The 57,671-nt window shown below is 63.4% G+C and carries 44 protein-coding genes and 1 pseudogene (2 of these 45 cut by a window edge); 20 read left to right on the forward strand and 25 right to left on the reverse strand.

The genetic code is table 11. The features are described from left to right. A protein-coding gene (locus tag V6943_RS02840; RefSeq protein ID WP_181099471.1) for a nucleobase:cation symporter-2 family protein crosses the window boundary here: on the forward strand, positions 1-590 show its 3' portion. It extends 952 nt beyond the left edge of the window; the window shows 590 of its 1,542 coding nt (coding positions 953-1,542); its start codon lies off the left edge, out of view; the stop codon is at positions 588-590. A 94-nt stretch (positions 591-684) separates the two neighbouring features. On the opposite strand, the gene V6943_RS02845 is transcribed toward V6943_RS02840, so the two are convergent. Then, a complete protein-coding gene (locus V6943_RS02845) occupies positions 685-1,044 on the reverse strand; it encodes a DUF1090 domain-containing protein (RefSeq protein ID WP_340552547.1) in 360 nt (119 codons plus the stop codon). 162 nt (positions 1,045-1,206) lie between these two features. Between V6943_RS02845 and V6943_RS02850 the strand changes: the two genes are divergently transcribed. Further along, positions 1,207-2,595 (forward strand): nucleobase:cation symporter-2 family protein, encoded by a 1,389-nt coding sequence (locus tag V6943_RS02850; protein WP_340552548.1) that lies wholly within the window; start codon positions 1,207-1,209, stop codon positions 2,593-2,595. On the opposite strand, the gene V6943_RS02855 is transcribed toward V6943_RS02850, so the two are convergent. Continuing rightward, positions 2,596-3,696 (reverse strand): NAD(P)/FAD-dependent oxidoreductase, encoded by a 1,101-nt coding sequence (locus V6943_RS02855; protein WP_340552549.1) that lies wholly within the window; start codon positions 3,694-3,696, stop codon positions 2,596-2,598. A gap of 103 nt (positions 3,697-3,799) precedes the next feature. On the opposite strand from V6943_RS02855, the gene V6943_RS02860 reads away from it, so the two are divergent. Beyond that, on the forward strand, positions 3,800-4,255 hold the full coding sequence (locus V6943_RS02860) for a metallophosphoesterase family protein (RefSeq protein ID WP_340552550.1): 456 nt from the start codon (positions 3,800-3,802) through the stop codon (positions 4,253-4,255). Here V6943_RS02860 and V6943_RS02865 read toward each other — a convergent pair. Together V6943_RS02865 and V6943_RS02870 are read right to left on the reverse strand one after the other, a co-directional pair. Beyond that, the gene (locus tag V6943_RS02865) at positions 4,252-4,899 is read right to left on the reverse strand and encodes a YitT family protein (protein ID WP_340552551.1); all 648 of its coding nucleotides are present in this window, start codon (positions 4,897-4,899) and stop codon (positions 4,252-4,254) included. The genes V6943_RS02860 and V6943_RS02865 overlap by 4 nt on opposite strands. 85 nt (positions 4,900-4,984) lie before the next feature. After that, on the reverse strand, positions 4,985-5,500 hold the full coding sequence (locus V6943_RS02870; protein WP_340552552.1) for a dihydrofolate reductase: 516 nt from the start codon (positions 5,498-5,500) through the stop codon (positions 4,985-4,987). Positions 5,501-5,650: 150 nt separating this feature from the next. Between V6943_RS02870 and V6943_RS02875 the strand changes: the two genes are divergently transcribed. Continuing rightward, positions 5,651-6,772, forward strand: coding sequence for a glycerophosphodiester phosphodiesterase (locus V6943_RS02875; protein WP_340552553.1), 1,122 nt, complete (start codon positions 5,651-5,653; stop codon positions 6,770-6,772). Positions 6,773-6,809: 37 nt separating this feature from the next. On the opposite strand, the gene V6943_RS02880 is transcribed toward V6943_RS02875, so the two are convergent. After that, positions 6,810-7,028: a DUF4282 domain-containing protein gene (locus V6943_RS02880; protein WP_340552554.1), complete on the reverse strand. Its 219-nt coding sequence runs from the start codon at positions 7,026-7,028 to the stop codon at positions 6,810-6,812. A 212-nt stretch (positions 7,029-7,240) separates the two neighbouring features. Between V6943_RS02880 and V6943_RS02885 the strand changes: the two genes are divergently transcribed. Then, positions 7,241-8,647 carry a DUF2868 domain-containing protein gene (locus tag V6943_RS02885; RefSeq protein WP_340552555.1) on the forward strand — a complete coding sequence of 469 codons (1,407 nt, stop codon included), beginning with the start codon at positions 7,241-7,243 and terminating at the stop codon, positions 8,645-8,647. 84 nt (positions 8,648-8,731) lie between these two features. Then, a complete protein-coding gene (locus V6943_RS02890; RefSeq protein ID WP_340552556.1) occupies positions 8,732-10,105 on the forward strand; it encodes a GTPase/DUF3482 domain-containing protein in 1,374 nt (457 codons plus the stop codon). 116 nt (positions 10,106-10,221) lie between these two features. Here the strand turns inward: V6943_RS02890 and phoU are convergent, their stop codons facing one another. The 5 genes from phoU to V6943_RS02915 form a co-directional block, all read right to left on the reverse strand. Further along, complete coding sequence (gene phoU / locus V6943_RS02895; RefSeq protein ID WP_131649462.1) at positions 10,222-10,947, reverse strand: phosphate signaling complex protein PhoU; 726 nt, start codon at positions 10,945-10,947, stop codon at positions 10,222-10,224. A gap of 188 nt (positions 10,948-11,135) precedes the next feature. Next, a complete protein-coding gene (gene pstB / locus V6943_RS02900; RefSeq protein ID WP_131649461.1) occupies positions 11,136-11,963 on the reverse strand; it encodes a phosphate ABC transporter ATP-binding protein PstB in 828 nt (275 codons plus the stop codon). 105 nt (positions 11,964-12,068) lie between these two features. Beyond that, complete coding sequence (gene pstA / locus V6943_RS02905; protein ID WP_340553016.1) at positions 12,069-13,685, reverse strand: phosphate ABC transporter permease PstA; 1,617 nt, start codon at positions 13,683-13,685, stop codon at positions 12,069-12,071. 126 nt (positions 13,686-13,811) lie between these two features. Beyond that, positions 13,812-16,088: an ABC transporter permease subunit gene (locus V6943_RS02910; protein ID WP_340552557.1), complete on the reverse strand. Its 2,277-nt coding sequence runs from the start codon at positions 16,086-16,088 to the stop codon at positions 13,812-13,814. A 217-nt stretch (positions 16,089-16,305) separates the two neighbouring features. Then, the gene (locus tag V6943_RS02915; RefSeq protein WP_181099458.1) at positions 16,306-17,277 is read right to left on the reverse strand and encodes a PstS family phosphate ABC transporter substrate-binding protein; all 972 of its coding nucleotides are present in this window, start codon (positions 17,275-17,277) and stop codon (positions 16,306-16,308) included. A 219-nt stretch (positions 17,278-17,496) separates the two neighbouring features. Here V6943_RS02915 and V6943_RS02920 point away from each other — a divergent pair, with 219 nt between their 5' ends. Further along, a complete protein-coding gene (locus V6943_RS02920; RefSeq protein ID WP_131649457.1) occupies positions 17,497-17,898 on the forward strand; it encodes an acyl-CoA thioesterase in 402 nt (133 codons plus the stop codon). Here the strand turns inward: V6943_RS02920 and V6943_RS02925 are convergent. Next, the gene (locus V6943_RS02925) at positions 17,884-19,107 is read right to left on the reverse strand and encodes a GGDEF domain-containing protein (protein WP_131649456.1); all 1,224 of its coding nucleotides are present in this window, start codon (positions 19,105-19,107) and stop codon (positions 17,884-17,886) included. The genes V6943_RS02920 and V6943_RS02925 overlap by 15 nt on opposite strands. A 144-nt stretch (positions 19,108-19,251) precedes the next feature. Here V6943_RS02925 and V6943_RS02930 point away from each other — a divergent pair, with 144 nt between their 5' ends. After that, entirely contained in the window at positions 19,252-20,181 is a 930-nt protein-coding gene (locus V6943_RS02930) for an AEC family transporter (RefSeq protein WP_340553017.1), read from the forward strand. Here V6943_RS02930 and V6943_RS02935 read toward each other — a convergent pair whose 3' ends face one another. The 4 genes from V6943_RS02935 to recC all read right to left on the reverse strand — a co-directional run bounded on the left by V6943_RS02935 (position 20,182) and on the right by recC (position 29,835). Then, positions 20,182-20,625 carry a hypothetical protein gene (locus tag V6943_RS02935; protein ID WP_340552558.1) on the reverse strand — a complete coding sequence of 148 codons (444 nt, stop codon included), beginning with the start codon at positions 20,623-20,625 and terminating at the stop codon, positions 20,182-20,184. It lies immediately after the preceding gene. Positions 20,626-20,743: 118 nt separating this feature from the next. Further along, complete coding sequence (gene recD / locus V6943_RS02940; RefSeq protein WP_340552559.1) at positions 20,744-22,597, reverse strand: exodeoxyribonuclease V subunit alpha; 1,854 nt, start codon at positions 22,595-22,597, stop codon at positions 20,744-20,746. Between the two features lie 196 nt (positions 22,598-22,793). After that, positions 22,794-26,339 carry an exodeoxyribonuclease V subunit beta gene (recB, locus tag V6943_RS02945; RefSeq protein WP_340552560.1) on the reverse strand — a complete coding sequence of 1,182 codons (3,546 nt, stop codon included), beginning with the start codon at positions 26,337-26,339 and terminating at the stop codon, positions 22,794-22,796. 181 nt (positions 26,340-26,520) lie between these two features. Then, positions 26,521-29,835: an exodeoxyribonuclease V subunit gamma gene (gene recC, locus V6943_RS02950; protein WP_340552561.1), complete on the reverse strand. Its 3,315-nt coding sequence runs from the start codon at positions 29,833-29,835 to the stop codon at positions 26,521-26,523. Positions 29,836-30,061: 226 nt separating this feature from the next. Here recC and V6943_RS02955 point away from each other — a divergent pair, with 226 nt between their 5' ends. After that, positions 30,062-31,747, forward strand: coding sequence for a Na/Pi cotransporter family protein (locus V6943_RS02955; protein ID WP_340552562.1), 1,686 nt, complete (start codon positions 30,062-30,064; stop codon positions 31,745-31,747). A 452-nt stretch (positions 31,748-32,199) separates the two neighbouring features. Here V6943_RS02955 and V6943_RS02960 read toward each other — a convergent pair whose 3' ends face one another. The 4 genes from V6943_RS02960 to V6943_RS02975 all read right to left on the reverse strand — a co-directional run bounded on the left by V6943_RS02960 (position 32,200) and on the right by V6943_RS02975 (position 38,947). After that, a complete protein-coding gene (locus V6943_RS02960; protein ID WP_131649451.1) occupies positions 32,200-34,746 on the reverse strand; it encodes a TRAP transporter permease in 2,547 nt (848 codons plus the stop codon). Between the two features lie 151 nt (positions 34,747-34,897). Then, complete coding sequence (locus tag V6943_RS02965) at positions 34,898-35,863, reverse strand: TAXI family TRAP transporter solute-binding subunit (protein ID WP_131649450.1); 966 nt, start codon at positions 35,861-35,863, stop codon at positions 34,898-34,900. A gap of 203 nt (positions 35,864-36,066) precedes the next feature. Next, on the reverse strand, positions 36,067-37,473 hold the full coding sequence (locus V6943_RS02970; protein ID WP_340552563.1) for a sigma-54-dependent transcriptional regulator: 1,407 nt from the start codon (positions 37,471-37,473) through the stop codon (positions 36,067-36,069). Then, on the reverse strand, positions 37,460-38,947 hold the full coding sequence (locus V6943_RS02975) for an ATP-binding protein (protein WP_340552564.1): 1,488 nt from the start codon (positions 38,945-38,947) through the stop codon (positions 37,460-37,462). Before V6943_RS02975 ends, V6943_RS02970 begins: the two co-directional genes overlap by 14 nt. A gap of 150 nt (positions 38,948-39,097) precedes the next feature. On the opposite strand from V6943_RS02975, the gene V6943_RS02980 reads away from it, so the two are divergent. Beyond that, positions 39,098-39,484 carry a DUF4168 domain-containing protein gene (locus tag V6943_RS02980; RefSeq protein WP_181099450.1) on the forward strand — a complete coding sequence of 129 codons (387 nt, stop codon included), beginning with the start codon at positions 39,098-39,100 and terminating at the stop codon, positions 39,482-39,484. A gap of 352 nt (positions 39,485-39,836) precedes the next feature. On the opposite strand, the gene V6943_RS02985 is transcribed toward V6943_RS02980, so the two are convergent. From V6943_RS02985 to V6943_RS02995, 3 genes are all read right to left on the reverse strand, one after another. Beyond that, positions 39,837-40,295: a YehS family protein gene (locus V6943_RS02985; protein ID WP_197444875.1), complete on the reverse strand. Its 459-nt coding sequence runs from the start codon at positions 40,293-40,295 to the stop codon at positions 39,837-39,839. A 196-nt stretch (positions 40,296-40,491) separates the two neighbouring features. Continuing rightward, on the reverse strand, positions 40,492-40,842 hold the full coding sequence (locus tag V6943_RS02990) for a c-type cytochrome (RefSeq protein ID WP_181099448.1): 351 nt from the start codon (positions 40,840-40,842) through the stop codon (positions 40,492-40,494). 75 nt (positions 40,843-40,917) lie between these two features. Further along, positions 40,918-42,192, reverse strand: a complete 1,275-nt coding sequence (locus V6943_RS02995; protein WP_340552565.1) for a PQQ-dependent sugar dehydrogenase — start codon at positions 42,190-42,192, stop codon at positions 40,918-40,920. A gap of 333 nt (positions 42,193-42,525) precedes the next feature. On the opposite strand from V6943_RS02995, the gene V6943_RS03000 reads away from it, so the two are divergent. The 3 genes from V6943_RS03000 to V6943_RS03010 all read left to right on the forward strand — a co-directional run bounded on the left by V6943_RS03000 (position 42,526) and on the right by V6943_RS03010 (position 46,260). Further along, on the forward strand, positions 42,526-44,151 hold the full coding sequence (locus tag V6943_RS03000) for an NAD(P)/FAD-dependent oxidoreductase (RefSeq protein ID WP_340552566.1): 1,626 nt from the start codon (positions 42,526-42,528) through the stop codon (positions 44,149-44,151). A 108-nt stretch (positions 44,152-44,259) separates the two neighbouring features. Beyond that, a complete protein-coding gene (locus V6943_RS03005) occupies positions 44,260-44,706 on the forward strand; it encodes a DUF2147 domain-containing protein (protein ID WP_340552567.1) in 447 nt (148 codons plus the stop codon). A 351-nt stretch (positions 44,707-45,057) separates the two neighbouring features. Then, complete coding sequence (locus V6943_RS03010; protein ID WP_340552568.1) at positions 45,058-46,260, forward strand: MFS transporter; 1,203 nt, start codon at positions 45,058-45,060, stop codon at positions 46,258-46,260. 133 nt (positions 46,261-46,393) lie between these two features. Here the strand turns inward: V6943_RS03010 and typA are convergent, their stop codons facing one another. Both typA and thiI read right to left on the reverse strand, forming a co-directional pair. Continuing rightward, the gene (typA, locus tag V6943_RS03015) at positions 46,394-48,217 is read right to left on the reverse strand and encodes a translational GTPase TypA (RefSeq protein WP_131649437.1); all 1,824 of its coding nucleotides are present in this window, start codon (positions 48,215-48,217) and stop codon (positions 46,394-46,396) included. A 169-nt stretch (positions 48,218-48,386) separates the two neighbouring features. After that, on the reverse strand, positions 48,387-49,841 hold the full coding sequence (thiI, locus tag V6943_RS03020) for a tRNA uracil 4-sulfurtransferase ThiI (protein WP_340552569.1): 1,455 nt from the start codon (positions 49,839-49,841) through the stop codon (positions 48,387-48,389). A gap of 336 nt (positions 49,842-50,177) precedes the next feature. Here thiI and glnA point away from each other — a divergent pair, with 336 nt between their 5' ends. From glnA to ntrC, 5 genes and pseudogenes are all read left to right on the forward strand, one after another. Continuing rightward, complete coding sequence (glnA, locus tag V6943_RS03025; protein WP_181099439.1) at positions 50,178-51,584, forward strand: glutamate--ammonia ligase; 1,407 nt, start codon at positions 50,178-50,180, stop codon at positions 51,582-51,584. A 221-nt stretch (positions 51,585-51,805) separates the two neighbouring features. Then, positions 51,806-52,406: pseudogene (locus V6943_RS03030) on the forward strand (DUF4124 domain-containing protein). After that, positions 52,399-52,950 carry a DUF4124 domain-containing protein gene (locus V6943_RS03035; RefSeq protein ID WP_445324121.1) on the forward strand — a complete coding sequence of 184 codons (552 nt, stop codon included), beginning with the start codon at positions 52,399-52,401 and terminating at the stop codon, positions 52,948-52,950. The pseudogene V6943_RS03030 and the gene V6943_RS03035 overlap by 8 nt, the downstream one beginning before the upstream one ends. A gap of 167 nt (positions 52,951-53,117) precedes the next feature. Continuing rightward, positions 53,118-54,209, forward strand: coding sequence for a nitrogen regulation protein NR(II) (gene glnL / locus V6943_RS03040; RefSeq protein ID WP_340552572.1), 1,092 nt, complete (start codon positions 53,118-53,120; stop codon positions 54,207-54,209). Beyond that, positions 54,196-55,632 (forward strand): nitrogen regulation protein NR(I), encoded by a 1,437-nt coding sequence (gene ntrC, locus V6943_RS03045; RefSeq protein ID WP_340552573.1) that lies wholly within the window; start codon positions 54,196-54,198, stop codon positions 55,630-55,632. The genes glnL and ntrC overlap by 14 nt, the downstream gene beginning before the upstream one ends. A 27-nt stretch (positions 55,633-55,659) precedes the next feature. Here ntrC and V6943_RS03050 read toward each other — a convergent pair whose 3' ends face one another. After that, entirely contained in the window at positions 55,660-56,115 is a 456-nt protein-coding gene (locus V6943_RS03050) for a hypothetical protein (RefSeq protein WP_340552574.1), read from the reverse strand. Here V6943_RS03050 and trmL point away from each other — a divergent pair. Together trmL and V6943_RS03060 are read left to right on the forward strand one after the other, a co-directional pair. Continuing rightward, a complete protein-coding gene (gene trmL / locus V6943_RS03055; protein WP_181100207.1) occupies positions 56,114-56,575 on the forward strand; it encodes a tRNA (uridine(34)/cytosine(34)/5-carboxymethylaminomethyluridine(34)-2'-O)-methyltransferase TrmL in 462 nt (153 codons plus the stop codon). The genes V6943_RS03050 and trmL overlap by 2 nt on opposite strands. A gap of 107 nt (positions 56,576-56,682) precedes the next feature. Then, positions 56,683-57,671: the start of an FdhF/YdeP family oxidoreductase gene (locus V6943_RS03060; protein WP_340552575.1), read on the forward strand. It continues 1,375 nt past the right edge of the window; only the first 989 of its 2,364 coding nucleotides appear in the window; the start codon lies at positions 56,683-56,685; its stop codon lies beyond the right edge, outside the window.

Here is a 57,671-nt window from a genome sequence, read left to right on the forward strand (position 1 = left end):
TAGCCGTCACCGGCATTAAGAGCCGTTACGTGGTCGCTAGCGCCGGCCTGATTCTGGTGACGCTCGGCCTGCTGCCGGTGATGGGTCGCCTGGTTGCCGCCGTACCCACCGCAGTGCTCGGCGGCGCCGGCATCGTGCTGTTCGGCACCGTAGCCGCTGCCGGTATCCGTACCCTGGCGCAGGTCGAGTACCGCAACAACATGAACCTGATCATCGTCGCCACCTCGATCGGCTTCGGCATGATCCCGATCGCCGCGCCCAGCTTCTACCATCACTTCCCGGCCTGGTTCGAGACCATCTTCCATTCGGGCATCAGCTCGGCGGCAATCATGGCGATCCTGCTGAATCTGCTGTTCAACCACCTGACCGCCGGCAACTCGGACCAGCAGTCGGTATTCGCCGCCGGCAACGAACGCACCCTGCGCTTCCAGGATATCGCCGCGCTGCACGACGGTGACCACTTCCGCGATGGCAAACTGTTTGACGTGGACGGCAACGAGGTGCCAGTGATTGCCCCTGACGACCACGGCGCACCCACGCAGCAGCCACCGCAAGCCAAGATGACGGAGGCGGTGCCGACCAGCGGATAAGGTCGCCGCACGAGAGCCCGATTAAACAATGCCCGCCTCATCGAGGCGGGCATTGTTTTATGCAGAGTTCGACACTGTCGCTGTTACGCCAACCCTAATCTTCCAGTATCTCGCGCAACTCTTCCCTGGCTTCGGCCAGCTTGCGCTCGCGTGTTTCGATCTTCTCCGGATCGCCATCACGTAACGCCTCTTGCAAATCGGCTTCGCGCTCGCTGACCTCCTCCCGCACCTCGTCGATATCTTCCTGCCGTTCAGCCCGCAGCTCCGATTCGGTGCAGTGCGCCCGGACCTTGCCCAGCGCGGTTTCCAACCCCCCAATACGCCCGGCGTTGCCCTGCTCGCGGGCATACTCCAGCTGGCGGAGAATGTCCGCTTCCTTGCTGGCACAGCTTTCTTGGGCGTGGGCCAACCCGGTGACGAGCGACAGCAGTGTCATTGCAACGGCGATTTTCATTCGGAGCACTCCTCGATTGAGCTTCGGTCATTGTAGGAGTCGTATCGATGCAACAGGTTGCGGAAAATAACCGCGATAAGCCGTCAAGGCCCCCGAACGCCGCACTGTCCGTACGGCATCCCGGTCAGTAGAATCGCGCTCTTTTCGCCTGGAAGGACGGCCATGAGCGCTCCCGACAATAAAACCGCCCCCGAAACGCCAGACGAACTGGTCTACGGGCTCAACGACCGCCCGCGTCCCTGGATCGCCTTCCTCGCCGCGCTGCAGCATCTGCTGGCGATCATCGTGCCCATCGTCACCCCCGGCCTGCTGATCTGCCAGGCCATCGGCGTGTCGCCGCGCGACACCAACATCATCGTATCCATGTCGCTGGTGATTTCCGGCATCGCCACCTTCGTGCAGTGCAAGCGCTTCGGCCCGCTGGGTGCCGGACTGCTGATCGTGCAGGGCACCAGCTTCAATTTTGTCGGACCGCTGATCGCCGGCGGCGTGCTGATGGTAGGGCAAGGTACGCCGGTGGAAGGCGTGATGGCGGCGATCTTCGGCGTGGTCATCGCCGGCTCCTTCATTGAGATGGGCGTGTCGCGCGTCCTGCCCTTTATCAAACGTCTGATCACGCCATTGGTGACCGGCATCGTGGTGCTGATGATCGGCCTGACGCTGATCAAGGTCGGTCTGATCAGCATGGGCGGCGGTTACGCGGCCATGGGCGACGGCACTTTCGCCAGCCGCGAGAACCTGCTGCTGTCCGGCGTGGTGCTGGCAGCCATCGTCGTGCTCAACCGGTTGCCAGTGGTGTGGCTGCGCAGCTGCGCAATCATCATTGCGCTGGCCATCGGCTATGCGCTGGCCGCCTACCTCGGTCGTCTAGACTTCACCGGCATGCGCGAAGCGGAGCTGTTCGAAGTCCCGATGCCGTTGCACTTCGGCCTGGGCTTCTCCTGGAGCCTGTTCATCCCAATGGTGGTGATTTACTTGGTCACCTCGCTGGAAGCCATCGGCGACATCACCGCCACCAGCAAGCTTTCGCGTCAGCCGGTCGAAGGCCCGTTGTGGATGCAGCGCATTAAGGGCGGCGTGCTGGTCAATGGCGCCAACTCGCTGCTGGCGGGCATCTTCAACACCTTCCCCAGCTCGGTGTTCGCGCAGAACAACGGCATCATCCAGCTGACCGGCATTGCCAGCCGCTATATCGGCATGTGGATCGCCGTGATGCTGGTGGTGCTCGGCCTGTTCCCGGCGGTCGCCGGCGTGCTGCAAGCGGTGCCCGAACCCGTGCTGGGCGGGGCCGCGCTGGTGATGTTCGGTGCGGTGGCGGCGGCAGGCATCAACATCCTCGCCGGCGTTCAGCTGGATCGCCGCGCGCTGCTGATCATCTCGGTGTCGCTGGCGCTCGGCCTGGGCTTTTCCCAGGTGCCGGAATTTCTGGCGAACCTGCCGGCAGCGCTGCGCAACGTACTGGAATCGGGCGTCGCCACCGGGGGCATCTGCGCACTGCTGATGAACTGGTTCCTGCCCGAGTCGCCAGAGACGACGCACGAACAGGCCTGATCACCCGAGGTGCTGGCACACCTCGTCGGCAATCGCCAAGCCTGCGGTCAGCCCTGGCGACTCGATGCCGAACAGATTCACCAACCCGGCGATGCCATGCTGTGCCGGGCCGTCGATCCGAAAATCCGCCGCCGGCTCGCCCGGGCCGCTGATTTTCGGTCGGATGCCGGTATAAGCCGGTTGCAGCGCGCCATCCGACAGCCTAGGCCAGTACCGCCGGATGGCAGCGTAAAAACCATCGGCGCGACGGGCGTCCAGATCGTAATCGAGTGACTCGACCCACTGCACGTCAGGGCCGAAGCGGGCCTGACCACCCAAATCCAACGTCAGGTGCACGCCCAGCCCGCCAGGCTCGGGTAGCGGATAAACCAGATGCCGGAAGGGCGTCGCCGTTGTCAGTCTGAAATAACTGCCCTTGGCAAAATAGCGCGTTGGCACCGCATCGGCAGGCAGGCCGCGGGTCCGAGCGGCGATCACCGGCGCTGAGTGCCCGGCGCAGTTGATCACGGCCGACGCGATCAGCGTCATCGGTTCATCCCCACCGATATCGACACGCAACCCGCTATCCAAAACCTCGACCGCCTCCACCGGTGCACGCAGCGCCAGCAATGCACCTGCGCGCTCGGCGTCGCCCTGCAGCGCCAGCATCAGCGCGTGACTGTCGACGATGCCGGTGCTCGGCGACAGAAGTCCCGCGACGGCATTGAGCTGCGGCTCCAGCGCTTTCAACTCGTCGGCATCGAGCCGTTGCAAATCCTCGACGCCGTTGGCCGCTCCGTGTTCTTGGAGCGCCTGGAGTCCGGCCAGTTGCGACTCGTCGGTCGCGACGATCAGCTTGCCGCAGCGCCGATAAGGCACGCCGTGGCTGTCGCAGAAGTCATAGAGCGCATCTCGCCCGGCCACGCACAGCCGCGCCTTCAGCGAGCCTTGCGGATAATAAATGCCGGCATGAATGACTTCGCTGTTGCGCGAACTGGTGCCCGTGCCGATGGCCGCCTCTGCTTCCAGAATCAGCACCTCACGCCCGGTTCGCGCCAGTGCCCGTGCCACCGCAAGCCCCACCACGCCCGCCCCGATGACGATGCAATCGACCCGTTCCATTGACTCGCCCCTGTTCGTTCGAGCATCAGACTGCCGCAACATCGAACCGCGGCCAAGTCTCGGTTGCCTTAACCTGGAGCACACTCGAACGATTGGAGTCCGCATGCGCATCGGCATCATTTCCGACACCCACGGCCTGCTTCGGCCCGAAGCGGTGACCGCATTGAAAGGTTGCGACCGCCTCATCCATGCCGGCGATATCGGCAAGGCGGAAGTCCTCGACGCGCTGCGAGAGCTGGCGCCGCTGGACGCGATTCGCGGTAATGTCGACAGCGGTGAATGGGCCGCCGAGATCCCCGAGCGGCTGGATCTGCAGCTTGGCGGGCTGCGCATACACGTGCTGCACGATCTCAAGGAACTGGAGCTGAACCCTGCCGACGCCGGTATCGCCGTGGTGATCGCCGGGCATTCCCATCAGCCGAAGATCGAGCAGATCGACGGTGTGCTCTACATCAACCCGGGCAGTGCCGGGCGGCGCCGCTTCACGCTGCCGATCAGCCTGGCGTTGCTGGACATCGAGGACGGCCAGCCCCGCCCGCAGCTGGTTACGCTGGGCTAGCTGACACCCATATACCGATCGGCACGATGATTGAACGCCAGCACTAGATTCAGCGCCACCGCACCGAGCACGGATAGCACGACCTTTTCCGGCGGCACGATGAAGACAGCCGCCAGCACGATCAGCGCATCGATACCCATCTGGAAGGTGCCCGCGCGCATGCCGATGCGTTCCTGCAGATACAACGCCAGGATGTTCACCCCGCCAAGGCTGGCGCGGTGGCGGAACAGCATCAACAGCCCTACGCCCATGGCGAAACCGCCGAACAGCGTCGCGTAGTAGATGTTCAATTCGGCGAAACGGATCCAGTGTGGCGTCAGCTCGGCCAGCAGTGAGACCAGCCCCACCGCAACGACGGTGCGCAGGGTAAAACTCCAGCCCATGCGCCAGATCGCCAAGAGGTAGAACGGCAGGTTGAGCGTGATGAACACCAGTCCGAAGGGCCAACCGGCGAGATACTTGAGCAAAAAGGCCAGGCCCACCGTGCCGCCGGTCAGCAGTCCCGCATGGCTATAGAAGGCGATGCCCAGCGCCACCATCGCGGTGCCCAGCAGCAACGCGAGCGCATCCTCCCAGAGCGGATGGCGCACGAATATCGCCGCGATCGTCGTCGCATGATCGGCGTCCGGTCTGTTGTTCTGCATGGAAAAGTCTCGTGGCAAACGAGCGGAAAGCATAGAGCCTGACGCCAGGTGAGGACTTGGCGTCGATCAAGGAACGATGGGTGATTCAGCGCCGCTGCCAGGTCTCGAAACGATAGCCCGGCGCCTCGCCCTCGGCGGGATGCGTCTGACAGTCGCTGCGCTGCCATTCGACTTCGTCGAAGCTCGGAAAGAACGCATCGCCGTCGGGAGCGGCTTCGATACGGGTCAGATACAGGCGCTGCGCCTGGCCCAGCGCCTGGGCATAGAGTTGCGCGCCGCCGATCAGCATCAGTTCGTCGACACCCTGCTCGCACGCCCATTGCTCGGCGCGAACCAGCGCAGCGTCCAGACTGTTGAAGGTTTCGGCGCCTTCGAGTTGCAGATCCGGCTGACGGCTGATCACCAGGTTCAGCCGCCCCGGCAACGGCCGTCCAAGCGAATCCCAGGTCTTGCGACCCATGATGATCGGCTTGCCGAGGGTCATCGCCTTGAAGTGCTTGAGATCGGCCGGCAGGTGCCAGGGCATGCGGTTGTCGAGGCCAATGACACGGTTTTCCGCGAGCGCGGCGATCATGGCGAGGGGAAGGGAGGTCTGAGTCATGGCGGCCAGAATAGCAGAGGGCCCACGGGCAGTCAGCGGCGTCGAATTAACGTCAATAACATCGAACCGTCATGTTCGTTCCACCGAAGCGTCAAGCGGGCGTCACTGTTACGCTTCAGGCTGATCGCTCCCCTCCCACGGAGACGCCCCATGGTCCGCTCTACTCTCACCCTGCGCCACTGGTTCACCGCCTGCGGCCTGTTGCTGCCGATAGTCGCCTTCGCCGCCTCCCCAAACTCGGCCAGCGAGGCGAAGCTGCAAGGCAACCACAACGAACCCCATCCGCTGGTGATCGCCCACCGCGGCGCCAGCGGCTACGTTCCCGAGCACACGCTCGCCTCGTACGCCCTGGCCGTCCTGCAGGGCGCCGACTACGTCGAGCCGGACCTGGTGATGACACGCGACGGAGAGCTGGTCGCCCGTCACGACAACGAACTCGGGCTGACCACCGATGTGTCCCAGCACCCTGAATTTGCCGATCGCAAGCGCACGCAGATGGTCGATGGGGTCAGCCTGACCGGCTGGTTCAGCGAAGACTTCACCCTGGCCGAGCTGAAGACCCTGCGCGCCATCGAGCGCATTCCGGACATCCGCCCCGGCAACGCCCGTCTCGATGGCAGCCTGGAAATCCCCACGCTGCAGGAAATCATCGACCTGGTGAAAACCCTGCAGCTGAGCGAGCGCCGACGCATCGGCCTCTACATCGAAACCAAGCATCCGACGCATTTCCAAAAACTTGGCCTGACCATGGAGCAACCGCTGGTGCGCACCCTTCACCGCAACGGCTACGCCGGACGCAATGCGCCGGTGTATATCCAGTCGTTTGAAGTGGAAAACCTGAAAGCCCTGAGCCGTCTGACGCAGCTGCGTCTGGTTCAGCTGTTCGGCGGCGGCCAGCCGTACGACCAGCAAGTGCGCGGCAGCGACCTGACCTACGCACAGATGGCCACCGCCGAAGGGCTCAAGGCGATTTCACGTTACGCGGCGGGCGTCGGACCGGAGAAGAGCTACGTTATCCCGCGCGACGCCAACGGCAACCTGGGCCAAGCCACCGACTTCGTCCCGAACGCCCACGCCGCCGGACTCAAGGTGCATCCCTACACCTTCCGCGCCGAGAACGCTTTCCTACCGACCAATCTGCGCGCCGGTGACTCGCCCGCCGATCGCGGCGACATCGAAACGGAAATCCGTGCATTCCTTGATGCGGGCATCGACGGGCTGTTCATCGATCACCCGGATGTCGCGGTGAAAGTACGCTCCCAGGGCGAATAACTAGCACTCTGGCGGCAAGGACGCCGCCCTCAGCCGATCACTGACGATTGGCGATTTTCTGCAGGTTCTCGTTGATCTTGAATAGCACGATCAGCAGCTCGCACCAGACCCGCGTACCAATCAGGCCAAACAGCAGCACACCCAGGCCGGACCAGAAGCCCCTGCCGTAATCGCTGAGCATCGTGGCGATCGCCCCGACGACCACGCTAATCAAGCCCAACCAGTAGATGAAGATAATGATCTTCGGCGTCAGCATGGAGTCGAAGAAAGATGTCTTTCATGGGAACGTCCTTTTGAAGCGCACAGGAGCGGCAGACAAAGCGCCGCTTGGCGAATTTCTGGCAGATGATGCGGCGAACCGCGGGACGATCGGCGGCGGATGCTAACAGAGTCGGCCGGCGCTCCAGCTGGATAGCCATTTCACCCTTCGGATCGGCACCGGTTATTCTCAGGACCGAGCCGTCCACTATGAGAAGCCGTGTGTCCGCACCTCACCTGCCGCTACCCGCCCCCCTCGACCGCCTCTGGCTGACCGAAGCCGTGCGTCTGCGCGAAGAACACGCAGGGCCGTTGGACGATGCCGAAGCCAACCGCCAAGCTCGTGCGCAGGGCGGCGATCTTGCCGAGCTGATCGAGCGGCGCGCGCTGTGGCTGGCCCACCGCGACGGGCTGATCGAGGCGCAGCGGCATTGGCGGCAGGGCGCGCGTCTAGCCGGCTTCGCGCTGGTCTTGCTCGCGCTGCTCACCGGCGCCGGGCTGGCGTGGGCGGCGCTCGGCGACGGACACCAACCGGTCAATGTGTTCTGGGCGCTCGGCAGTTTGCTTGGGCTGAATCTGCTGACGCTGCTCGGCTGGCTGCTGGGCTTCGCTCTGGCCGGCGACAGCGGCGGCGCGCTGGGACGATTGTGGCTCTGGCTCAGCGAAAAGCTCGCCCGCGACGCACGCGCCGTGCAACTGGCACCGGCGCTATTGGCGGTGCTCGAACGACGTCGCCTCGGGCGTTGGCTGCTGGGTTTGGGTGTGCATGGCCTGTGGCTGTTAGCGATGTCCAGCGCGCTCGTTACCCTGCTGGCGCTACTGGCCACGCGGCGTTATGGCTTCGTCTGGGAAACCACCATACTCGGCGAAGGCACCTTCGTCGGGCTGACCCAGGCGCTCGGCGCGCTGCCGTCGTTGCTGGGTTTCAGCGTCCCCGATATCGACCAGATTCGCGCTAGTGGTGCGCTGAGCAACGACCTCGAGAACGCCCGTCAGCACTGGGCCGGCTGGCTGGTGGGCGTGGTGCTCATCTATGGGCTGCTGCCGCGGCTGCTGCTGGCACTGTTCTGCCTGTGGCGCTGGCGACGCGGTCGTGCCCAGCTGCGTCTGGATCTGCAACTGCCCGCCTACCGTCTGCTGCGCGAGCGGCTGCAACCGCCCAGCGAACGCCTCGGCGTCAGCGATGCGGCACCGAACCAATTGCATGCGCCAAGCCTCGGCAAGCAACTAAACGGCAGCGAAGGCGCTGTTCTCGTAGCCATCGAGCTGGACCAGAGCCGCCCGTGGCCGCCTAAGCTGCCTGAATCGGTCGCCGATGCCGGCGTACTGGACGACCGCGAGCAACGCCGTCGACTGCTCGATCAGCTGACCCGCTTCCCGCCGCAGCGCCTGGGGATCGCCTGCGATCCACTCCGCTCGCCGGATCGCGGCACCCTGGCGCTGATCGGCGAACTGAGCCGCTGCGCCAGCGAGACGCGGGTCTGGCTGTTGCAGGCTCCAGTCGGCGAGGCGCTGGATAGTCACCGCCTGGAGGACTGGCGACAGGCGCTGGATAGCCTTGGGATAGTTCATTCCAGCAGCGCGCCATTGATTTGGTTGGAGAGCGGTCATGACTGATGACCACGTCGAAATCGTAGGACGGGTGAAACCCGCCAATGCTGAGCCACCCTTTGCCTTCCTGCAGAGCGGCGGAGGCCTCCTATGAGCGCCCCTCTGAAACTCGCGCTGGTCGGCCACACCAACGTCGGCAAGACCTCGCTGCTGCGCACCCTCACCCGCGATGTCGGCTTTGGCGAGGTCTCGCATCGACCGAGCACCACCCGCCACGTCGAAGGCGCGCGGTTGTCGGTCGAAGGCGAGCCGCTGCTGGAACTCTACGACACGCCCGGCCTGGAAGATGCCATCGCCCTGCTCGACCACCTGGAGCGAATCGAACGCCCCGGCGAACGCCTCGATGGTCCGGCGCGCACCGCACGTTTTCTCGACGGCAGCGAGGCGCGCCAGCGTTTCGAGCAGGAAGCCAAGGTGCTGCGCCAGTTGCTTGCTAGCGACGCCGGACTCTATGTGATCGATGCCCGCGAGCCGGTGCTGGCCAAGTACAAGGACGAACTGGCGGTGCTCGCCGGTTGTGGCAAACCCCTGCTGCCGGTGCTCAACTTCGTCGCCCAGCCCGGTCACCGCGAAGAGCAGTGGCGCGAAGCGCTGGCGCGGCTGGGTCTGCATGCGCTGGTGCGTTTCGACAGCGTGGCGCCGCCGATCGATGGTGAACGCCGGCTCTATGAAAGCCTGGCGCTATTGCTGGAGCAGTCCCGCCCGAAACTGCAGCGCCTGATCGATGACCACGAAGCCCAGGCCGCTGCGCGGCTGAGCGAGGGCAATCGGCTCATTGCCGAGCTGCTGGTGGATGTCGCCGCCTGTCGTCGCAGCGTCGCTGCCCAGCCGGACCTGGAACGCGGCGCGATCCGCGAACTGCACGACGCCGTGCGCGCCCGCGAGCAGCGTTGTGTTGAAGCGTTATTGCGCCTCTACGGCTTTCGCTTACAGGACGCCGCCGCTGCCGACCTGCCGTTGCTCGACGGCCGCTGGGGCGATGACCTGTTCAATCCCGAAACGCTCAAACAGCTGGGCGTGAAAATCGGTGGGGGGATGGCCGCGGGCGCAGCCGCCGGGGCCGGCGTGGATCTGATGGTCGGCGGCATCACCCTCGGCGCCGCCGCGCTACTCGGCGCCATCGCGGGCGGCGGCGCACAGACGGCCAGGCATTACGGCAACCGCCTGCTCGGCAAGCTCAAAGGCCAGCGAGAATTGACCGTCGACGATGCGGTGCTGCGCCTGCTCGCCCTGCGTCAACGGCAGTTGTTGATCGCCCTCGCCGCCCGAGGCCACGCCGCCATGGACGCCATCCGCCTCAATGCACCGGACGACAAAGCCTGGCGCGAGGGCAAGCTACCCGAAGCGCTACAGCGCTGCCGGGCGCATCCGGCATGGTCTTCGCTCAACCCCGGCGCCCGGCTGCAGGACAGCGAACGCCAGGCAGCGCTCGATGCATTGCAGGCAGAGCTGCGCGGGAGCTGACCCGGCTCGCCTGTCCCGATGGTGGGCTGAAGCCCACCCTACGCGGAACGCCGGCCAGCCTCAAGGTTCAGTTATGTAGGGTGGGCTTCAGCCCACCAACAGGGCCCCGCCGATTTTCAGTCGCGCTTGTTGGCAACTTCCTCCGCCATACGCGTCAGGCCCAGGTGGCGTACGTCGGTGCCGCGCACCAGATAGATAACCAGTTCGGCGATGTTGCGGGCGTGGTCGCCGATGCGTTCCAGCGAGCGCAGCACCCAGATGACGTTGAGCACGCGGGAGATCGATCGCGGGTCTTCCATCATGAAGGTGACCAGCTCGCGCAGGGCGGTCTTGTATTCACGGTCGACGGTCTTGTCGTACTGCGCCACGGACAACGCCAGGTCCGCGTCGAAGCGGGCGAAGGCGTCCAGCGCCTCGCGCACCATCTTGCGCACCTGGTCGCCGATATGACGCACCTCGACGTAGCCGCGCGGCGACTCGCCTTCTTCGCATAGCTGGATGGCGCGGCGGGCGATTTTGGTCGCTTCGTCGCCGATGCGCTCGAGATCGATCACCGACTTGGAGACGCTGATGATCAGCCGCAGGTCGGAGGCCGCTGGCTGGCGACGGGCGAGGATGCGCACGCATTCCTCATCGATGTTGCGCTCCATATGGTTGATCTGATCATCGACGTCGCGCACCTGCTGGGCCAGTCCGGAATCGGCCTCGATCAGCGCGGTGACTGCGTCGTTGACCTGCTTCTCCACCAGCCCGCCCATGGCCAGGAGATGACTGCGCACCTCTTCCAGCTCGGCGTTGAACTGCTGGGAGATGTGTTGGGTGTGGCTGTCTTTGCTGATCATGTCTTTCGCTCCGAGGAGGCTGCCGCTAGGCGGCGCTGGTGCGCAGCGCACCCAGGTAAATTGGAAACCACGCGAGCCCGTCTGGGCTTTGGCAGAGTGTGTCCGGCAAGGAGGCGGAACGCAGACAGTACGTTTTTGTACGGCAAGTTCCGCCGACGCCGCCGGGCGCGCTCTGACATGGCCAGACATCAACCGTAGCGGCCGGTGATGTAATCTTCTGTCTGCTTCTTAGCCGGGTTGGTAAAGAGCGTATCGGTGTCGCCGTACTCGATCAGTTTGCCCATGTACATGAACGCGGTGTAGTCGGAGACGCGGGCGGCCTGCTGCATGTTGTGGGTGACGATGACGATGGTGTACTTAGCCTTGAGCTCGTAGATCAGCTCTTCGACTTTCAGCGACGATATCGGGTCGAGCGCCGAGCTGGGTTCGTCGAGCAGCAGCACTTCGGGCTGCACGGCGATGGTCCGAGCGATGACCAGACGCTGCTGCTGACCGCCGGAAAGGCCCAGCGCTGATTCATGCAGGCGGTCCTTCACTTCTTCCCACAGCGCTGCACCCTTGAGCGCCCATTCGACGGTTTCGTCCAGCACGCGCTTCTGCTTGATTCCCTGAATGCGCAGGCCGTAGACCACGTTCTCGTAGATGCTCTTGGGGAACGGGTTGGGTTTCTGAAACACCATGCCAACACGGCGACGCAGGTCGGCAACATCTTCACCCTTGCGGTAGATGTTGGTTCCATCAAGGTTGATGGCGCCTTCGATGCGGCAACCGTCGACCAGGTCGTTCATCCGATTGAAGCAGCGCAGCAGCGTGGACTTGCCGCAACCGGACGGGCCGATGAAGGCCGTCACGCGCTGGCGCGGGATGTTCATGCTGACGTTGAACAGCGCCTGCTTCTGACCGTAGTACAGGCTCAAATCCGGCACCTCGATGGCCACCGGCTCGTCGGCCAGGCTGAGGCTGCGCTTGTCGCGGCCAAGGGCGGAAATGTCGATGGAATGGGTATTCGATTGCATGTGCTCACTCCGTTCGCAGCCACAAGCTGCAAGCTACAAGCCGCAAGCTCAAACCGGCACTCCTCACTTTTCTTGAGGCTTGCCGCTTAAAGCGTGCAGCTGCTGTTAATGATCCAGCGCCTTGTATTTCTCGCGCAGGTGGTTGCGGATGACGACCGCACTGAGGTTGAGCGTCGCGATCACCAGCACCAGCAGCAACGCCGTCGCGTAGACCAGCGGCCGCGCTGCTTCGACGTTGGGGCTCTGGAAGCCGACGTCGTAGATGTGGAAGCCCAGGTGCATGATCTTCTGGTCCAAATGCAGGTAAGGGTAGTTGCCGTTGAGCGGCAGCGAAGGCGCCAGCTTGACCACACCCACCAGCATCAGCGGTGCCACTTCGCCGGCAGCGCGGGCCACGGCGAGGATCAGGCCGGTCATCATCGCCGGACTGGCCATGGGCAATACAACCTTCCAGAGCGTCTCCGACTTGGTCGCACCGAGGGCCAACGAGCCTTCGCGGATCATCCGCGGAATGCGCGCCAGGCCTTCCTCGGTGGCGACGATCACCACCGGCAGGGTGAGGATCGCCAGGGTCAGCGACGCCCACATCAGGCCTGGCGTACCGAAGACAGGAGCCGGCGCCGCTTCGGGATAGAAGATGCGGTCGAGCGAGCCACCCAGTACATAGACGAAGAAGCCCAGGCCGAACACGCCGTAGACGATGGACGGAACACCGGCAAGGTTGTTGACCGCGATACGGATGATGCGGGTGAGCACGCCCTGTTTGGCATATTCACGTAGATAGACCGCCGCGATCACACCGAACGGAGTAACGATCACCGCCATGATGATGGTCATCAGCACGGTGCCGAAAATCGCCGGGAAGATGCCGCCCTCGGTATTCGCCTCGCGTGGCTCGTCGCTGACGAACTCCCAGACCTTGGCGAAGTAGAAGCCCAGCTTGTCGGCCACCGACATGGCGTTCGGTCGATAGGCGCGCACAACCTTGTCGAGCGTGATCTCCTTTTCCTGACCGTCCATGGTGCGCACGACGATGCTGTCGCGGTTGAAGCTCTGGTAGAGCGACACCAGTTCGCCCTCGAGCGCCTTGTACTCGGCATCCCACTGGGCGCGCTCGGCGTCCAGCTGCGCCTGCGCGGCGGCATCGAGTTCACCGTCGAGCTCCAGCTTGCGGGTCTTCAGGCGCAAACGCTCGAGGCCATGGTTGATGCGGCCGATATCGGCCTTTTCCAGATGCGAAATCTGCGCATGCAGCTCGTCGATGCGCTCGATGCGGCGCTGCAGCTCGGCCCAGGCGGCATCGCCCTCAGCGACCAGCTGTTCACTTTCCTTGACGCTCAGCAGCTCGCCATAGAAATTGCCCCATTCGCGACGCTCGATGACGATCAATTCAGCCGGCTTGCGCGGGTTGCTCAACCATTCGCCGACGACCCAGGAGAAGTCCGCGCCATAGACCTCACGGTTGCCGACTTTGAGCAACTCGCGGGTCATGAACTCGCCGCCCTCGACGTCCACCGGCAAACCGCTGGCGGCCAGACGGGCACGCGGTACCTCTTCGGCCTGTACCAGCTCGCCGGCCAGCACGCGTGGCTCGGCACCGGGCACCTGGTAATCGGCGACCATGACGTCGGCCGGCCAGAAGTGTTCCAGCCCGCGCACGGCGATCACCGCCAGCAGGCCGAGGGTCATGATCACGGCGATGGAGACCGCACCGGCGTTCATCCAGATCCAGGGAGTGCCGCTCTTGATCCAGTTTGTCAGCGAATCCTTTTTCACGGATCGATACCTTTGTCGAAATCTTGTCGCAGCCAAGGGCTGCACGCTTGTCAGTGCCCGCAGGCGTGGCCCTTAGAGGCTGGCGTACTTGCGACGCAGGCGCTGGCGAATCAGCTCGGCCAGCGTGTTCATCACGAAGGTGAACATCAGCAGCACCATCGCGGCGAGGAACAGCACGCGGTAGTGGGTACTGCCTACCTCCGATTCGGGCATTTCCACCGCGACGTTGGCCGCCAGGGTGCGCATGCCTTCGAAGATGTTGGCTTCCATGATCGGCGTATTGCCGGTGGCCATCAGCACGATCATGGTTTCGCCGACCGCGCGGCCCATGCCGATCATCAGTGCCGAGAAGATGCCCGGACTCGCAGTCAGCAGCACCACGCGGGTCAACGTTTGCCAGGGCGTCGCACCCAGCGCCAGGGAACCCAGGGTGAGGCTTTTCGGCACGCTGAACACGGCGTCTTCAGCGATCGAGTAGATCGTCGGGATCACCGCGAAGCCCATCGCCAGGCCGATCACCAACGCGTTGCGCTGATCGAAGGGAATGCCCATTTCGTTAGTCAGCCACAAGCGCATGTCGCCGCTGAAGAACCAGTTCTCCAGATAGCCGCTGACGGCCAGCGAGCCCCAGCCCACCGCCAGGATTACCGGGATCAGCAGCACCGCCTCCCAACCCTCCGGCACGCTCAGGCGAACGTTTTCCGGCAGTCGGCTCCAGAGCCAGGCAGCCAGCAGAATCCCCAGCGGCATCAGCAGCAACAGGCTGAAGATGCCGGGCAAGTGGTTTTCCAGATAGGGCGCGAGAAACAGGCCGGCGAAAAAGCCCAGGATGACCGTCGGCAGCGCTTCCATCAGCTCGATCACCGGCTTGACCTTGCGGCGCAGGGCTGGGGCCATGAAGTAAGCGGTGTAGAAGGCCGCGCAGATCGCCAGCGGTGCCGCCAGCAGCATGGCGTAGAACGCCGCCTTGAGGGTACCGAAGGCCAGTGGCGAGAGGCTCAGCTTGGGTTCGAAGTCACCGGTCGCGGAGGTCGACTGCCAGACGTAATCCGGTTCCGGATAGCTTTCGTACCAGACCTTGCCCCACAGCGCGCTCCAGGAAATCTCCGGATGCGGATTATCGATCACGAAGCGCTGCAGCTGGTCGCCCGACTCCACCAGCAGGCGGGTGGCCCGCGGCGACAGGGCAGCAACAGCCGCACCCTCGGCGACCGGTTCGGTCAGCAGCGTGCGATGCGCGGTGCTGTGGAAGATCCCCAGGGTGCCGGCACTGTCGAGGGCGAGGAAGCCCTTGCGGCGCTCTTCGGAAAGGATTTGCGTGATCGGCTGGCTGCCTAGCTGGAAGTTGCGCACATTCTCAAGCTCGGCCTGACCATCGCTGCCGCGCACCATGAACCATTGACCGATGCCGCCCGTCGAGTCACCGACCATCAGCGAGATGCCACCCAGCAAGGCAGCGACGCTGGTGATTTCACCCTTGCCACCAAGCAGTTTGTAGCGCCCGTTGAGTTGCTTGCGGCGTAGATCGAAGACGTCGACGCTGGCCCGGCCACTCACCGCGAACAGCCACATATGGCGCGGATCGATGCGCAGCGCTTTGATCGGCTCGGATAGCTGCGGCAGATCCAGGCGAACTTCCTCCAGGGTGGTCTCACCGGTCAGCAGATTTTCCGTGGCGGAGATGCGCAGGGCCTGCAGCGCGCCGTCAGTGGCGCCAGCGACCATCAGGGTCTTGCCATTCAGGCTGACCGCGGCGTGGGCGATGGGCCGACCTTCGGGGTCGAGCTGCAGCGGTTCCTGGCCGAACGGATAATCCAGCTGCGGGGTGATGGTCTTGTCGCCGTTCGGGTAGGTGATCTTGTAGTTGTGCTCGACGACCAGTACTTGGCCATTGTCCAGGCCCAGCACGATGCGGCGGTTACCCGGCGTGTCCTGGCCAACCGAGACGATGCGGCTGTCAGCCGGCAGCGGCAGTTCGATGGTGCGCAGGGATTCGCCGGTCCGCAGGCTGAAGAAGCGCACCAGGCCATCGTTACCCAGGCGCATGGCGACCTGGTTCTGCTCTTCCATGGCCAGCAACAGCGGCTCACCAGCGTCGGCCAGCCAGGCGGGCTGTTGCGCATCACGCGCCTCCAGCTCCGCGCCCTGGAACATCGGCAGGACGACCTGGGCGAGGTAGAAGAAAATCAGGCAGATGGCGCCCAGCACGGCGAGGCCACCGATGGAGACGTACCAACGCGCCAGGTTGTCTTTCAGCGCGCGGATGCGGCGCTTGCGTTGCAGAGCCGGGGTATTGAAGTCCAGCCGTTGCACATCGGAATTCGCGCTCATGGTCTCTATATCGTTCATGCGAAGGGTCCTGGCCGCTCAGGCCGCTAAAACTGCCGCGCCTCTGGGAGCGAGTCGTTTCTACTGGCTACGGAGGGCCGGTCGGGCGCCTAATTTAATAAAGCCGTGTGACAGAAACATTACAGCGAGGTGACGCGACGACGCCCGCCAGCGCAAAAATGCGTGGCGGGCGTCTTGATCAGGCTCGCAGCGGGCGCCGCAAGCCTGGCAGCAGGCCTTAGTTTTCCAGACCCAGTTCTTTCAGTGTCTTGTCGACAACGGTCTTCGGCAGCGGGATGTAGCCGTCCTTGACCACGACTTCCTGACCCTGCTTCGACAGCACCAGCTTGAGGAACTCGGCATCGATCGGGCTCAGTGGCTTGTTCGGGGCCTTGTTCACGTAGACGTAGAAGAAGCGTGCCAGCGGGAACTTGCCAGCCAGGGCGTTCTCTTCGCTGGCTTCAAAGGCTTCGCCACCCTTGGACAGTGGAACGGCGCGGACGCTGGAGGTCTTGTAGCCGATGCCCGAGTAACCGATGGCATTCAGGGTGCTGGAAATCGACTGCACCACCGAGGCGGAGCCCGGCTGCTCGTTGACGTTGGGCTTGAAGTCACCCTTGCACAGGGCTTCTTCCTTGAAGTAACCGTAGGTGCCGGACACGGAGTTGCGACCGAACAGCTGAATCGGCTTGCTGGCCCACTCGCCAGTCAGACCCAGATCGCCCCAGGTCTTGATGTCCTGCTCGCCACCGCACAGACGGGTGCTGGAGAAAATGGCATCGACCTGCTCGATGTCGAGGCTCTTGATCGGATTATCCTTGTGTACGAACACAGCCAGGGCGTCGATGGCGACCGGCACTTCGGTCGGTTTGTAGCCGTACTTCTCTTCGAAGGCCTGGATTTCGTTGTCCTTCATCGGGCGGCTCATCGGGCCCATGTTGGCAGTGCCTTCGGTCAGAGCCGGCGGTGCGGTGGAGGAACCGGCAGCCTGAATCTGGATGTTGACGTTCGGGTAGCTGCGCTTGAAGTCTTCGGCCCACAGGGTCATCAGGTTGGCCAGCGAGTCGGAACCGACGCTGGACAGGTTGCCGGAAACGCCGGAGGTCTTCTCATAGGTCGGCAATGCCGGATCAACAGCGGCAACAGCGCTGGCAGCGCCTACACCAGCGGCAACGAAGGTCAGGGCCGCCATCAAACGATTCAGTGTCATACCTTGCTCCTAGCAGGGGTGTGCTCGAGTGTGTTGGAACGGGGGCCATTGTCTGCAGGCCGCGTGAACACTCTATGAACGGAATGTGACAATCTGGTTACGACAACGGAGACGCGACTGCACGGTCGCTGCTGAAACATTCAGCCGCTATACTCGCCCCGGCCCGCACTACCGCGGGTTTTTTCGCGCCAGAACAACAACCGCGCCGCGAGTCGACCGATGAAAGAATACGAACAGGAAGATCCGATTCCACAGGGCGATCTGGCCCTGCAACTCACTGCGCTGCCACGCGAGACCAACGGGTTCGGCGATATCTATGGTGGCTGGCTGGTCTCGCAGATGGATCTGGCCGGGACCGCCATGGCCAGCCGCGTGGCAGCCGGCCGCGTCGCTACGGTGTCCATCGATCGCATGGCCTTCATGGTGCCGGTGGCGGTGGGCGCGCAGCTGTCCTTCTATACCCAGACGCTGGATGTCGGGCGCAGCTCGATTCGCATGCTCGTGGAGGTCTGGAGCGACGATCCTGTTTCCAGCGAGTGGCGCAAGGTTACCGAGGCGGTGTTCGTCTTCGTGGCCATCGACGGTAGCGGTCGCACTCGCCCGGTATCACCACGCCGCTGAGCAGCTGCGGGCCTCGGTTGTCTGACCGGCGCTCATTGCGTAGCGGTTCTTGCCGGCCTGCTTGGCTTCGTACAAGGCCGTGTCGGCGGCGTGATACAGCTGTTCGGGCGTCTGCTCCGGCTGCAGCACCGCCACGCCAATGCTCGACGTGACGTGAGCACCATGCACCGAGGCCGGATGCGGCAACGCACGCTCTTCCAACTTTTGCAGTATCTGTCCGGCGATGGCCTGTGCCGATTGCGCATCACAATCGAGCAGTAGCAGCGCAAACTCCTCACCGCCCACCCGTGCCGCCAGATCCAGCGGCCGCCGCGAGAAGCCCGCGAGCAGCGTACCGAATTCCCGAATCAATGCATCGCCCGCCGGATGACCGAGGCTGTCGTTGTAGTCCTTGAAGTTATCCAGATCGAGCAACAACAAGGCCAGCGGCTTGCGTTCGCGCCGCGCCTGTAACAGCGTCTGCGGCAAGGTGCTATCGAAGCTGCGGCGGTTGGCCAACCCCGTCATGGCATCGTGCTGAGCGACCCAGCCGAGCAACTTGCGCATCAGAAACTGCTCGCGCTGCGAGTATTCATGGACGTAGCGGCTGATCGCTCCGAGCACCAGCAACAGCAGGTAATAGCTGACCGAAATCCAGTGCACCAGCAGCTCGCTCGGTGAAAGCACCACGACCGCGATCAGTACATCGAACAGAACGATCGCCATCGCACTGGCCAGGGCACGCCAGAAGGTTACGCCGAGAAAGAAGAACGAGCAGACGATCAACAGGCCGGCGCCATAGCGAAAGGCGAGCTCCGGCTGGGTGAGCTCGTATTGCATGTCGATCCGCGCCGCGATCACGCCGATCAGCACAAGGAACGCCGGGAACATACGGTTAGCGATGATTCGCGCCCGTCGCATGAACAGCGTCAGCACCAGGATTGCCAGACCGGGCACGATCTGCAGCAGGCGCAACACGGTCAACTCACGCAACCAGTCGGGATCGTGATCACCGAATAGCTGGTGTTCGACATAGAGGTAACCGCAGACCACCAGGATCAGCAGACAGGCACCTAGCTGCTGCGCCAATCGCGCCTGGCGACCAATATAACGGCGGAATTCGCGTTCCAGGTCCGGTGCGAACAGCAGGCGTCGGAAACCATCGAGCAGCTGCTGCCCGTACGGTGTGTCCCGATAATCCTCGGCGGACTTGGTTTCTATGGTTCGCATGGGAGACGCTCATATACAGAAGCGCGCACATGATATCAATTAGGCATCATCGTGCTCGTTTTTCCGATGAGCGCCAGCCTCGGTGCAGCGCCACTAAGTCTGGCTTGCGGACACAAACGCAACGCCGCACTATCGCCTATCTACATGCACCACTGGATGTATCGCGTGACTGCCCTTCTGCTCGCCCTCTGGCCTTTATTTGCGTTGATCGTTGCCGGCTATTTTCTACGGCTGAAAGAATTCCCCAACGAGGCCTTCTGGCCGGGCGCCGAACGAATCAACTATTTCGTGCTGTTCCCGGCGCTGCTGTTCAGCAGCCTGGCCACTGCGCCGTTGAACAATCCTGCACTGCCGCGCCTGGCCGGCGCGGTCATGCTCGGACTGGGGCTGGTATGGATCGGACTGTTGCTTGTCAAGCGGATGCGCGGCTGGCCGGCCGCTCGCTTCGGCGCGTTTGCCCAGGGCGCACTACGCTTCAATACCTATCTGGGCCTGGCGGCGGTCGGCAGCCTGTTCGGCAAGGAAGGCCTGGCGCTGGCGGCACTGATGCTGGCGCTGATGGTGCCAACGGTAAACGTGATGTCGGTGTGGGCGCTGACCGCCGAGCGTGGCGTCAACGTGCGTTCGCTGCTGTTGCCGATCATCAAGAACCCGCTGATTCTCGCCTGCCTGGCCGGTGCACTGGTGAACCTCGCAGGGCTGGGTTTGCCCGGCGGGACCGATCGACTATTGAGCCTGCTGGCCGCTGCCAGCTTACCGCTAGGGCTACTCTGCGTCGGCGCGGCACTCAAGCCGCAGGAGCTGAGCGGGGAGATCCCGGCGCTGGGCTGGAACAGCGCGGTGCGCCTGCTGGCCGTCCCGCTGCTGGCTTATGGCGTGGCATTGGCTCTCGGATTACCGGACATGGAGACGACCATCCTGGTGCTGTTCTTCGCCCTCCCCACCGCACCCACCGCTTACGTCCTGACCCGCCAACTTGGAGGCGACAGCCACCTGATGGCCGGCATCATCACCCTGCAGACGCTGCTCGCTGCGGCCAGCTTGCCGTTGGTGCTGACGTTGTTGAACGGATGATCAGCGCAGATCCTGCGTGCGAAGCAAGCGCAGCAGCGCCACTGCCAGGCCGACACCCAACGCGCAGAGCGTAAGCAGGGGCCCGAGATAGCCTAGCGCGTCCTGTAGCCAACCGAGCAGATTGTGCAGCCATGCGGTACGCCGCGAAGCTTCAACCGCCACGTAGCCGCCCTGCACCCAAACCTTGTATGCAGCATGCAGTGGAATCAGCGTCAGCGGCTGCAGCATCAGGCACAGCCAATAACCACTGCGCCGATACGAACCCAGCAAGCCCCACGGCAGATAGGCGGCACGGATCAGCTGAAAGAAGCAGAAGATGTAATAGCCAACCAGCAGCAGCATCAAAATGCTGGCCAGAGAGGGATCAAGCCAGAGCTGACGCAATACGGCCGCTGTGAGCAACAGGCTAAGCAAGCCCCAGACCAGAAAAAAGAAGGTTTTCATCGGGTGTCCCGGTGATCGACGTACAGCCATCGGAACAGAATTGCGCGACCCAAACGCACAACCGCTTCACGAAACAAGTTGCGATGCGCTGCGATCATGCTGACTTAGCTGTGCACGCTCAGAACAAGCTGAGCTGATCTCCCGTCGGCTCGGTTGCAGAGGAGCCCGGTAGAGGCTCTTCTGTGGCTCTGGTCGCTGCCTCGTGTAGCACCAGTCTTTCAGCCAAACCCGCAGCTCGCTCGGCACGGGTGTTTACCGCCTCGGCGAGACGCGCCGGCAGCGCCCAAATTTCCACCTTGCGCTTGGCGCGAGTAATGCCGGTGTAGAACAGCGAGCGGGTCAACAGTGGACTGGGTTGTTCCGGCAGCGCCAGTAGCACCTCATCGAACTCCGAGCCCTGGCTTTTGTGCACGGTCATGGCGAAGGCGCTGTCATGGCTCGGCAGCCGCGCCGGGGCGAAGCCGCGATAGCCATCATCCCCCTCGAAAAACACCCGCAGGCCGTGCTCGGTTTTCAGACAGAGACCAATGTCGCCGTTGAACAGGCCCAGCGCGTAATCGTTCTGCCGCACCATCACCGCACGCCCCGGATACCAGCGTTCGCGAGCCGGCACGCCGAGGCGCCGCTTGAAGCGCGCCTCCAACGCCTCGTTGAGACCGGTCACGCCAAAGGCGCCTTCGCGCTGAGCAGTCAGTACGCGAAAGCCATTGAAGGCATCGAATGCAGCGGTCGGGTCCGCTTGCCGTGCGGCCTGCAGGTAAAGCGCATAACCCTGCTCCAGCCGTTCGATCAGCGCAGCGGAAGTGGGCGCCGCGTTCCAGGCGAGATCCGCGCGGCCTTCCTGCAACAACGCGACGGTACCCTTGGCGTCGCCGCCGTTGATCCGCCGCGCCAGTTCGCCGATGCCACTGTCGCCGGCGAAGCGATGGCTGTGGGTCAACAGCACCACCGCATCACCCAGGCGCGAGCGCGGCGTCTCAACCGGCACGCTTTGCCCGGTGATGCGCTGCAAATCACCCGCTGCCTGGGCGTCGAAGCCGCGCCCTTCGCAGAGTTCGGCGAACACCGCGCCGGCCTCCACCGCGGCCAGTTGATCTTTGTCGCCGAGCAGGATCAGCCGTGCCTTTGGCGGCAGCGCGACAACCAGTTTGGCCATCAGCGCCAGATCGACCATCGACGCCTCGTCCACCACCAGCACGTCCAGCGCCAGCGGGTTGGCCGCGTCGTGGCGCACTTTCGGGCTGTCGCCGCGACTGCCGAGCAGGCGATGCAGCGTGCGCGCCTCGTCCGGCAGCGCGTCCTTGAGCGCATCGCTTATCGGCAAACTGGCCTTGGCATTGCGAATCGCCTCGGCCATGCGCGCCGCCGCTTTGCCAGTGGGCGCTGCGAGACCAATCGCCAAACGCTCACCGCCAGGCTGCTCCAGCAGCGCCGCCAGCAACCGCACCACGGTGGTGGTCTTGCCCGTGCCGGGGCCGCCAGAAATCACTGCCAGCCGACGGCGTACCGCCTGCGCCGCAGCCAACCGCTGCCAGTCGGGGCTTTGCTGATTGAAGGCGAACAACCGCGCCAGACTCTCGCTGAGCTGCGGTTCGTCTACCTCCGGCACATCCGCCGAGCGGGACAGCAGCTGTTCGGCCAGTTGCTGTTCGTAAGCTTGGTAACGGGACAGATAGAGGCGGTCGCCGACGAGCGTGAGCGGTGCGTAGTCATCGGGCCCACCGATCAGCGGGGATATCGTCAGCTGCTCACGCCAGCTAGCGAGTGGCGGCAGGCTGACATCGTGATCCGGCCAGGGACGTTTGCCAGCCAGGCTCCCCAATTGCAAACAAACGTCGCCGTTACCAAGCGCCTCGCAACACAGCGCGGCGCCGAGTAGCACCGGCTCCGCGGCCTCAGGATCGAGGCGCCGCAAACCGTCAATGAAGGCACGCTCCAACGGGCCGAGCGGCAGATCCGAGCGAAGCGTCATTGCGCGTCCCTCCACGCGGTAGGCGTCGCGCCGTTCACGCGGTGGGCTGAAGCCCACCCTACAGAAAAGTTGGAGCGCGCCGACTCCAGGCTTGCCACCTGTAGGGTGGGCTTTAGCCCACCAAAAAGTGCACCACATGGGCGTTGTGCTGAAGCAAACCTCTGCTCGCCCCACTTCACAGAACATGCGTCTCGCATCATCTACCTTCCTCGAACAACCGATCCAACGCATCGAGCAGCGCATCGTCCGGCCTCGCAAAGTACACGCCAGCCTCGGGCATCCCGCGTAGGAACAGGTAGAAGGCACCGCCCAGCTGCTCGTCGCGGAAGTCTGCCAGGCGCTGGCGCAGAAAGCGGCGCAGCGCCACCAGGTAGATCAGGTATTGCAGGTAATAGTGCTCACCGGCGAGCGCCTGCAGCAGCCGCTCGCCGCCGTAGTAGCTGGCGTCCGGGCCAAGCCAGTTGGATTTGTAGTCGGCGATGTACCAGCGGCCATCATGCTCGAAGGTCAAGTCGATGAAGCCCTTGAGAAAACCTTTTAGGCTGTCGAACTCCAAGCGAGCCGCCGCCTCGCGCAGAGGTCCGGCGAGGCCGTTGGCCGGGTCGGTCAGCAGCGTACGCAGGCGCGTCACATCAAGATCCTGAACCGGAAAAGTGAAGCCCAGCTCGGGCAATCGCCGCGCGGCTTGCAGGCCGGAAAGGCTCAGACCAGCGCCATCCAGGTCGGTCTCCAAGACCTGTTGCAGATGGGCGGAGGCGATCTCTTTCCACTCCAGCGGCAGCCCATAGGCCTGCAACGCCGGCTCGACCAGCTCCGGCAGCTCGCCCTTACCCCGCGCCCAATCTTCGAGGATCGCGTGCAGGCAGGTACCGGCCCGTGCGCCGCGCGGGAACGCGAAGAAGCCGCTGCCCGGCTCGCCGGCATTGGGGATCGCCAGGGCGTCGCGATCTGGCGCCTCCATATGCATACCGGCGGCCAGACCGGAAAAACTGCCGATGCGCCAGGCGCTGTGCAGGCTGCGGTTGAGCTGCGACAACTGCTGTGGAGGTGCCGCGCGACCTGGTCCTTGGGCGCTGGCTTCGTGCTGCTCCAGCGATAGCAGCGCCATGCTGCCTTCGCTTACCGCGACAAGCCGCTCGATGGCGGTACGCAGGCTGGCGCAGTTCACGTCGGCCAGATGATTGCCGAGCTCTTTCAGCCCGTCATTGCCGGGCAACGCCCGACCGTGCAGCAGCCAGGCCAAAGCACTGCTGTGCAGGCCTTCGTCCGGCAGGCTGCCATCCTTTTTCGCTTTAGGCAGGCTCACTGGCCCCCAATGCAGCCAAAGCCGGTCACGGGCGCGGGTCAGGGCAACGTAGGCCAGGCGCAGCTGTTCGGCGAAGACTTCCTGACGTGCACGTTCGAGGTTTTCTTCCAGTTCGTCGCTGCCCAAATCCAGCAGCGGCTGACCGCTGTCATCGTGGCAGCGGGCGCTGTCTCGGTTCTTGCCCAGGAGCTTGCCGTCCCAGAGGAAAGGACAGAACACCAGCGGGTATTCGAGGCCCTTGCTGGTGTGGATGGTGACGATCTGTACCCGCTCGGCATCGCTTTCCAGGCGTAGCAACGATTCTTCGCCGGCACCTTCGCTGCCGCGCTGCGCGTTGAACCAGGCGAGCAAGGGTTCGAGGCCGGGGCGCAACAAGCTCTCGGCCTGCAGCAATTCGCCCAGGTGCAACAGATTGGTCAGCCGACGCTCGCCATCAACCCGCGCCAGCAGCCGCTCGGCCACGGCCTGCTCGTCCAGCCAGGCACGGAACACGCGCATGAAACCTTGTTGCTGCCAAAGCTGGTGATAGCGTTCGGCGGCTTCACGCTCGGCGTCCCACTGTTGCTGGTCGTCCTGGCAACGCGCGAGATCGGCGGCGCTGCGGCCCAGCAAGCGCGTAGCCAGGGCGTAACGCAGCAAACCCTCGCGACCCGGCTCGGCGTAGGCGGCCAGCACCGCGGCAAGTTCGGTCGCCTCTTCGCTGCGCCAGACGCTGTCGCGCCCACGGCGGACGCTGGGCACACCGCGCGCAGCCAGCTCGTCGGCAATCATGCCGGCCTGACGGTGATTTGCCACCAGCACGGCAATGTCGCCACCCTTGAGTGGCGTGAACACGCCGTCCTTTTCAAAACCGGCACGACCTTCGCCAGCAGCAGCCAGCTGCAGGGCGATGCGCCGTGCGGTGTCGCAGGCCGCCAGTTGCGCGGCCTCGCCCTTGCCGAGCGGATCGTCGCCAAGCCAGACCAGCGACAACGGCGCCGCCTCACCCTCTTCTACCAGACACAGGCTGGCACGCGATTTCTCAGCGGCGCCCACCGGCGGGTATTGCAGGTCGCTTTGGGCGAACGGTTGCGGATGATCGAACAGCTGATTCAGCGCAGCGATCAATGCCGGCGTGGAGCGGTAGTTGGTCGGCAGGTTGTAGGGTCGGTCGGCCTGATTGCGCGCGGTGATGTAGGTCGCCAGGTCCGCGCCGCGGAACGCATAGATCGCCTGCTTGGGGTCGCCGACGAAGCACAGCGAGGCCTCACAGCCCTTGGCATAGATGCGGTCGAAGATGGCGTACTGGATCGGGTCGGTATCTTGGAATTCGTCAATCAGCGCCAGCGGGTAAGTGGTGCGAAGCGAGGCCGCCAAATCCTCGCCAACTGGTCCTTGCAGCGCCTGGTTCAAGCGATTGAGCAGATCGTCGAAGGCCAGCAGCCGCTGCGCCGCCTTGCGCTCCGGCAGTTCGCGGTTGAGCCGTTCGAGCAGCGCCACTTGCAGCGCGATCAACCGCTGCTTGCCGGCCGGTAGCGCCTCGGCCACCCGGTCAGCCAGCTCGTCCAGCGCATGGGCAAGCTCGCAGACGGGCGCATCGAAGCCCTTCCTGCAGGCCTTGCTCAAGGCCCGCACGCCGAACTTGGCGGCGCCCTCGGGTAGGTCGAACATCACCGCCGGATCGGCGAAATAGGTGTCTAGCTCGCCCTGCCAAAGCTCGAACTTGATGCTTTTGTGGGTGCTTTGGCTGAGTCCGCCGTGGGCGAAAAGCTCGGCGATCCAGGCCTTGCCGGCCTCTTGCCAGAGCGCCGCGGCCCGATGCCAGGCTGCCTCGACCGGACGCAGGTCAGCCGCGACCGGTGCCCCCTGTGGTTCGACACGCAGATAGGGCTTGCCCAGATGGCTGCGCAAACGCTGGCGCAACCACAGCGGCGTGATCCGGCTCTTGGCCAGAAACCGCGCCCAGGCTGGATCGGCATCGGCCAGCTCGCTGCGCCAGGCATCGGCGAGTAGGGCATCGATGATCTCGCGGTCGTCGGCGGTCAGCTCACTATCAAAGTCGCCGCCCGCCTCGAAGGCCGCGTCCTGCAGGGCGCGCTGGCAGAAGCCGTGGATGGTGAAGATCGCCGCCTCGTCGAAGCCATGCACAGCCAGCAACAGGCGCCGCCGCGAGGCGTCGTCCGGGTAGCGGGCATGGAGGCGATTGAGAAAGTCGTCATCGCTGGGCGTGCCTTCATAGACTGCCAGCAGATCGGCCAGCCGCGCGCGGACGCGCTCGCGCAGCTCGGCGGTGGCAGCGGTGGTGTATGTGACCACCAGAATCTGCCCCACCGACAGCTGCCGCTCCAGCAAAAGGCGGGCGTAGAGCGCCGTAAGCGTCCAGGTCTTGCCGGTGCCGGCACTGGCCTCGATCAGCGAGCGGCCGTCGAAGGGCGAATCGAGCAAGTCCAATTTCATGCGAACCCCGCGGAGGCGGCATGGGGTTTATCCGCACGCTTTCGCAACGATGCGGTACGGCCACGGAGGGACCACTCCACTGTGCACGAGCTTTTCGTAGGGCGCGCTTCGCGCACCACCAAGCCTCGACGCATGCGGTGCGCGGAGCGCACCCTACGGTGTGGGCAGAAAATCGACAGGCTCATGCGTCTTGCTCCTCGTCCTGGGCCAGGGCATCCAGCGCCGGACCGATCAACTGTTCGGCCAAGGTTTCGAAGCGTTCATCCAGCGGATCACGGTCGCGAAACGCCAGAGCATTCCACGGGTCTTCAGACTCGGCGGCGATGGGGCTGAACTCGGCGCCCAGCCAGGCTTCGCGAGCGCGCTTGCGGGCGCACTCGAGCGGCTCGCTGCCGCGGGCCGGCTTGCGATAGCCCTTGGCAAAGGCATGGCTGCTGCGCGGCAACAGCGGCAGCGGTTCACGGATCGCACATCGATAGGCGGCGAGCCAGGGTTCAAGCAGTTGCGCGGCGTTTGCCAGCGGGCGGAGTTGCCAGTCACCGGCCGGCGACAGCATCAAACTGTTGCGTTCGATGCCGGGCGTGGCGGCGAGGTTGAGCAGCAAGTGGCGCAGCCAGAACGGCGGCAGGTCCCACTCGCCGAGACGGCCGAGCTTCCAGCCGAACAGCCCGCCCGGCGTCACACCGTCGAGCCAGCCGTGAATACGCACGCCCGCCAGGGTGATATCCACAGCGAGCGGTTCGGGTACGTCGTCGGGACGCAGTTCGAACAGTCGCGGAGCGAACGCGCGCACCGGGCCGCGCAACTTACCCCACAGCGCCTGGCCCAGTTCGCCAGTGGGCAGCCAGCCGGCGGCACAGGCCATGCGCCGCTCTTCCTCATCGCTCCAGCCGTGCTCCAGCGCTTGCAGCGACAGGCGGCGCAGACCGTTCCAGGCGGGCATTTCCAGGTCGAAGGGCTCATCGCTGGCAAGCGCCTCCTGGTCATCGGCCAGGCGCAGACCCAGGCGCTGTTCGAGCAGGAAGCGCGACGGATGGCGGAAGCACTGCAACAGCTGGGACGGCTCAATGGTCAGCCAGGCCTCGTCGGGCTCGGCGAGCAGGCTGGTAAAGGGTTGCACTTGTGTCTGCGGCGGTTCGGCCAGGCGCTGGGCGGCACGGAACCAGGGCAGCGAGTAACCGGCGCAGGGGGCACCACCGAAATTGTTTGGCGAGAACGGCTGCAATGGGTGGGCGACGAGAATCTTCTCGCTGGCCTTGGGCTGTTTCGGCTGCGAGGCATCGGTGCGAGCAGGATCGCGAGCGGGCTCGCTCTTGCAGACGGCCGTCATGTCGACGGCTTCGAGCACCTCGCTGAGCAATACAGAAGGTGGCAAGACGGCGTTGTCGCGCGGGTCGCGGCCGACATAGGACAGGTACAGCGCCTCGCGCGCCGAGAGCAGTGTCTCCAGCAGCAGGTAGCGATCATCCAGCCGCCGTGCACGGTCGCCGCGCCGGGGGTGGCGGCCAATCAGGTCGAAGCCCGACGGCGGCGTTCTCCGTGGAAAGGCGCCGTCGTCCAGGCCGAGCAGGCAGACCACACGGAACGGCAGGCTGCGCATCGGCACCATGGTGCAGAAGGTCACCGCACCGGTGAGAAAACCTGAGGCGCCGCCGCCCTGCTGCAGTGCGGCGCTGAGTTGTTGATGCACCAGTTCCAGTTCGATGGGGCGTTCGAGATCCGCCGCCTGCGCCTGGTCGCGCAGCGAAGCACAGGCCTGGGAGAGCAACAGCAGGGTGTCGCCGGCCTCGCGCTCGTCGAACAGGGTATCGAGCAGCACTTGCAGATCGTCCGCCCATTCGGCCAGCGGGCGCGGTCGGGCCAGCTGATCGGCCAGTTTGCCGAGGCGCTCGACGAACTCCACCAGCCGACCCAACAGCTGGCCTCGCGCGCCCTCCAGCGCGTCCAGAGGCCAATGTTCACCGAGCAGCGGGGCAGAGTCACCGGCCAGTTGCGGTGGCGCGGCGAAGCCCAGGAGCAACCGATCCAGCCCCTGGCGCCAAGTGAAGGCGGATTCGTCCGGCAAGCCCAGCCGCGCCCGCTGGCTGCCATCGCGGCCCCAGCGCACACCCGCTTCGCGCAGCCAGTCGCGCAGCAGCAGCAGGTCTTCGCTGTCGATCCCGGCGCGACGTGCGATGGCCGGTTGTTCCAGCCAGGCGAGGATTTCCTCGGCGGCGAAGCGGCTCTGCGCGAGCATCAGCAGTTCGAGGAAAGCCTCGATCAACGGCACTTCGGCGCGCAGGCTGCGATCGGCGAGGCTGTAAGGAATCCGAGGGCTGCCCTCGCGCGGGGCGAACACCGCTTCGATAAAGGGCGCGTAACGCTCGATATCGGGGGTCAGCACGACGACCTGATCCGGGCTCAGCGCCGGGTCGGCGGCAAAGCGTGCCAGCAGCTGGTCGTGAAGAATCTCCACTTCGCGAAGCGGCGAATGAGCGATATGCACTTCCAGCGAACGGTCATCCTCGGCCAGTGTCAGGCGCTCGTCGGGCAAGCGGGTGCGCAAGCGCAGGATGTCGTTCTGTAGCGCGTGCAGCAGGCTGTCGTCGCGCAGGTCGTCGTCTTCGGAATACAGGCCGATTTCCTGACGACCTTCGCTCGTCGCGAGGCTGAACAGCGAATCGAAGAAGTCGCGGCCCTGCTTGCCGAGGCTCGCCAGCAGAGGGTGGCCGACGTCGAGATACCAATCATCGACACCGCTCTCTGGCTGTCGCGCCAACTCACGGATATCGCGGATCTCGCCCCAGGCCTCGCGGCTCGGGTTGAGCGCGCAGACGACCACGTCGACATGCCGAGCCAGACCATCGAGTACGCGCAAGTGGTGCGGCGGCAGGCTGCTGATGCCGAACACCAGCAGCCGCTCGGGCAAGCCGGGCAAGGCTTCGTCGTCATAAAGACGCTGCAGCAGATCGTCGAGCAGACGGGCGCGATGCGGATGGCCGTCCTTGGTCAGCTCGCGCCAGAGCAGCGCCTGCCAGGCTTCGTCGGGACCGAGATCGAGCGTCTCGCCGCGTTCCCAGGCGGCCAGCCAGTCGTCGCGATAGAGCAAGTATTGGTCGAAAACGTCGGCGACCTTCGCCGCTAGACTCAGCCGCCGGCGCTCGTCGCCGCCGTCGAGATATTGCGCCAGACGGGGCGCCAGTTCGAGGTTGGACGGCTCGCACAGCCAGCCGTACAGGCGCCAGGTAAGCGTCGTCGGCGAGAAGGCTGATTGCTCCGGCAGGCTGCCCAGCACCGTGCGGCTCAGGTCCCAGACGAACTTAGCCGGCAGCTGCATTTCCAGTTGCATGGCGATGCCTTGCTTGCTCGCCAGCTCCAGCGTCAGCCAGCGGCCCATACCCTGGCTCGGCACCACCACCAGTGCCGGCGCGAAAGGATCACTCAGTGGCTGGGCAAGCAAGGTGGTCGCCAGTTCGCCGAGGGTTTCCAGATCGGGAGCGTGGTAGAGACTGAGCATGGGCAGACCATTGAAAAGCGAAGTGGGTAGGTTACAGACCACCCGCCCGGCTAGCGAGTGACTGCGCCATCGTGAACCGGCCTCGCGACAACCTGCGTCGCGCCGGCCAGTCATGACAGTTTCTTGAACGGCACTACAGCGCGAAGGTCAACCGGATATCCCTCGATTCGTATCGCGTCGCTCGGCGCAGACGCTTGCCGTTGCCGCTCGCCGGAGAACCACACTGATGTTGACGTTGCTGCACCTGCTTTCCTCCATCGCATTACTGGTCTGGGGCACGCATATCGTGCGGACCGGGATCATGCGGGTCTACGGCTCGCATCTGCGGCGGCTGCTCGGCCACAGCATGGCCAACGCGCCGATGGCTTTTACCGCTGGCATCGGCGTCACCGCTTTGGTACAGAGCAGCAACGCGACCGCGCTGCTGGCGATCTCATTCGTTGCGCAGGGGCTGATGGCGCTGCCCACCGCCCTCGCGATCATGCTCGGCGCGGATGTCGGCACGGCGTTGATGGCCCGGGTGCTGACGCTCGACCTGTCATGGCTGTCGCCGGTGCTCACGCTGGTCGGGGTCTGTCTGTTTCTGTCGCGCAAGCAGACCCGCGCTGGCCAGCTCGGGCGCGTACTGATCGGTCTGGGCCTGATCATTTTGGCCCTGCAGCTGATCGTCCAGGCCGCCGCGCCGATCACCGAAGCGCGCGGCATGCGCGTGCTGTTCTCGTCGCTGGCCGGCGACACTTTGCTGGCGGTGGTCGTGGGCGCGCTGTTCGCGGTGCTCTCCTATTCCAGCCTCGCCGCGGTGCTGCTCACCGCGACCCTCGCCAGTGCCGGTTTGATCAGCCTGCCGGTGGCGCTCGGTCTGGTGATTGGCGCCAACGTCGGCAGTGGCGTACTGGCCTGGTTCAACGCCACCGCGCAACCGGCATCTGCACGCCGCGTGGCGCTGGGCAATCTGCTGTACAAACTCGCCGGGCTGGTGGTATTGCCCTTCCTGCCAATGCTGGTCGAGTGGATGGCGACGATCGGCTACAGCGCGCAAACTCAGGTCATCGCCTTTCATCTGGTCTACAACACGGCGCGCTGCGTACTGTTGCTGCCCACGGTGGGCCTGATGGCCAGGCTATGCGAGCGCCTGCTGCCGGAACGTGTCCTCGATGGCGGTATCGCTCAGCCGCGCCATCTGGATCCGACCGCCCTGGACACGCCCAGCCTGGCCCTGGCCAACGCCGTACGCGAAACCCTGCGCATCGGTGATCTGGTGGAAACCATGCTGGCGCGCCTGCTGGAAGTGCTACGCGAGGACCGACCGGAGCCGGGCGAGGAAATTCGTCGCCTGGATGACGATGTCGATGCGCTCTACAGCGGCGTGAAGCTCTATCTGGCGCGCATGCCGCGCGAAGATCTGGCCGAGCAGGAAAGCCTGCGCTGGGCGGAAATCATCGAGCTGGCGATCAACCTGGAACAGGCCGGCGACATCATCGAGCACATGCTCGGCAAGGTGCAGAACATCAAGACGTCCAAGCGACGCTCGTTCTCCGACAGCGGACTGGATGAGCTCAGCCAGCTGCACGCGCTGCTCAGTGCCAACCTGAGCCTCGGCCTGTCGGTATTCTTGTCCGGCGATTCGCACAGCGCGCGGCAACTGCTGCAGCAGAAGCGGCAATTTCGCAAGCGTGAACGCGAACTGGCCCATGCGCACGTGCACCGGCTGCACCAACAGGTGGTCGAAAGTATCGAAACCAGCGCGGCGCATCTGGAGCTGATCTCCGACATGAAGCGGCTGAACTCGTTGTTCTGCAGCGCGGCCTATGCGGCGCTGGACGGCGCAGGTAGCGGCAAGAGCCGACCGTCGGCCGAAACATCCCATGACGCGGCGCCGGCCGAGCATCATCTGCCGGGCAGGCCTGCATAGGCGAGGCCTGCCCATGAGGAGCATGCCGATCAATAAGCGCTGTCGATCAAGGCACGCCTGCATTTCGGACAGGCCTGCGGCCTGTATTCGCCGCGAGGGCGCGCCTCCCACAGGTTGGACGCGTATCTGCCGCTTTTGTGGGAGGCCCGACTCTGGGCGAGGGTTTTTTCCGCTCTTGGCTGGCTTCTGCTCGCATTCGCCGCGACGGCGCGTCCACTAGGGCGAGGTGAACACCCGGTGCTTTTATGAAAGGCCCGACCTCGGGGCGAACTTACTTAAGAACAGCATTGCGTTATGGGACAGATGGTTCTGGCTTGGTCCTGATTCCGCCCTTGCGCTTGACCCCGGCTCGCTCCACTCATTGCTTGAGGCTGGCGCTGCGACAGCAAGAAAAAACTCCGCCCATGCATGCGCATGAACGGGGTTCGAGTGACACTGAACGGTGAGTCGAGTTAGCTCGACTTACGACGCCGCTGCATCCAGACGACGAGGCCGAACAGCGCGAGGCCGGGTAGCCACATCCATTCCTTGGCCCAACGATCGGTGGGCGCGCGGACCGCCAGGATTTCCTGATCGAACTCCAGGCCCAGCTCGGCGGCGGGGCTGCCGAAGGTGACGCTGTCGACCAGCACCTTGCCGTCTTGCTCATAGGTCATGAGGCCAAGCTTTTCCAGCTTCTCCTCGCCGGTCGCTCCATTCGGAATTGCCACCAACAGGCTGAATTCCCGCGCGTCGCCCACCGCGTCCTCGCCGCGAATGCGCAGGCGAAGCTGGCTGTCCTCGTCCACGGCTTCCAGCGCCTGTACCAATTGCGCCGGCGGGATGTCGCGGTAGGGGTCATGCACTATGTCCATCCAGAAGCCTGGCCGGAACAGAGTAAAGGCCACCAGCAACAGCAGCACGCTTTCATACCAGCGGTTACGTACCAGGAAGTAGCCTTGAGTACCGGCAGCGAAGACCAGCATCGCACCCGTAGCAACCAGGAAAATCAGGATGCCATGCCAGAGCCCGACATCGATCAGCAACAAATCGGTATTGAAGATGAATAGGAACGGTAGCGCGGCGGTGCGCAGGCTGTAATAGAACGCCGTGACACCGGTCTTGATCGGGTCGCCCTTGGACACCGCAGCAGCGGCGAACGAGGCCAGCCCCACGGGCGGCGTGACGTCAGCCATGATGCCGAAGTAGAAGACGAACAGATGCACGGCGATCAGCGGCACGATCAGCCCGTTCTGCTGCCCCAGCGCCACCACCACCGGCGCCAGCAGACTGGACACCACGATGTAGTTGGCGGTCGTCGGCAGGCCCATGCCGAGGATCAGGCTGAAGACCGCGACGAGCAGGAGCATCAGGAACAGATTGCCCATCGACAGCATTTCGACCAGATCGGCCAGCACCAGACCGACGCCAGTCTGCGAGACCGCACCGACGATGATGCCCGCCGCCGCGGTGGCGATACCGATGCCGATCATGTTGCGCGCGCCTGCGATCAGACCTTCGCGCAGGTCGACGATGCCATCCACGAAGCCGCCGTGCTGGTGCCCGTCGCGGCGCATCCAGCTGAGCAGAGGACGCTGGGTCAGTAGGATGATCACCAGCATTACCGTGCCCCAGAATGCTGACAGGCCGGGTGACAGCCTCTCGATCATCAGGCACCAGACCAGTACTACAACCGGCAGCAGGAAGTGCAGCCCCGAAAGCAGCACCGCACGAGTGTTCGGTAGTTCTTCCAGCGGCTTGTCCGGATCCTCAGCCGGCAATGGCGGATTGCTCGCTGCGATTTTCAGCAGCGCCAGATAAACCAGCGTCAGCAGCACCGAAATGCCGGGCAGCGCGTAATCGCCAAGGGTCGGCTTGAGCCAGCCGAGACCGTAGTAGACGGCCAGCGAGAGCCCGGAAATCAACGCCGCACCGAAGGCAAAGCCGGTCAGGCGGCGCAGCCAGGGTTTGGGCTGGTGCGTGCCGATCGGCTGCATGTTCTGCTTGAGCGCTTCCAGGTGCACGATGTACAGCAGCGCAATATAGGAAATTGCCGCTGGCAGGAAGGCGTGCTTGATGATTTCCACATAGGGAATGCCGACATACTCGACCATCAGGAATGCCGCAGCCCCCATCACCGGCGGCATGATCTGGCCATTGACCGAGGACGCCACCTCCACCGCACCGGCTTTTTCTTTGGAAAAACCGACCTTCTTCATCATCGGGATGGTGAAGGTGCCGGTGGTCACCACGTTGGCGATCGAGGAACCGGAAATCAGACCGGTCATGCCCGAAGCGACGACTGCTGCCTTGGCCGGACCACCACGCATGTGGCCGAGCAGGCTGAACGCCAATTGAATGAAATAGTGCCCCGCGCCGGCGCGTTCGAGCAGCGCACCAAACAGCACGAAAAGAAAGACGAAACTGGTGGATACGCCCAGGGCGATACCGAACACACCTTCGGTGGTGATCCACTGATGGTTGGCCATCGCGGTGAAGCTCACCCCGCGGTGCGCCAGCAGCCCCGGCATGTAGGGCCCTGCTAGGCTGTAGATGATGAATATCAGCGCGATGATCGCCAGCGGTGGGCCGAGTGCGCGGCGAGTGGCTTCCAGCAACAGAGGAATGCCGATGCAGGCCGTGACCAGATCGGCGGTCGTCAGGTTGCCCGGGCGCTGCGCCAGCTGTTGATAAAAGATGAAAAGATAAGCGGCGCTGGCGGCAGCCACCAGGCCCAGCGCGATATCGATCAACGGCACTCTATCGCGCGGTGAACGCTTGAACGCCGGATAGGCCAGAAACGCCAGTAACAGCGCAAATGCCAGATGGATGGAGCGGGTTTCGGTGTCATTGAGCACACCGAAGCGCAGCATGAAGGGCAGCGGCGAGGCGATCCACAGCTGGAAAAGCGACCAGAGCAGGGCCAGGCCCGCGATCGCTTTCGCCATGGCACCTTCGGGCATTCGCGCGCCGACGTCCTTGGCAACGAGCTCTTCGGTGGACAGTTGGTTGTCTTGCATGGAATGAGGCCTGTTTTTTCAAGTAACGGAACCACGAAAACCCGTGGCACCGGGCTCACGGGTTTTCGGGCGAATGCCGCGGGTCAACGCCCGCCGCATCGATGCAGCAAAACCTGATAGCAGACCGCAGCTTCAGCGGTCTGCCAGGCCATTACATCCAGCCACGTTCCTTGTAGTAGCGCTCGGCGCCTTCATGCAAAGGCGCGGACAGGCCGACCTTGATCATGTCTTCAGGCTTGAGGTCCTTGAACGCGGGGTGCAGACGCTGGAACCGCTCGATGTTCTCGAACACCGACTTGACCAGCTTGTAGACAACTTCAGCATCGACCTTGGAAGTGGTGGAGAGCACCGCCTTACCACCGATCGACTGGGTTGCGCTGTCGTTGCCGGCGTACATGCCGCCCGGAATTTCAGCCTTGGTGTAGTAGGTCTTCTCAGCCAGCAGCTTGTCGATTTCCGGGCCGGTGATCGGTACCAGAACCGCATCGACGGTGGTGGTGGCTTCCTGAATCGCGCCGTTGGGGTGACCGACGAAGTAGGTCATGGCATCAATGTTGTTGTCACCCAGCGCACTGGCCAGTTCGGCCGGCTTGAGTTCCGCTGCGAGACTGAAGACCGACTGGTCCCAGCCCTTCACTTTCATGATTTCTTCCAGGGTATCGCGCTGGCCGGAACCGGGGTTACCGATGTTGACGCGCTTGCCCTTGAGGTCGTCCAAACCCTTGATGTTGGCGTCACGGCGCGCCAATACGGTGAAAACTTCGCTCTGCAGGGAGAAGATCGCGCGGATGTCGTCCATCGCGCCCTCTTTCTCGAACGGCGACAGACCTTCCATCGCCTTGTATTGATGGTCCGACTGCATGATGCCGAAGTTGAACTCACCGCTACGCAGTCCGTTGACGTTGGCCACACCGCCGCCACTGGCTGGCGCGTTGCATTTGACGCCTTCAGCGTTGCGATTGACGAAGCGGCAGATCGACTGACCAGCAACGTAGTAAACACCCGTCTGGCCACCGGTACCGATGGTCACGAATTGTTCTTGCGCCTGAGCCACACCGCTCAGACCGGTCCCCGCCAACGCGGCGGAAAATATCCATGCCAAGGATTTGCCTTTCATGGATTCACTCCTTATTGGTTGTTGGATTGCCTCGCCGCACCTCGTGAGCATTTGGCGAGAAGTTGGGAGTCTAGCAGGCCATCGGTTTCACACGTAACGCTGTGAGCGACGCAGGTGAAGCGCCGAGGGCGGCCAGCACATCGAGACCGGACATTTCGACTCAGTTGCCCGGCGTGCGTTCCAGCGTGCGCGTCGCTGACGGCTTAGCCTTCCTCCGGGTCCTGCTCTTTCTCACCCAGGCGCCGATACAGGGTCCGACGACCGATCCCGAGCAAGGCTGCGGCACGACGTTTGTTGCCCTCGACCCGCTCCAGCACGTGGCGGATGTAACGCATCTCCAGCTCGTCCAGAGTCGGCAGCAGCGGGCCGTCGATCATCAGCCCGAGCAGTTCGTCGGCGCGGGTTGCGGGCGTGCTTTCCTGATAGCTGGCGATGCGCGTCGGCAAATGCTCCAGCTCGATGTCACGCCCATGACAGAAGGTCACCGCGCGCTCCATGGCGTTCTGCAGTTCGCGCACGTTGCCGGGGAACGGATAGCGCCGCAGCTGTTCCAGCGCGGTGCGCGACAGGCCACGCACGGGTCGCCCGTCGCGTGCAGCGAAGTGTGCGACGAAACCGGCGGCGAGCAGCTCGCGATCCTCTTCGCGGTCGCGCAGCGGGGGCACTTGAAGGATGAAGGTCTCCAGACGGAAGAACAAATCTTCGCGAAACGACTCGCGGCCGGCGGCAGTTTCCAGCGGACGGTTGCTGGCGGCGATGATGCGTACGTCGACGCTCAGTTCGCGCTCGCCACCCACCGGGCGAATGGTGCCCTCCTGCAGCACGCGCAGCAGTTTGGCCTGCAACGGCAGCGGCATTTCGCCGATCTCGTCGAGAAACAGGGTGCCTCCGTCGGCCTGCTGAAACAGCCCTTTGTGTGCGCGACTGGCGCCGGTAAAGGCGCCGGCGGCGTGGCCGAAGAACTCGCTTTCCAGCAATTCGGCCGGCAGCCCAGCACAGTTGATCGCCAGGAAAGGCCGCTGCGCCCGCTCACTCTCGGCATGCACGGCGCGGGCGACCAGTTCCTTGCCGGTGCCACTTTCGCCGATCACCAGCACGGGACCAGCCGCGCGGGCCAGCTGGCGGATCTGGTCGAACAACTCGCGCATCGCTCGACTGCGACCGAGCATGCCGTGAAAGCGGTCGCCGCTGAGCAGCTGCTGAAAGCGCCGCACCTCGCCGCGTAATCGACGGGTCTCCAGCGCACGCGAAACGGCGAGACCAAGATGATCCAGATCCAGAGGCTTGGTCAGAAACTCATCGGCGCCTACCTTCAAGGCCGCCACCGCCTGCTGAATGCTGCCAAACGCGGTGATCACCAGAAACGCTGGCGCCGCCTGCATTGCCTTGACCCGCCGCAGCAGCGCCATGCCATCGGCGCCCGGCAGGCGCAGGTCGCTGATTACCAGATCCGGTTCCCAGCTCTCCAGCAGCGGCACGGCATCTTCGGCGCTGGCCACGGATTGCACCGTTAACGCGCGGTCTTCCAGCTCCTCGACCAAGAGCTGACGCAGGCCGTCGTCATCTTCCACCACCAGCACCCGCTGCGGCGCGCTGTCATCCTGCTGCATCCTTATCCTCCTCATCAGCCAGCGCCAGGGAAATACGAAACGCCGCACCACCCAGCGAGCTTTCGACCAGCTCAATGCGGCCGCCACATTCGGCCACCACGCCATGGGCCACGGCGAGCCCGAGCCCACTGCCCTTGCCTACCGGTTTAGTGGTGAAAAACGGCTCAAACAGCGCCGCGCGATGCTGCTCGGCCACACCGGGCCCGTCGTCCTCGACCTGGAACAGCAGGCAGTCGTCCTCCCGCCACCAACGCAGCAGCACGCGGCCGCCCGGACTGGCCTGGGCGGCGTTGCGCAGTAGATTGGTCAGGGCCTGTTCGAAGCGCGGCGGATCGACCTCGCAATGCAGAGCCGTGGCAGGCGCCTCGAGCATGAGTGCAACCTTCAGCGCGGCCAGCTCGTCGGCCACCGCGGCGGCCGCCGAATGCGCCAGTACATCGGCGGGCATTCGTCGGGCCGGAAGGCCAGCGGCGCGGCCAAATTCCAGCAATTGCCGGACGATTTGACTCAGGCGCTGCACCTGACTGCGTATCTGCAACAGGCCCTTGCGTTGCCCGTCTTCCAGATGCTCGCTGCGCAAAACACGCTGCGCCTTGCCATCGATGACGCTGAGCGGACTCCCCAGTTCATGGGCGACACCGGCCGCCAGACGACCCACCGCGGCCAGTTGCTGGGTGCGCCGCAAGCGGGCTTCGAGTTCCGCCTCGCGCGCCTTCTGCTCGGCCATGCGCTGTTCGGCATCGGCGATGCTGTCGAGCATCTGGTTCAATGCGCGACCCAGCACAGCGATCTCCTGCGGGCCACTGCGCGGCGCACGGTGCTGGCGATCCCCCGAAGCGACCCGCGCCATGCTCTGGGTCAGCTGTTGCAAATGCCGGCCGATGGCCGACCAATGACCGAGCAGGACGATGCAGACCGCCGCCAACGCCAGCACCGCTGCGGAAATGCCGGCGATCACGCGCAGCCGGCGTGTGTCGCGCTCGAAATCCGTCCCGCGACGGGTGACCTGCAACAACCCGTTGATGCGTCCGCCGCTCTGTTCGAGCGGCACGAAGTAGGAATACACCTCGCGCCCGCGGATGCTCTGATAGCCGCCACGACGCTTGCCGTCGGCGGTCAGCTCCTGAATCGAGGATTGATCCTGATCCGGCTCGATGGCCCCGGCAAAGGCCACCAATTCGCCCTGTTGGTCATAGAGATAGGCGCCATAAACACGACCGACGCCAAGCACCGACTCCAGTACCTGCTGCGAAGTGCGGTCGTGCTGTTTTTCCAGACTGTCGCTGAGTGGCAGCCGGACCGCCCGCGCGACCAGCTCGACCTCTTCCTGCAAACGCCGCTCGCTGTTGCGCTCGACCGTCCACAGCAACAGGTAACTGAAGCCGAGCATGATCGCCACCAGCGGGATCACGACCTTCAATAGCAACGCGCCGCGCAGGGTCGAAGTTCTTTGCCAAACTGCTACATGTGCCATTTCGGCACGATACAGAACCGCTTCCGAAGCGTCGACGCGAACAAGACGGCCGGTATAAGTACTTATGAATCAAAGGGTTAACTGTTGCATCTGTTTTGGCACGGGTGATGCACCCTTCCTTGCGTCTTTCAGAAGCCAGGAATATCGAACATGACCAAGCTGAAAACCCGCCTTGTATCCGCCAGCCTCGCCGCCCTGTTCATGGCCGCCGGCGCTTCCCAGGTGTCGGCGCAGCAGGCCACCCAGGCCACTCAGCCCGCCCCGGCCATACAGGCGTCGGACATCAGCGACCAGAAGCTGGAGAAGTTCGCCGACTCGCTGGGCGAAATCATGGAGATTCGCGAGGACTTCACCGCCAAGCTCGAGAAGACCGGCGACCCGGCCGAGGCCCAGCAGCTACAGCAAGAGGCCAATGAGAAGATGATGAGCAGCGTCGAGGACAACGACCTCAGCATCGAGGAATACAACGCCATCAACCAGGCCGTACAGAGCGACCCACAACTGCGTGATCGCGTCATCGCCATGGTGCAAAAATAAAGGCTCACAGAGTCAACGAGCCCCGCCTACTTCGGCGGGGCTTTTTTTCGGTCCGCAAAAGTCGTGGCGTGCAAGCTGCTCGCTCACTTCCACGCAGCGCCAAGCCCCCGTTAGAAAGGTACACAGTGACGTGGTGCGTAGGGTGGGCTTCAGCCCACCGTTAAGACGCTAAGACGCGGAGTATCACCAAGGCGCGTCCACGCCAGCGCGTGGGTACGATCAAAACGAGCGCGGAGTTCGGTTAGATGCCCTTCCACGTATTGGCGATCATATTGGTGGGCTAAAGCCCACCCTACATAGCTATAGCCAGTGACGCAGGGTGGGCCGGGCGGTTACGGCTTTGCTCGCCCGGTCACTTACCGCGCAACGCCAAGCCTTTGAGAAAGTTGCGCAGCAGCTGGTCGCCACAGACCCGGTAGTTGCTGTGCCCGGCCTTGCGGAACAGCGCGCTGAGCTCCGGTTTGGATACCGGGAAATCAGCCGCCTTGAGGATTGCGTGTATGTCGTCCTCCTTCAGCTCGAAGGCCACACGCAGCTTCTTCAGCACCATGTTATTGGTCACTGGCACCTCGATCGGCGGGGTTGGGCGGCTCTCGTCCTTGCCGCGCTTGTAGATCACCAGGCCGTCGAGAAAATACGCCATGATCCGGTCGCCGCAGGGTTTGTAGCCTGCCTCGTCTTCCTTTTTCAGATAAGCCACCGCCTCGGCATCGGGGAGTTCGCACCCCGTGAGCCGGGTGATCTCGGCGATCTTCGCGTCATCGACGTTGAGGATGTAGCGCAGGCTGCGCAGCACATCGTTGTTGACCATGGATAATCCTTACTTCGTTTGTATGAGCGAGCGCGGCGATGGGTGATGCGCTGAATTCTGTAATCCAGGCAATGACGATGGCGGCTCGGATGGGCGCGGAGTATAGGGGATAGCACAAATGTTCAGGAAAGCGCCGCTCGAACGGTACTCGGCAAGGCGGCGAGCTGACGGCTGCAACGCTCGTCCGTTCAGGCCGCTACTGCGGCAACTCCACGCTGACCTTGATCGCCGAATACCAGGCCGTCAGATCGGCGATATCTTCCTCGCTCAAACTCGCGGCAATAACGCTCATCTGCGGATGTTTGCGCGCGCCGCTCCGAAACGCTTTCAGCTGACCAGCTAGATACAGCTCGCCGTTGCCGGCCAGATTAGGTGCGTCCGCCGCTTTGCTCAGCCCATCGAGGCCATGGCAGGCCGCACACATCTTCGCCTTGGTTTTGCCTGATGCAATGTCGCCTGCTGCTTGCGCCGTCATTGTCGTCGCGCACAGCGCCGCGAGCAGGACCAGCCGGAGAATCAGCCATCCGTTGCGATTACCTGATGCCATGAGTTTTCCTTGATGCGTGTGGCTGCCGCGCCGCCAAACAGCGCGGCGCGGTCCAACCCTGGTTGCCGCGGTAGCTCAGTTCTCGCCGCCGTCATAGGAGATACGGTAGATGGCGCCTGCGGTGTCATCGCTGACCAGCAGGGAGCCGTCCTTTAGCTGAGCCACGTCGACGATACGGCCGAAGTACTCGCCGGTCTCCTCGTTCAGCCAGCCTTCGGCGAAAGGCACCGTATCGCCGGACGGCGCACTGCCGTCGGCGGCGAACGGCGTGAACATCACCCGCGCGCCAGCCGGCACGGTGCGGTTCCAGCTGCCGCGCTGCGCACTGAACAGCCCCCCGCGATACTTCTCGGGAAACATTTTGCCGGTGTAGAACGTCAGCCCCATATCAGCGGCGTGGGCCACGGTTTCCACGACGGGAAAGGTCAGGCCCTCCGGCGGCGCCTCCTCAGCGTACTCGTTGGTGCGCACCTGACCGCCGCCATACCAGGGCATGCCGAACTGCATTCCGGCCTTCGGCGCGTGGTTGATCTCGCCAGGCGGGGTGTCGTCGCCCATGCCGTCTACCTGGTTGTCGGTGAACCACAGCTCCTTGGTCGTCGGGTTGTAGGTGATGCCCACCGAGTTGCGTACGCCGGTTGCATAAACCTCGCGTTTGCTGCCATCGCGCTCCATGCGCACGATGCCGCCGATGCCGTGCTGGTTGTACAGCTCAAGCTTGTCCTTGGGCGGCACGTTGTGTGGCTGCCCGAGCGAAACGGTCAGCCTGTTGTCAGGCCCCACGGCGCAGACCCTGGCGCCGTGGTTGTAACTCTCCTCATCGGTCGGAATCAGCTCGCCCGTTGGCACGACGATGTCCGCCGCCACGTCCGGACCTTCGTAGAAAAACTCGGCGGCAGGGAACACCAGCACGCGGTTGTGCTCGGCGATGAACAGGAAGCCGTCAGGACTGAAGCACGGGCCCGGCTGGGTAAAGGAAATAGCCGGCGCGAAGCGTTTGACTTCATCAGCGGTGCGATTCTTGGTCCGGTCGGTAACCGCCCACAGATCGGTCTTGCGGGTGCCGACGAACACCACGCCGCTGGACGGCCCAACCGCCATGTGCCGCGCGTCCGGTACCACCGCGTAGAGGTCGATCTTGAAGCCGTCCGGCAGTTTGATGCGTTTGAGGTTGTCCCTAATCGCATCGGCGATCTCGCCGTCCTGCGGCACGGTTTTCATATCGAGAGACTGGCCGGTGGTCTTCATCGAACGCATGCGTTCCAGCGCTTCGTCACTGGTCGGCGCGGCCAGGGCGGACCCCGCCCCGATGAACAACAAGGCACTGAGGGAAACGAAAGCGAGTTTCATAGGGCGGCGATCTCTGCGGTCGATCGACTTGTCGGGGCGATCGTTGTTGTTTTTGTAAGCGGCTGCACAACGGCATAGGCAGTCGCCAGTGGCTGGCTCGCCGACAGCTGAAAAGTGAGCGCGTTATCAAAGCGTAGCGCTAAACACACCCTTTGCCAGACGATGTGCGTGACTGGACGCTTACCCGTCGAGCATCGGCGCCGCCGGCCATCCACCACATCCGCTCGCGCAATGACAGCCCTGAGCGGCGCCGTTACACTGCGCGCCGCGCATACGCTTGCCGTCACGCCCTTTCACGCTCACCTCTGCCGGGGCCACCGGCCAGGACTCGCCATGATTCGCATCAACGAACTGCAACTGCCGCTCGATCACTCCGCCGACGCCCTGCGCCAGGCCGTCGTGGCGCGCCTGAAGATCACCGATACCGAGCTGCTCGGCTTCAACGTCTTCAAGCGCAGCTATGACGCGCGCAAGAAGAACAGCGAGATCACCTTCGTCTACATCATCGATGCCGACGTGGCGAGCGAAGACCAGGTGCTGCAGCGCCTGGCCAGCGACCGCAACATCCGCCTAGCCCCGGACACCGGCTATTACCCGGTCGGCCAGGCACCCGAGGGACTGAACGAGCGCCCGCTGGTGATCGGTTTCGGCCCGTGCGGCCTGTTCGCCGCGCTGAGCCTGGCGCAGATGGGCTTCCGGCCGATCGTGCTGGAGCGCGGTCGCGACGTGCGCAGCCGCACCAAGGACACCTGGGCGCTGTGGCGCAAAAAGGTGCTGAGCCCCGAATCCAACGTGCAATTCGGCGAGGGCGGCGCCGGGCTGTTCTCCGACGGCAAGCTCTACAGTCAGATCAAGGACCCGAAATTCTACGGTCGCAAGGTGATGCACGAGTTCGTCCGCGCCGGCGCGCCGGACGAGATCATGTTCGTCAGCAAGCCGCATATCGGCACCTTCCGCCTGACCGGCGTGGTCTCGACCATGCGTGAAGAGATCAAGGCGCTGGGCGGCGAAGTGCGCTTCGACAGCCGCGTGGTCGACTTCATCATCGAAGACGGCCGCATCCAGGGTGTGCGCATGGCTGACGGCGAGGAAATTCGCAGCCGCTATGTGGTGCTCGCTCTGGGCCATAGCTCGCGCGACACCTTCCGCGTACTGCACCAGCGCGGCGTGTATATGGAAGCCAAACCCTTCGCCGTAGGCTTTCGCATCGAGCACCCGCAATCGCTGATCGACAATGCGCGCCTGGGCAAATACGCAGGCCATCCCGAACTGGGCGCCGCCGACTACAAGCTTGTCTATCACGCGAAGAATGGCCGGGCGGTCTACAGCTTCTGCATGTGCCCGGGCGGCACCGTGGTGGCGGCCACCTCCGAGCCCAACCGCGTGGTCACCAACGGCATGAGCCAGTATTCGCGCAACGAGCGCAACGCTAATGCCGGCATCGTCGTCGGCATCAACCCGGACGAGGATTTCCCCGGCGGCCCGCTGGCCGGCGTCGAACTGCAGGAGCAGCTGGAATCGCGCGCCTTCGAACTGGGCGGCAATGACTACTGCGCACCGGGGCAACTGGTAGGCGACTTCATCCACGACAAGGCTTCGAGCGCGTTCGGCGAGGTCGAGCCGTCCTACAAGCCCGGCGTGCGCCTGGGCGACCTGGCACCGTCGCTGCCCAGCTACGTGATCGAGGCGATCCGCGAAGCGCTGCCGGCGTTCGGCAAGCAGATCCGCGGCTTCGACCGTGCCGACGCGATACTCACCGGTATCGAGACGCGCACCTCATCGCCTGTGCGAATCAAACGCGACAACGAATCCCTGCAAAGCATCAACACCCGCGGCCTGTACCCAGCCGGTGAGGGCGCCGGTTACGCGGGCGGCATCCTTTCTGCAGGCGTCGACGGCATCAAGGTGGCAGAGGCAGTAGCGACCGCGATGTTGGCAGACCTGGTCGGGAAGCATTGAGCGCTGGCGGGCGTCTTTCGCTCGTCTGGTGACGTACTCCCGCGCTCGACCCCAGAGGCGAAACCAGTGATAGAGTCGCTGCCATCGATTACCGCCGCAGGAGAAACCATGCGCTCGCTGTTCACCGCACTATTGCTGGCATTGCCGCTGCCCGCCACATCAATGGCCTTCGCCGCCGAATCGCCAGCCGGCCGCTGGCAAACCATCGATGACGAAACCGGCAAGCCCAGGTCCATCGTCGAGATCCAGGAAGCCGCTGACGGCACGTTGAGCGGCAAGGTGGCGGAAATTCTGCAGTCGGACCAAGGCCCCAACCCGCTGTGCAGCGCTTGCGAGGGCAAGCGCCAAGACCAGCCGATCACCGGCATGACCATTCTCTGGGGGCTCAAGCCCGACGGCGAACGCGTCTGGAGCGACGGCAACATTCTCGATCCCGCCAAGGGTAAGACCTACCGCGCCAAGGTTACCGTGCTCGAAGGCGGCAAAAAGTTGGAAATGCGCGGCTACGTGGGCGTCGAAGCGCTAGGCCGCACCCAGACCTGGATTCGCCAGTAAGGCCGTAAGTCTTCAAACCAGGCGGGTCGCACGGCGTTGGCCTGGCAGCGCTGCACCTCAGGCGCCTGTTCGCGGGACCAACGCAACCGCGTCGATGTCGCGCGGAAGCTGAAATGACCGGTTCCACCCATCAAACACACCGATCAAACACACCGATCAACCGACCGCGAGGGCACTGCCGCTGATGGCCGGCTGCTGTGTTGACGGGTCGATCACCCGTCACTATCGTTACCCGGCTGAATGGGTTGATGCCTGGCGTCAGCGCGCGCATCAATGACCCGCTCACCGCTCAATTTGGGATAACCGAAGGCACACAGCGCCCGAAACCCCTCACCGGGAATCGGAGCCGTCATGGATCTTCGTTTGTTTCTACTATCGCTCACCACCTTCGCTGCTGGCGTGGCGGAGAGCGTTCTTATCGGCATCTTGCCGCCATTGGCCAGCGACCTCCGGGTTTCGGTCAGCCTGGCCGGCCAGTTGACGACCCTCTTCTCCATCGCATTTGCCGTAGCCGTCCCGCTGGTCACCTGGCTGACCAGACGCTGGGAACGTCGCCGCCTGCTGGTCGCGGCGCTGCTGATCTTCGCACTATTCAATGCGTTCGCCGCAATCAGCCCGAACTACTCCAGCTTGCTCCTGGCTCGCATCGGCATGGCCGCCTGCTGCGGGCTGCTGATCGTCATGTCGACGCTGCTGGCATCGGAACTGGCGCCACCGGGGCAACAGGGCCGGGCCATCGGCATCATCTTCATGGGCATCAGCGCCTCGCTGGTATTCGGCGTGCCGTTGGGCGTACAGATTACGAGCTGGTTCGGCTGGCGCTGGGTCTTCTTCGCCATTGCAATCTACTCGCTGCCTCTGAGCCTGCTCCTGTGGCGATATTTGCCCGACAGCCGCTCCAGCGCCCTGCCAGGTCGTGCCGGCTACCTGAGACAGCTGAGCCACCGGCCGCTATGGCTGGCGCAGGCCGTCTCGATACTGCTGCTCGGCGGGCACTTCACCTTATTCACCTATTTCACGCCGTATCTGGCGGCCACCCTTGGGATCACCGATGCCGCCGCGGTGAGCGGACTGCTGTTGCTGATCGGCCTGGCCGCGCTGGGGGGCGGCTATCTGGGCGGCTGGCTGGCCGATCGCGTAGGCCCGCGCCTGACCCTCGTGCTTATCCCCGCGGCCTTCTGCCTGGCGTTGGCGGCCATTCCGCTGAGCTTGAACAGCGCCCTCTTCATCCCGAGCGTGATGCTCTGGAGCACCATCAGCTGGATGATTTCTCCGGCCGTGCAGAGCTTTCTGCTACACAGCGACGCCACCAGTGGCAGCGCCGGAGTCGCGCTCAACACCTCGGCGATGCATCTGGGCGTAGGGCTTGGCGCAGCTATCGGTGGGCTGGTCATTGCGCTTGCAGGCGTTGGCTGGACCCCCTGGGTCGGTCTCGGCCTCACCGCGCTGGCATTGCTCTGCGCAGTTGGCGCGTCTACTCACAGGAGCAATGCTGAATTGGACTCTTCCGATGCGCTCATGGCGGCTCCACATTCGCATACAGGCTCGCATTGACCAGGATTTCGCCCATCGTGTGGTCTGTATATTTCCTGCAAGAGCCAAAGAACATACGGAACTAAAAGCGGAGCAATATTGTGGGTAACAAAAAGGCGCCCGAAGGCGCCTTTTTGTTACAGCTAAGCGGGAATCAAGCCTTGTTGGCTTTCTTCGCAGCGCGGCTACGCTCGCCTTCGTCGAGGATCTTCTTGCGAAGACGGATCGACTTCGGCGTGACTTCGCAGAGCTCGTCGTCCTGGATGAACTCCAGTGCCTGCTCAAGGGTGAAGCGGACCGGCGGGACCAGGGCGATGGTTTCGTCCTTGCCCGAAGCGCGCATGTTGTCGAGCTTCTTACCCTTGGTGGGGTTAACGCCGAGATCGTTGTCACGGCTGTTCAGGCCGACGATCTGACCGTTGTAGATTTCCTGGCCGTGCTCGACGAACAGCTTGCCGCGCGCCTGCAGGGTTTCCAGCGAGTAGGTTAGCGCCTTACCGGTATCGATCGAAACCAGTACGCCGTTCTGACGACCGGACATGTGGCCGGACTTCATCACGTCGTAACGGTCAAAGATCGAGGTCAGGATGCCTGCACCGTTGGTCAGGGTCAGGAACTGGTTACGGAAACCGATCAGACCACGCGCTGGAATGTTGTACTCCAGGCGTACACGGCCCTTGCCATCCGGGACCATGTTGCTCAGGTCGCCCTTACGCAGGCCCATCTCTTCCATGACCTTGCCCTGAGCTTCTTCAGGGATATCGATGGTGACATTCTCGAACGGCTCGTGCTTGGCGCCGTTAACTTCGCGAATGATCACTTCTGGACGGCCCACGGCCATCTCGAAGCCCTCACGACGCATGGTTTCGATCAGTACCGACAGGTGCAACTCGCCGCGACCGGAGACTTTGAACTTATCGGCCGAATCGCCTTCTTCAACGCGCAGGGCCACGTTGTACAGCAGCTCCTTGTCCAGACGCTCCTTGATGTTACGGCTGGTGACGAACTTGCCTTCCTTGCCGCAGAACGGCGAATCGTTGACCTGGAAGGTCATGGAAACGGTCGGCTCGTCAACGGTCAGCGGCTTCATCGCTTCGACGTTGTTCTGGTCGCACAGGGTGTCGGAGATGAACAGCTCATCCATACCGCTGACGCAGACGATGTCGCCTGCGGTGGCTTCGTCGACGTCGACGCGGTGCAGACCATGGTGACCCATCAGCTTGAGAATACGGCCGTTACGCTTCTTGCCCTGCGTGTCGATGGCAGTGACCGGGGTGTTCGGCTTGACGCGACCGCGGGCGATGCGGCCCACACCGATGATGCCGAGGAAGCTGTTGTAGTCCAGCGCCGAGATCTGCATCTGGAACGGGCCGTCGATATCGACGTTCGGGGCCGGGACGTGGTCGACAATGGCCTGGTACAGCGGGGTCAGGTCTTCAGCCATGTCGCTGTGATCCAGACCGGCAATGCCGTTCAGGGCGCTGGCATACACCACCTGGAAGTCCAGTTGCTCGTCGGTGGCTCCCAGATTGTCGAATAGGTCGAATATCTGGTCCATGACCCAGTCCGGACGCGCGCCCGGACGGTCGATCTTGTTGATCACCACGATCGGACGCAGGCCGGCTTCGAATGCCTTCTTGGTCACGAAACGAGTCTGCGGCATCGGGCCGTCCTGGGCGTCCACCACCAGCAGCACCGAGTCGACCATCGACATGACGCGCTCGACCTCACCGCCGAAGTCGGCGTGGCCGGGGGTGTCGACGATGTTGATGTTGTAGCCGCTCCACTTGATGGCAGTGTTTTTTGCCAGGATGGTGATGCCGCGTTCCTTTTCCTGGTCATTGCTGTCCATCACGCGCTCGTCGTTGAGCTCGTTGCGCTCCAGGGTGCCGGACTGACGCAGCAGGGCATCGACCAGGGTGGTTTTGCCATGGTCAACGTGAGCGATGATGGCGATGTTACGTAGATTCTCGATCACAGTAGTGGTCTCGTAGTTGGGTCGGGCTGCTCTGCAAATGCATAGAGCGGCCAACGCGAAAAATCGGATGAAAGAAAGTGCAGATCGTTAATGGCATGCCGCGGCAATACAGCCACGAAGCGGGTCGGGAGGGCGGTGGCGGATACTGCCGCCCAGCAGGCCGGGCTGTTTAGCTCGGACGATAAACGCGCACATTGACATGTCCCTCGCTCAGCAGATGATGAGCATGCAAGCGACTCATGACACCTTTATCGCAATACAGCAGGTACTGGCGGTTCACATCCAGTTCCTTGAATCGGTTGTTCAGCGCATAGAACGGCAGTGTTTGCACTTCGATGCCCTGCAGTTGCAGAGGTTCGTCCTCGGCGGCATCGGGGTGACGGATGTCGAGAATGACCTGGCTGGCCGTCGCCTCGATTACTTCCTCTACCTGAATATCCTGCCCCAGCTCGTCGATCACGCGATCGATGGCGACTTGGCGGGCGTTCTCCAGCGCGCGCTCGAGCACCTGCATATCGAATTGCTTTTCTTCGTGCTCGACGCGGTAGCGCTTGGCCCGGGTAGTCGGGTTCTTGGAGATCACGCCGCAATACTCGGGCATGTTCTTGGCGAACTCGGCGGTGCCGATCTCGAACGCGGTATCGATGATGTCCTGCTTGTGCGCGGCGATCAGCGGACGTAGCACCAGCATGTCGGTGGCCGAGTCGATCACCGAGAGATTGGGCAGCGTCTGGCTGGAAACCTGGGAAATCGCCTCGCCGGTGACCAGCGCATCGATGTGCAGGCGCTCGGCGATTTGCGTGGAAGCACGCAGCATCATGCGCTTCAAGACCACGCCCATCTGGCTGTTGTCGACTTTCTCCAGAATCTCGCCGACCACCTCTTCGAACGGCACGCTGATAAACAACACGCGGTGCGAACTGCCGTATTTCTTCCATAGATAGTGGGCGACTTCCATCACCCCCAGTTCATGGGCGCGACCGCCGAGGTTGAAGAAGCAGAAATGGGTCATCAGCCCGCGGCGCATCATTTGATAAGCCGCGACGGTGGAGTCGAAACCACCGGACATCAGCACCAGGGCCTGCTCCAGCGCACCCAGCGGATAGCCGCCGATGCCGTCATGCTGGGCATGGATGACGAACAGACGCTGGTCGCGAATTTCCATCCGCACTTCGATTTCCGGCGCTTTCAGCGAAATACCGGCGGCACCGCACTGCTGTCGTAGCTCGCTGCCGACGTGGCGCTCGACGTCCATCGAGCTAAAGGGATGCTTGCCGGCGCGCTTGCAGCGAACGGCGAATATCTTGCCGGCTAGCCGGTCGGCGAAGTGCGCTTTGCACTTCTCGACGATATCGTCCAGATCGCCCAGCGGGTACTCATGGACTTCCAGGCAGTGAGCGATGCCCGGCGTGCAGCGCAGGCGCTCGATCATCTCGCGCAGCAGCTTTGGCTCACTGCGCACGGTTTCCACCTCGACGTTGTCCCACACGCCTTCCACCCGCAGTTCGGGATCGAGGTCGCGCAGCACGGTGCGGATGTTCTTCGCCAGTTGACGAATGAAGCCCTTGCGCACCGGTGGGCTCTTGATGGTGATTTCGGGGAAAACCTTGACGATCAGCTTCATGTAACAGCGCGCGCCGATATGGCGTAAAAAGAGGGGGGCGGAGTATAGCGGAACTGATCACGCTTTAGTCAGTTTTCTCCAGCCGTGCGATTGCACTTAAATTGAACAAAGCCAGAAAGCGACGCACCAAATAAGTGCACAAAGCGGACAGCACGCATCACCGCGACACCCACGGTTACAACAGCCCTTCAATTTCAGGCGCCCGGACCCAAGACGGAGCACTGGCATGCAATTTGCTCTCTTGTGAGGCAGGTTGCCTTGGCGGAACATCGCCGCCCGGCTTCACCCTGCTTCGGAAGCATCCCCTGTCAGCGCTTCCACTATTTGGAGAACACCATGTCGAAGTCGCTTCAACTGATCAAAGATTACGATGTGAAGTGGATTGATCTGCGCTTCACTGACACCAAGGGCAAGCAGCACCACGTCACCATTCCGGCTCGTGATGCTCACGATGAAGACTTCTTCGAACATGGCAAGATGTTCGACGGCTCCTCCATCCATGGCTGGAAGGGCATTGAAGCTTCCGACATGATCCTGATGCCGGTCGACGAAACCGCCGTGCTGGATCCGTTCACCGAAGAACCGACCCTGATCCTGGTCTGCGACATCGTCGAGCCGAGCACCATGCAGGGCTACGACCGCGACCCGCGCTCCATCGCCAAGCGCGCCGAGGAATTCCTCAAGTCCACCGGCATCGGCGACACCGTATTCGTCGGCCCGGAGCCGGAGTTCTTCATCTTCGACGAAGTGAAGTTCAAGTCGGACATCTCCGGCTCGATGTTCAAGATCTACTCCGAGCAAGGCTCGTGGATGACTGACCAGGACGTCGAAGGTGGCAACAAGGGCCACCGTCCGGGCGTCAAAGGTGGCTACTTCCCGGTTCCGCCGTGCGACCACGACCATGAAATCCGTACTGCCATGTGCAACGCAATGGAAGAGATGGGCCTGGTCATCGAAGTGCATCACCACGAAGTGGCGACTGCCGGCCAAAACGAAATCGGTGTCAAGTTCAACACCCTGGTTGCCAAGGCTGACGAAGTTCAGACTCTGAAGTACTGCGTACACAACGTCGCCGATGCCTACGGCAAGACCGCTACCTTCATGCCGAAGCCACTGTACGGCGACAACGGCTCGGGTATGCACGTGCACATGTCCATCTCCAAGGATGGCAAGAACACCTTCTCCGGCGAAGGCTATGCCGGCCTGTCCGAGACCGCGCTGTACTTCATCGGCGGCATCATCAAGCACGGCAAGGCGCTGAACGGTTTCACCAACCCGTCGACCAACTCCTACAAGCGTCTGGTTCCGGGCTTCGAAGCACCGGTGATGCTGGCCTACTCGGCGCGCAACCGTTCCGCCTCGATCCGTATTCCGTACGTTTCCAGCCCGAAAGCCCGTCGTATCGAAGCGCGCTTCCCGGACCCGGCTGCCAACCCTTACCTGTGCTTCGCCGCGCTGCTGATGGCTGGTCTGGACGGCATCCAGAACAAGATTCACCCTGGCGACGCCGCTGACAAGAACCTCTACGATCTGCCGCCGGAAGAAGGCAAGCTGATCCCGCAGGTTTGCGGCAGCCTGAAGGAAGCCCTGGAAGAACTCGACAAGGGCCGCGCGTTCCTGACCAAGGGCGGCGTGTTCAGCGACGACTTCATCGATGCCTACCTCGAGCTCAAGAGCGAGGAAGAAATCAAGGTCCGCACCTTCGTGCATCCGCTGGAATACGACCTGTACTACAGCGTCTGATCCCAGCCTGCGCATGACAACAAGGCCTCCTTCGGGAGGCCTTGTTGTTAGTCCCGCCACTGATCGTTCTTTCTTCCGATCGCCGCTCGGTCACTGTGCAACACGGCCAAGACTCCCGCCAACGATGTCAGGTTGAGGCCGCTCCCAATTCGCGCTGATCACGCTTGCCTGCCGACATCAGTGGTGCAAGGCTTGCAGCACCTTTACCCGAGGAGCTTCCCATGCGCCTTGCATTGTTCAGCCTGTTGTTGCTCATCACGGCGCCAGCCTTGGCGCAGATCTACAAATACACCGATGAAAAGGGCAACACGGTATTTACCAACCAGCCGCCGGAAGGCGTCGCAGTCGACACCGTCGAGCTGCCGCCAGCCAATACGGTCGATATCCGCACGCCGCCGCCCTCTCCTCCGCTCGAACGTGACGAGGACCGCAGCCAGCAGCCCTACCAGACTCTTTCCATCGGCGGCATACCCGATGAACAGGCGCTGCGCGCCAATAACGGCACGTTCGTCGTCACGGCCCAGCTCGACCCATCACTGCGCCAGGGACACCAGATCCGCTTTCTGCTCGACGGCATACCCCAGGCGGAGCCGAGTGCAAGCACTGCGCTGCAGCTGGACAATGTCGACCGAGGCACGCATGTGGTGGAGGTTCAGGTGCTCAGCGGCGAACGAGTCGTGCAGCGCAGCGCTAAGGAATTCACGGTACAACGCGTGCATACGTCCAATCCGGGGCGCAGATGAAAGCCCTCCTCGGCCTGTTCGGCCTGCTGTCGCTGCTGGCGCTGCCCGTCAGCGCCGGCATCTACACCTACATAGATGAACAGGGCAATCGCGTATTCACCGACCGTCCCGGTGGCCGCGCGGCCGAATCGGTCGATTCCAGATCAATCAACAGCATGCCCGCTCAGCCGACGGCGCCACCAGCCACGCCAGACAAGGCGCCGCGCGAAAACAAATTCACTTACCGGTTGCTCGAAATCGTCCAGCCTGAGCACGACACCACGCTGCGCAATAATGCCGGCGAACTGTCCGTCAGCGTCACCAGCGATCCCGCCTTGCAGCCCGGCCACCTCTACCGCCTGCTGCTCGATGGAAGCCCGATCGCGCCGGCCACCATCGAACCCACCTTCGCACTGGGGAACATCGACCGCGGCAGCCACCAGCTGATCGTGGAGGTTGTCGATGACAAGGGGCAGACACTGCAAAGCAGCCCACCTCGCACCTTTCATCTATTGCGCACCTCTCTTGCGCAGCGGCGTATGGTTAATCCCTGCAAAAAGTCCGATTACGGCGTGCGGCCCGAATGTCCGCTGAAGGACAAACCCGAGGAAAAGAAAGATATTCCCTTCGTGCCCTTTCTGTGATCATCCTATGCACCTAAATGGTGCATAAGTGGTATCGGCCGTACTTGCCCTACCGTCTCTCTGCCATGCTCTGCTTTGGAGCGTCCGGGCAAATGGCGCCTGTGTAAAAAAGGGCGCTTTGGTTTGCTTCTTGCATTTCCCGTACGACCTATCGGATGCAGACAGCCATGATCAACGAAGCCATACAGCGCCTGCTGATCGAAAACCTGACCACCGCGACCCTGCTGCTCGACTCGCGCTTGCGTCTGGAATACATGAATCCGGCAGCGGAGATGCTCCTGGCGGTTAGTGGCCAGCGTAGCCACGGCCAGTTCATCAGCGAACTTTTCACCGAGTCGCCCGAAGCGCTGGCGGCCCTGCGCCAGGCTGTCGAACAGGCGCACCCCTTTACCAAGCGCGAGGCAACGCTGACCTCTACCAACGGCCAGACGCTGACCGTGGATTACGCGGTCACGCCGATGCTGACCCGCCAGGAAACCATGCTGTTGCTGGAGGTGCTGCCGCGTGATCGACTGCTGCGCATCACCAAGGAAGAAGCGCAACTGTCCACCCACGAGACCACCCGAATGTTGGTCCGCGGCCTGGCCCACGAGATCAAGAACCCGCTCGGCGGCATCCGTGGCGCGGCGCAACTGCTCGCGCGGGAGTTGCCCGAGGAACACCTGAAGGACTACACCGAGGTAATCATCGAGGAGGCCGACCGCCTGCGGAACCTGGTCGACCGGATGCTCGGCTCGAACAAGCTGCCATCCCTGACGATGACTAACGTCCACGAAGTGCTGGAGCACGTCGCCAGCCTGATCGAAGCAGAAAGCCAAGGTCGCCTCATTTTGGTGCGCGACTACGACCCGAGCATTCCCGAGGTACTGCTCGATCGCGAGCAGGTGATCCAGGCCGTGCTCAACATCATGCGCAACGCCATGCAGGCACTTGCCGGCCAGACGGAACTGGGGTTGGGCCGCCTGACATTGCGTACCCGCACACTGCGTCAGTTCACCATCGGGCACGTCCGCCACCGCCTGGTGACGCGCATCGAAATCATCGACAACGGCCCGGGCATCCCCGCCGAACTGCAGAACACGCTTTTCTACCCCATGGTCAGCGGGCGTCCCGATGGCACCGGCCTCGGGCTGGCGATCACCCAGAACATCATCAGTCAGCATCAGGGCCTGATCGAATGCGAGAGCCATCCGGGGCACACCGCGTTCTCGATCTTCCTGCCGCTGGAACAAGGAGCCCATCAGCATGAGCCAAAGTGAAAACGTCTGGATCGTCGACGATGATCGCTCCATCCGCTGGGTGCTGGAAAAGGCGCTGCAGCAGGAAGGCATGGCCACGCAGAGCTTCGACAGCGCCGATGGCATGCTGAGCCGACTGGCGCGGCAGCAACCGGATGTGATCATTTCCGACATCCGCATGCCGGGTATCAGTGGCTTGGACCTGCTGTCGCAGATTCGCGAGCACTATCCGCGTCTGCCGGTGATCATCATGACCGCCCACTCGGACCTCGACAGCGCGGTGGCGTCCTACCAGGGCGGCGCATTCGAATACCTGCCCAAGCCATTCGATGTCGACGATGCGGTGTCGCTGGTCAAGCGCGCCCACCAGCACGCGCAGGAACAGGAGCAGCTCAAGGAGCCCGTCAGCCGCCACCACACGCCGGAAATCATCGGCGAGGCGCCGGCGATGCAGGAGGTCTTTCGCGCCATCGGTCGCCTCAGCCACTCCAACATCACCGTGCTGATCAACGGCGAGTCGGGCACCGGCAAGGAACTGGTCGCCCATGCCCTGCATCGCCACAGCCCGCGTGCCGCTTCCCCGTTCATCGCGCTGAACATGGCGGCGATTCCCAAGGACCTGATGGAGTCGGAGCTATTCGGCCACGAAAAAGGCTCCTTTACCGGTGCCGCCAACCAACGCCGTGGGCGGTTCGAACAGGCCGATGGCGGCACCCTGTTTCTCGACGAGATCGGCGACATGCCGGCCGACACCCAGACCCGCCTGCTGCGCGTGCTCGCCGACGGCGAGTTTTACCGAGTTGGTGGTCATACGCCGGTTCGCGTCGATGTGCGCATCATTGCCGCAACGCATCAGGACCTGGAAACGCTGGTACAGGCCGGCAAGTTTCGCGAAGACCTGTTCCACCGCCTGAACGTCATTCGCATTCACATCCCGCGTCTGGCCGATCGACGCCAAGACATTCCCACGCTCGCGCAACACTTTCTCGCCAGGGCCGCGCAGGAGTTGGCCGTCGAGACCAAGCTGCTCAAGAGCGAGACCGAGGAATATCTGCAGAACCTGCCATGGCCCGGCAACGTGCGTCAGCTGGAGAACACCTGTCGCTGGATCACGGTCATGGCCTCGGGACGCGAGGTACATGTGAGCGACCTGCCGCCGGAGCTGCTCAATCAGCCTGCCGACGCCCTACCGGCCCATAACTGGGAACAGGCGCTGCATCAATGGGCCGATCTGGCGCTGGCACGCGGCCAGTCAGGCCTGCTCGACGAGGCGGTGCCGGCATTCGAACGGATCATGATCGAAACCGCCCTGCGCCACACCGCCGGGCGGCGACGCGACGCCGCGCTGCTGTTGGGTTGGGGTCGCAACACCCTGACGCGCAAGATCAAAGAGCTGGGGATGGGCGTGGACGGTGGCGAGGACGACGACGGCGAGGACAACTGACCGACCGATACGTACCGGGTTGCGCCATCAGCGCGGCGCGACCCGCACGTCTAACCGCCAGTCACCGTCGGCTTCCTGGCCATCCGACTCGGCCACCAGTGGTCTGGTCGCCACGAAGTGCAGCAACAATCCGCTCTCAGTCGTTTGCAGGCGCCAGCCCACGTTGGTGCCGCCGATATCAAGCCGTCCGTCCGCGGCACTGCCCTGCGCCTGGAACAACATGCCCACCGCCCCGTCCACGTCCTGGCTGTAGAGCTCCGGCTCGCGATCGAACCACAGCTGCAGCCCACCGGCGATAGGCTCGGCACGCAGCAACTGCACCGGCCCGGGCGCCGTGACCCGCCCAATCATGGCGCCCACCAGCAGCCCGATCAGCACCAGCGCTGCGAAAAAGCGCCGACGCAAACGAGGTAGCGGATCGTGCGGCGCAGGGTCGCCTGCCGCAGTAGAATGCCGGTCGTTTTCAGAGTCGGTGATGCGCATGTTCCATGTGATCCTTTTCCAGCCGGAAATTCCGCCGAATACCGGCAACATTATCAGGCTCTGCGCCAATGCCGGCTGCAGCCTGCACCTGATCGAACCCCTGGGCTTCGAACTGGACGACAAGCGTCTGCGCCGGGCGGGCTTGGATTACCACGAATATGCGCCGTTGCAACGCCACGCTGATCTGGACAGCTGCCTGGCGAGCATCGGCCAGACACGCCTGTTCGCGTTCACCACCAAAGGCTCGCAGCCTTTTCATCAAGTGCAGTTCCAGCGCGGCGATGCCTTCCTGTTCGGCCCCGAAAGTCGCGGGCTGCCGCCGGAAATCCGCGACGCACAGCCCAACGAACGGCGCCTGCGCCTGCCGATGCGGCCCGACAGCCGTAGCCTGAATCTCTCCAACACCGTTGCCGTCGCTGTTTACGAAGCCTGGCGCCAGCTGGATTTCGCGTTGCAATAACAGCCTGTAACAAGCCGTATAACCCTAGTATCGACAGGGTTGAACGATCACCCGGCCCCTACGTCGTAACTCCATGCGCCTCCATAACAAGAGCACAGGAGATCGACGTGAGCCAGCCAACCTTCAAGCCCTACCACGCACCATCCGGCGGCTGGGGCTCGGCCTATTCGGTCGCCAATATCCTGATCCGCGAGAAGATTCCGTTAGCCGGCGCCTCGCTGTTGCTCAAACAGAACAAACCCATCGATGGCTTCGCCTGTGTCAGCTGCGCCTGGGCCAAGCCACACCCGTCGCGTGCCCTGTCGTTCTGCGAGAACGGCGCCAAGGCCACCGCCTGGGAAAACACCAGCCGTCGCTGCGGCCCGGATTTCTTCGCCGCCCACACAGTGCGTGAATTGCTCAACTGGACCGACTTCGATCTGGAGCACCAAGGCCGCCTGACCCATCCCATGCGCTACGACGCCGCCAGCGACCAGTACAAACCAGTCAGTTGGGACGAGGCCTTCGCCGAGATCGGCCAGGAACTGAAAGCCATGGCCGACCCCAACCAGGTGGTCTTCTACATGTCCGGTCGTGCCTCGCTGGAAACCGCCTACATGTATGGCGTGCTGGCACGGATGTACGGCACCAACAACCTGCCGGACAGCTCTAACATGTGCCACGAAAGCACCTCGGTGGCGTTGCCGGAGAGCATCGGCGTTCCCGTTGCGACCGTCACCCTGAACGACATGGAAAAGACCGACGGCCTGTTCTTCTTTGGCCAGAACACCGGCACCTCCAGCCCGCGCATGCTCCACGAACTGCAGGAAGCCCGCGAGCGCGGCGCCGAGATCGTCACCTTCAATCCGATTCGCGAACGCGGGCTGGAGCGCTTCGTCGATCCGCAATCACCCAGGGAAATGCTTACACCGGACAGCACGGTAATCAGCACCCAATATCATCAGCTGGCGATCGGTGGGGATATCGCCGCGATCACCGGGGTCTGCAAGGCGCTGTTCGCCATGGATGACGAGGCGCAAGCGGCGGGTAAACCACGCGTGCTGGACGTCGAATTCATCGCGCAGCACACCCACGGCTTCGAGGCTTTCGAACAGCG

The organism is Pseudomonas sp. CBC3 (assembly GCF_037967085.1).
GTDB lineage: Bacteria > Pseudomonadota > Gammaproteobacteria > Pseudomonadales > Pseudomonadaceae > Stutzerimonas.

Excerpts from the sequence above, each read along its gene's own strand:
- V6943_RS02845 (WP_340552547.1), bottom strand. The coding sequence starts at position 1,044 with ATGAAAATCGCCGTTGCAATGACACTGCTGTCGCTCGTCACCGGGTTG.
- V6943_RS02850 (WP_340552548.1), top strand. The coding sequence starts at position 1,207 with ATGAGCGCTCCCGACAATAAAACCGCCCCCGAAACGCCAGACGAACTG.
- V6943_RS02855 (WP_340552549.1), bottom strand. The coding sequence starts at position 3,696 with ATGGAACGGGTCGATTGCATCGTCATCGGGGCGGGCGTGGTGGGGCTT.
- V6943_RS02860 (WP_340552550.1), top strand. The coding sequence starts at position 3,800 with ATGCGCATCGGCATCATTTCCGACACCCACGGCCTGCTTCGGCCCGAA.
- V6943_RS02865 (WP_340552551.1), bottom strand. The coding sequence starts at position 4,899 with ATGCAGAACAACAGACCGGACGCCGATCATGCGACGACGATCGCGGCG.
- V6943_RS02870 (WP_340552552.1), bottom strand. The coding sequence starts at position 5,500 with ATGACTCAGACCTCCCTTCCCCTCGCCATGATCGCCGCGCTCGCGGAA.
- V6943_RS02875 (WP_340552553.1), top strand. The coding sequence starts at position 5,651 with ATGGTCCGCTCTACTCTCACCCTGCGCCACTGGTTCACCGCCTGCGGC.
- V6943_RS02880 (WP_340552554.1), bottom strand. The coding sequence starts at position 7,028 with ATGCTGACGCCGAAGATCATTATCTTCATCTACTGGTTGGGCTTGATT.
- V6943_RS02885 (WP_340552555.1), top strand. The coding sequence starts at position 7,241 with ATGAGAAGCCGTGTGTCCGCACCTCACCTGCCGCTACCCGCCCCCCTC.
- V6943_RS02890 (WP_340552556.1), top strand. The coding sequence starts at position 8,732 with ATGAGCGCCCCTCTGAAACTCGCGCTGGTCGGCCACACCAACGTCGGC.
- phoU (WP_131649462.1), bottom strand. The coding sequence starts at position 10,947 with ATGATCAGCAAAGACAGCCACACCCAACACATCTCCCAGCAGTTCAAC.
- pstB (WP_131649461.1), bottom strand. The coding sequence starts at position 11,963 with ATGCAATCGAATACCCATTCCATCGACATTTCCGCCCTTGGCCGCGAC.
- pstA (WP_340553016.1), bottom strand. The coding sequence starts at position 13,685 with ATGAACGCCGGTGCGGTCTCCATCGCCGTGATCATGACCCTCGGCCTG.
- V6943_RS02910 (WP_340552557.1), bottom strand. The coding sequence starts at position 16,088 with ATGAACGATATAGAGACCATGAGCGCGAATTCCGATGTGCAACGGCTG.
- V6943_RS02915 (WP_181099458.1), bottom strand. The coding sequence starts at position 17,277 with ATGACACTGAATCGTTTGATGGCGGCCCTGACCTTCGTTGCCGCTGGT.
- V6943_RS02920 (WP_131649457.1), top strand. The coding sequence starts at position 17,497 with ATGAAAGAATACGAACAGGAAGATCCGATTCCACAGGGCGATCTGGCC.
- V6943_RS02925 (WP_131649456.1), bottom strand. The coding sequence starts at position 19,107 with ATGCGAACCATAGAAACCAAGTCCGCCGAGGATTATCGGGACACACCG.
- V6943_RS02930 (WP_340553017.1), top strand. The coding sequence starts at position 19,252 with ATGCACCACTGGATGTATCGCGTGACTGCCCTTCTGCTCGCCCTCTGG.
- V6943_RS02935 (WP_340552558.1), bottom strand. The coding sequence starts at position 20,625 with ATGAAAACCTTCTTTTTTCTGGTCTGGGGCTTGCTTAGCCTGTTGCTC.
- recD (WP_340552559.1), bottom strand. The coding sequence starts at position 22,597 with ATGACGCTTCGCTCGGATCTGCCGCTCGGCCCGTTGGAGCGTGCCTTC.
- recB (WP_340552560.1), bottom strand. The coding sequence starts at position 26,339 with ATGAAATTGGACTTGCTCGATTCGCCCTTCGACGGCCGCTCGCTGATC.
- recC (WP_340552561.1), bottom strand. The coding sequence starts at position 29,835 with ATGCTCAGTCTCTACCACGCTCCCGATCTGGAAACCCTCGGCGAACTG.
- V6943_RS02955 (WP_340552562.1), top strand. The coding sequence starts at position 30,062 with ATGTTGACGTTGCTGCACCTGCTTTCCTCCATCGCATTACTGGTCTGG.
- V6943_RS02960 (WP_131649451.1), bottom strand. The coding sequence starts at position 34,746 with ATGCAAGACAACCAACTGTCCACCGAAGAGCTCGTTGCCAAGGACGTC.
- V6943_RS02965 (WP_131649450.1), bottom strand. The coding sequence starts at position 35,863 with ATGAAAGGCAAATCCTTGGCATGGATATTTTCCGCCGCGTTGGCGGGG.
- V6943_RS02970 (WP_340552563.1), bottom strand. The coding sequence starts at position 37,473 with ATGCAGCAGGATGACAGCGCGCCGCAGCGGGTGCTGGTGGTGGAAGAT.
- V6943_RS02975 (WP_340552564.1), bottom strand. The coding sequence starts at position 38,947 with ATGGCACATGTAGCAGTTTGGCAAAGAACTTCGACCCTGCGCGGCGCG.
- V6943_RS02980 (WP_181099450.1), top strand. The coding sequence starts at position 39,098 with ATGACCAAGCTGAAAACCCGCCTTGTATCCGCCAGCCTCGCCGCCCTG.
- V6943_RS02985 (WP_197444875.1), bottom strand. The coding sequence starts at position 40,295 with ATGGTCAACAACGATGTGCTGCGCAGCCTGCGCTACATCCTCAACGTC.
- V6943_RS02990 (WP_181099448.1), bottom strand. The coding sequence starts at position 40,842 with ATGGCATCAGGTAATCGCAACGGATGGCTGATTCTCCGGCTGGTCCTG.
- V6943_RS02995 (WP_340552565.1), bottom strand. The coding sequence starts at position 42,192 with ATGAAACTCGCTTTCGTTTCCCTCAGTGCCTTGTTGTTCATCGGGGCG.
- V6943_RS03000 (WP_340552566.1), top strand. The coding sequence starts at position 42,526 with ATGATTCGCATCAACGAACTGCAACTGCCGCTCGATCACTCCGCCGAC.
- V6943_RS03005 (WP_340552567.1), top strand. The coding sequence starts at position 44,260 with ATGCGCTCGCTGTTCACCGCACTATTGCTGGCATTGCCGCTGCCCGCC.
- V6943_RS03010 (WP_340552568.1), top strand. The coding sequence starts at position 45,058 with ATGGATCTTCGTTTGTTTCTACTATCGCTCACCACCTTCGCTGCTGGC.
- thiI (WP_340552569.1), bottom strand. The coding sequence starts at position 49,841 with ATGAAGCTGATCGTCAAGGTTTTCCCCGAAATCACCATCAAGAGCCCA.
- glnA (WP_181099439.1), top strand. The coding sequence starts at position 50,178 with ATGTCGAAGTCGCTTCAACTGATCAAAGATTACGATGTGAAGTGGATT.
- glnL (WP_340552572.1), top strand. The coding sequence starts at position 53,118 with ATGATCAACGAAGCCATACAGCGCCTGCTGATCGAAAACCTGACCACC.
- ntrC (WP_340552573.1), top strand. The coding sequence starts at position 54,196 with ATGAGCCAAAGTGAAAACGTCTGGATCGTCGACGATGATCGCTCCATC.
- trmL (WP_181100207.1), top strand. The coding sequence starts at position 56,114 with ATGTTCCATGTGATCCTTTTCCAGCCGGAAATTCCGCCGAATACCGGC.
- V6943_RS03050 (WP_340552574.1), bottom strand. The coding sequence starts at position 56,115 with ATGCGCATCACCGACTCTGAAAACGACCGGCATTCTACTGCGGCAGGC.